The 57,671-nt window shown below is 68.1% G+C and carries 49 protein-coding genes; 16 read left to right on the top strand and 33 right to left on the bottom strand.

The window, feature by feature from the left end:
• Positions 1–183: 183 nt before the first annotated feature.
• Both MFF56_RS06895 and MFF56_RS06890 read right to left on the bottom strand, forming a co-directional pair.
• Positions 184–837, bottom strand: coding sequence for a hypothetical protein (locus MFF56_RS06895; RefSeq protein ID WP_238229873.1), 654 nt, complete (start codon positions 835–837; stop codon positions 184–186).
• Between the two features lie 346 nt (positions 838–1,183).
• Positions 1,184–1,720: a hypothetical protein gene (locus MFF56_RS06890; protein ID WP_238229872.1), complete on the bottom strand. Its 537-nt coding sequence runs from the start codon at positions 1,718–1,720 to the stop codon at positions 1,184–1,186.
• A 787-nt stretch (positions 1,721–2,507) separates the two neighbouring features.
• Here MFF56_RS06890 and MFF56_RS06885 point away from each other — a divergent pair.
• From MFF56_RS06885 to MFF56_RS06875, 3 genes are all read left to right on the top strand, one after another.
• Complete coding sequence (locus MFF56_RS06885; protein WP_238229871.1) at positions 2,508–3,482, top strand: hypothetical protein; 975 nt, start codon at positions 2,508–2,510, stop codon at positions 3,480–3,482.
• Positions 3,483–3,507: 25 nt separating this feature from the next.
• Positions 3,508–3,834 (top strand): hypothetical protein, encoded by a 327-nt coding sequence (locus MFF56_RS06880; RefSeq protein WP_238229870.1) that lies wholly within the window; start codon positions 3,508–3,510, stop codon positions 3,832–3,834.
• Positions 3,835–3,898: 64 nt separating this feature from the next.
• Positions 3,899–4,903 carry a hypothetical protein gene (locus MFF56_RS06875; RefSeq protein WP_238229869.1) on the top strand — a complete coding sequence of 335 codons (1,005 nt, stop codon included), beginning with the start codon at positions 3,899–3,901 and terminating at the stop codon, positions 4,901–4,903.
• A gap of 60 nt (positions 4,904–4,963) precedes the next feature.
• Here MFF56_RS06875 and MFF56_RS06870 read toward each other — a convergent pair whose 3' ends face one another.
• The 3 genes from MFF56_RS06870 to MFF56_RS06860 form a co-directional block, all read right to left on the bottom strand.
• The gene (locus MFF56_RS06870; protein WP_238229868.1) at positions 4,964–5,755 is read right to left on the bottom strand and encodes a hypothetical protein; all 792 of its coding nucleotides are present in this window, start codon (positions 5,753–5,755) and stop codon (positions 4,964–4,966) included.
• A gap of 434 nt (positions 5,756–6,189) precedes the next feature.
• Complete coding sequence (locus MFF56_RS06865; RefSeq protein WP_238229867.1) at positions 6,190–6,813, bottom strand: hypothetical protein; 624 nt, start codon at positions 6,811–6,813, stop codon at positions 6,190–6,192.
• A gap of 117 nt (positions 6,814–6,930) precedes the next feature.
• Positions 6,931–7,494, bottom strand: coding sequence for a hypothetical protein (locus MFF56_RS06860; protein ID WP_238229866.1), 564 nt, complete (start codon positions 7,492–7,494; stop codon positions 6,931–6,933).
• A 394-nt stretch (positions 7,495–7,888) separates the two neighbouring features.
• Between MFF56_RS06860 and MFF56_RS06855 the strand changes: the two genes are divergently transcribed.
• Together MFF56_RS06855 and MFF56_RS06850 are read left to right on the top strand one after the other, a co-directional pair.
• Positions 7,889–8,260, top strand: a complete 372-nt coding sequence (locus tag MFF56_RS06855) for a hypothetical protein (RefSeq protein WP_238229865.1) — start codon at positions 7,889–7,891, stop codon at positions 8,258–8,260.
• Positions 8,261–8,306: 46 nt separating this feature from the next.
• Positions 8,307–8,816: a GNAT family N-acetyltransferase gene (locus MFF56_RS06850; protein WP_238229864.1), complete on the top strand. Its 510-nt coding sequence runs from the start codon at positions 8,307–8,309 to the stop codon at positions 8,814–8,816.
• Positions 8,817–8,927: 111 nt separating this feature from the next.
• On the opposite strand, the gene MFF56_RS06845 is transcribed toward MFF56_RS06850, so the two are convergent.
• The 10 genes from MFF56_RS06845 to MFF56_RS06800 form a co-directional block, all read right to left on the bottom strand.
• Entirely contained in the window at positions 8,928–9,230 is a 303-nt protein-coding gene (locus MFF56_RS06845; protein WP_238229863.1) for a hypothetical protein, read from the bottom strand.
• A gap of 16 nt (positions 9,231–9,246) precedes the next feature.
• A complete protein-coding gene (locus tag MFF56_RS06840; protein ID WP_238229862.1) occupies positions 9,247–9,999 on the bottom strand; it encodes a DNA cytosine methyltransferase in 753 nt (250 codons plus the stop codon).
• Between the two features lie 10 nt (positions 10,000–10,009).
• The gene (locus MFF56_RS06835; protein ID WP_238229861.1) at positions 10,010–11,182 is read right to left on the bottom strand and encodes a hypothetical protein; all 1,173 of its coding nucleotides are present in this window, start codon (positions 11,180–11,182) and stop codon (positions 10,010–10,012) included.
• A complete protein-coding gene (locus tag MFF56_RS06830) occupies positions 11,157–12,410 on the bottom strand; it encodes a secretion/conjugation apparatus DotM-related subunit (protein WP_238229860.1) in 1,254 nt (417 codons plus the stop codon). Before MFF56_RS06830 ends, MFF56_RS06835 begins: the two co-directional genes overlap by 26 nt.
• 10 nt (positions 12,411–12,420) lie before the next feature.
• Positions 12,421–12,858 carry a hypothetical protein gene (locus MFF56_RS06825; protein WP_238229859.1) on the bottom strand — a complete coding sequence of 146 codons (438 nt, stop codon included), beginning with the start codon at positions 12,856–12,858 and terminating at the stop codon, positions 12,421–12,423.
• Between the two features lie 47 nt (positions 12,859–12,905).
• Positions 12,906–13,949, bottom strand: coding sequence for a ParM/StbA family protein (gene parM, locus MFF56_RS06820; protein WP_238229858.1), 1,044 nt, complete (start codon positions 13,947–13,949; stop codon positions 12,906–12,908).
• Positions 13,950–14,012: 63 nt separating this feature from the next.
• Complete coding sequence (gene icmT / locus MFF56_RS06815) at positions 14,013–14,291, bottom strand: IcmT/TraK family protein (RefSeq protein WP_238229857.1); 279 nt, start codon at positions 14,289–14,291, stop codon at positions 14,013–14,015.
• 12 nt (positions 14,292–14,303) lie between these two features.
• A complete protein-coding gene (locus MFF56_RS06810) occupies positions 14,304–15,509 on the bottom strand; it encodes a type IV pilus twitching motility protein PilT (RefSeq protein ID WP_238229856.1) in 1,206 nt (401 codons plus the stop codon).
• A gap of 7 nt (positions 15,510–15,516) precedes the next feature.
• Complete coding sequence (locus MFF56_RS06805; RefSeq protein WP_238229855.1) at positions 15,517–16,533, bottom strand: type IV secretory system conjugative DNA transfer family protein; 1,017 nt, start codon at positions 16,531–16,533, stop codon at positions 15,517–15,519.
• Positions 16,534–16,535: 2 nt separating this feature from the next.
• Positions 16,536–17,081: a DotD/TraH family lipoprotein gene (locus tag MFF56_RS06800; protein WP_238229854.1), complete on the bottom strand. Its 546-nt coding sequence runs from the start codon at positions 17,079–17,081 to the stop codon at positions 16,536–16,538.
• A gap of 2,124 nt (positions 17,082–19,205) precedes the next feature.
• Here MFF56_RS06800 and MFF56_RS06795 point away from each other — a divergent pair.
• Complete coding sequence (locus MFF56_RS06795) at positions 19,206–20,393, top strand: site-specific integrase (RefSeq protein WP_238229853.1); 1,188 nt, start codon at positions 19,206–19,208, stop codon at positions 20,391–20,393.
• 233 nt (positions 20,394–20,626) lie between these two features.
• Here the strand turns inward: MFF56_RS06795 and MFF56_RS06790 are convergent, their stop codons facing one another.
• The 8 genes from MFF56_RS06790 to MFF56_RS06755 form a co-directional block, all read right to left on the bottom strand.
• Positions 20,627–20,974, bottom strand: a complete 348-nt coding sequence (locus MFF56_RS06790) for a hypothetical protein (RefSeq protein ID WP_238229852.1) — start codon at positions 20,972–20,974, stop codon at positions 20,627–20,629.
• A 141-nt stretch (positions 20,975–21,115) separates the two neighbouring features.
• The gene (locus tag MFF56_RS06785) at positions 21,116–21,670 is read right to left on the bottom strand and encodes a hypothetical protein (RefSeq protein WP_238229851.1); all 555 of its coding nucleotides are present in this window, start codon (positions 21,668–21,670) and stop codon (positions 21,116–21,118) included.
• 403 nt (positions 21,671–22,073) lie between these two features.
• A complete protein-coding gene (locus MFF56_RS06780; RefSeq protein WP_238229850.1) occupies positions 22,074–23,588 on the bottom strand; it encodes a ribonuclease J in 1,515 nt (504 codons plus the stop codon).
• Positions 23,589–24,349: 761 nt separating this feature from the next.
• Positions 24,350–24,835, bottom strand: coding sequence for a hypothetical protein (locus MFF56_RS06775; protein ID WP_238229849.1), 486 nt, complete (start codon positions 24,833–24,835; stop codon positions 24,350–24,352).
• Between the two features lie 36 nt (positions 24,836–24,871).
• Positions 24,872–25,201 (bottom strand): hypothetical protein, encoded by a 330-nt coding sequence (locus tag MFF56_RS06770; RefSeq protein WP_238229848.1) that lies wholly within the window; start codon positions 25,199–25,201, stop codon positions 24,872–24,874.
• A 13-nt stretch (positions 25,202–25,214) separates the two neighbouring features.
• On the bottom strand, positions 25,215–26,651 hold the full coding sequence (locus MFF56_RS06765; RefSeq protein ID WP_238229847.1) for an MBOAT family O-acyltransferase: 1,437 nt from the start codon (positions 26,649–26,651) through the stop codon (positions 25,215–25,217).
• A complete protein-coding gene (locus MFF56_RS06760; protein ID WP_238229846.1) occupies positions 26,632–28,008 on the bottom strand; it encodes a GDSL-type esterase/lipase family protein in 1,377 nt (458 codons plus the stop codon). Before MFF56_RS06760 ends, MFF56_RS06765 begins: the two co-directional genes overlap by 20 nt.
• Positions 28,005–28,784 carry an SGNH/GDSL hydrolase family protein gene (locus MFF56_RS06755; RefSeq protein ID WP_238229845.1) on the bottom strand — a complete coding sequence of 260 codons (780 nt, stop codon included), beginning with the start codon at positions 28,782–28,784 and terminating at the stop codon, positions 28,005–28,007. Before MFF56_RS06755 ends, MFF56_RS06760 begins: the two co-directional genes overlap by 4 nt.
• A gap of 749 nt (positions 28,785–29,533) precedes the next feature.
• On the opposite strand from MFF56_RS06755, the gene MFF56_RS06750 reads away from it, so the two are divergent.
• From MFF56_RS06750 to MFF56_RS06735, 4 genes are all read left to right on the top strand, one after another.
• The gene (locus MFF56_RS06750; protein ID WP_238229844.1) at positions 29,534–30,343 is read left to right on the top strand and encodes a DUF6088 family protein; all 810 of its coding nucleotides are present in this window, start codon (positions 29,534–29,536) and stop codon (positions 30,341–30,343) included.
• A gap of 131 nt (positions 30,344–30,474) precedes the next feature.
• Positions 30,475–31,449 (top strand): nucleotidyl transferase AbiEii/AbiGii toxin family protein, encoded by a 975-nt coding sequence (locus MFF56_RS06745; protein ID WP_238229843.1) that lies wholly within the window; start codon positions 30,475–30,477, stop codon positions 31,447–31,449.
• A gap of 373 nt (positions 31,450–31,822) precedes the next feature.
• A complete protein-coding gene (locus MFF56_RS06740) occupies positions 31,823–32,590 on the top strand; it encodes a hypothetical protein (protein WP_238229842.1) in 768 nt (255 codons plus the stop codon).
• A gap of 438 nt (positions 32,591–33,028) precedes the next feature.
• The gene (locus MFF56_RS06735; protein WP_238229841.1) at positions 33,029–33,643 is read left to right on the top strand and encodes a hypothetical protein; all 615 of its coding nucleotides are present in this window, start codon (positions 33,029–33,031) and stop codon (positions 33,641–33,643) included.
• 188 nt (positions 33,644–33,831) lie between these two features.
• Here the strand turns inward: MFF56_RS06735 and MFF56_RS06730 are convergent, their stop codons facing one another.
• The 5 genes from MFF56_RS06730 to MFF56_RS06710 form a co-directional block, all read right to left on the bottom strand.
• A complete protein-coding gene (locus MFF56_RS06730) occupies positions 33,832–34,884 on the bottom strand; it encodes a hypothetical protein (RefSeq protein WP_238229840.1) in 1,053 nt (350 codons plus the stop codon).
• A 78-nt stretch (positions 34,885–34,962) separates the two neighbouring features.
• Positions 34,963–35,313, bottom strand: a complete 351-nt coding sequence (locus tag MFF56_RS06725) for an SPOR domain-containing protein (protein ID WP_238229839.1) — start codon at positions 35,311–35,313, stop codon at positions 34,963–34,965.
• A 478-nt stretch (positions 35,314–35,791) separates the two neighbouring features.
• The gene (locus MFF56_RS06720) at positions 35,792–36,127 is read right to left on the bottom strand and encodes a hypothetical protein (protein WP_238229838.1); all 336 of its coding nucleotides are present in this window, start codon (positions 36,125–36,127) and stop codon (positions 35,792–35,794) included.
• A gap of 451 nt (positions 36,128–36,578) precedes the next feature.
• Complete coding sequence (gene recQ, locus MFF56_RS06715) at positions 36,579–38,459, bottom strand: DNA helicase RecQ (protein WP_238229837.1); 1,881 nt, start codon at positions 38,457–38,459, stop codon at positions 36,579–36,581.
• 96 nt (positions 38,460–38,555) lie between these two features.
• Complete coding sequence (locus MFF56_RS06710; RefSeq protein WP_238229836.1) at positions 38,556–38,693, bottom strand: hypothetical protein; 138 nt, start codon at positions 38,691–38,693, stop codon at positions 38,556–38,558.
• 1,302 nt (positions 38,694–39,995) lie between these two features.
• Between MFF56_RS06710 and MFF56_RS06705 the strand changes: the two genes are divergently transcribed.
• Both MFF56_RS06705 and MFF56_RS06700 read left to right on the top strand, forming a co-directional pair.
• Positions 39,996–40,301 carry a hypothetical protein gene (locus MFF56_RS06705; RefSeq protein ID WP_238229835.1) on the top strand — a complete coding sequence of 102 codons (306 nt, stop codon included), beginning with the start codon at positions 39,996–39,998 and terminating at the stop codon, positions 40,299–40,301.
• A gap of 85 nt (positions 40,302–40,386) precedes the next feature.
• Positions 40,387–41,043, top strand: a complete 657-nt coding sequence (locus tag MFF56_RS06700; protein WP_238229834.1) for a hypothetical protein — start codon at positions 40,387–40,389, stop codon at positions 41,041–41,043.
• A 406-nt stretch (positions 41,044–41,449) separates the two neighbouring features.
• Here the strand turns inward: MFF56_RS06700 and MFF56_RS06695 are convergent, their stop codons facing one another.
• Positions 41,450–41,905: a hypothetical protein gene (locus MFF56_RS06695; protein ID WP_238229833.1), complete on the bottom strand. Its 456-nt coding sequence runs from the start codon at positions 41,903–41,905 to the stop codon at positions 41,450–41,452.
• Positions 41,906–42,168: 263 nt separating this feature from the next.
• On the opposite strand from MFF56_RS06695, the gene MFF56_RS06690 reads away from it, so the two are divergent.
• A complete protein-coding gene (locus MFF56_RS06690) occupies positions 42,169–42,915 on the top strand; it encodes a DCL family protein (RefSeq protein WP_238229832.1) in 747 nt (248 codons plus the stop codon).
• Positions 42,916–43,023: 108 nt separating this feature from the next.
• Here the strand turns inward: MFF56_RS06690 and MFF56_RS06685 are convergent, their stop codons facing one another.
• Positions 43,024–44,451, bottom strand: coding sequence for a hypothetical protein (locus tag MFF56_RS06685; protein WP_238229831.1), 1,428 nt, complete (start codon positions 44,449–44,451; stop codon positions 43,024–43,026).
• Entirely contained in the window at positions 44,451–51,518 is a 7,068-nt protein-coding gene (locus tag MFF56_RS06680) for an AAA family ATPase (RefSeq protein ID WP_238229830.1), read from the bottom strand. The genes MFF56_RS06685 and MFF56_RS06680 overlap by 1 nt, the downstream gene beginning before the upstream one ends.
• 91 nt (positions 51,519–51,609) lie before the next feature.
• On the opposite strand from MFF56_RS06680, the gene MFF56_RS06675 reads away from it, so the two are divergent.
• Positions 51,610–52,212, top strand: coding sequence for a BrxR family helix-turn-helix transcriptional regulator (locus tag MFF56_RS06675; RefSeq protein ID WP_238229829.1), 603 nt, complete (start codon positions 51,610–51,612; stop codon positions 52,210–52,212).
• A 357-nt stretch (positions 52,213–52,569) separates the two neighbouring features.
• Positions 52,570–53,772, top strand: coding sequence for a GGDEF domain-containing protein (locus MFF56_RS06670; protein ID WP_238229828.1), 1,203 nt, complete (start codon positions 52,570–52,572; stop codon positions 53,770–53,772).
• 220 nt (positions 53,773–53,992) lie between these two features.
• Here MFF56_RS06670 and MFF56_RS06665 read toward each other — a convergent pair whose 3' ends face one another.
• Together MFF56_RS06665 and MFF56_RS06660 are read right to left on the bottom strand one after the other, a co-directional pair.
• Complete coding sequence (locus MFF56_RS06665) at positions 53,993–54,451, bottom strand: helix-turn-helix domain-containing protein (RefSeq protein ID WP_238229827.1); 459 nt, start codon at positions 54,449–54,451, stop codon at positions 53,993–53,995.
• A gap of 328 nt (positions 54,452–54,779) precedes the next feature.
• Positions 54,780–55,151: a hypothetical protein gene (locus MFF56_RS06660; protein WP_238229826.1), complete on the bottom strand. Its 372-nt coding sequence runs from the start codon at positions 55,149–55,151 to the stop codon at positions 54,780–54,782.
• A gap of 326 nt (positions 55,152–55,477) precedes the next feature.
• Between MFF56_RS06660 and MFF56_RS06655 the strand changes: the two genes are divergently transcribed.
• Entirely contained in the window at positions 55,478–56,491 is a 1,014-nt protein-coding gene (locus MFF56_RS06655; RefSeq protein ID WP_238229825.1) for a single-stranded DNA-binding protein, read from the top strand.
• The last annotated feature ends 1,180 nt before the right edge of the window (positions 56,492–57,671 follow it).

The following is a 57,671-nucleotide window of genomic DNA, read 5'->3' as shown; positions in this document are numbered from 1 at the left end:
GCACGTTCCGCCCTGGTGCGCCGGGCATGGATGATCGACGGCGCTGCCGCACGAGGCCGTCCATTCCGTGGGCCGCGTACGAGGCCGACGTGGCGTGCTCCTCCGCGTTGCCACATGGGCGGGCGTTCGTGCAACAGGCCCGCGCCGACGGCGGGGCGCCCCCCCCTCCGCGGGCGGCTTCGATCAGAGCGCAGCCGCGACGGCGCGTCCCGCTTCGGTCGCGATGTATGAAACGACCCCGCGCCGGCGTTTGCGGACCGCGAAGCCTCCCTGCTTCAGCTCGAACATCGGCAGACGGAGCGCGGCCTTGGGAAGAGCGAGGTCGCGCGCCAGCGTAGCGACTTCGACGGCCCGCGAGGAGCCGGCGAGGATCCTGAGGACGCTGCCGGCGACGGCCGACACGGGCTGACGATCCACGTCCCCCGCGTCCGACAGCAGCATGGGCGCAGCGCGGTAGACGCCGCAGCCGGGCCGAAGTTCGATCCACTCCGCGTGGCTTTCGGCGACGAGCTCCTGCAGCAGCACGCGAATTGTCCCGGTGCCTGCCGCCCGCTCGAGCCCCATCTTCTCGGCGATCTCGGCCGGGCCGAGCAGCTCGGGGTGATTGTCGGCAAGGGTCCGGGATATCAGGTTCTTGAGAGCCTCCGTTCCCATGCCCAGGACGTCGGTGATGCGCGGACGCCTGTCGAGTCGACGGCCTTTCGCAGGAGCGCGTCTCGCGAGCGCCGCGAGATGGCTGGACCCCTTCGTGGTGAGGTAGTAGCGGCGGTCGGTCCCGCCCTGCCGCACGAGGCGGACCAGGGCGCCGTCGATGAGGCGCTGGGCGAGGGCCGCCACGACGGCTTCCCCGTGAGGGTGCCCTCGTGCGGAGGTCCGTTCGGCAAGATCCGTCGCCGTGAGGCCGGCCTTCAGGGCGGCCTTGAGCTCACGGAGGAGCTCGTAATGTCGCGAGGAGTAGGATCGCCCGAACGCCTTGGCTTCCGCGGGGGGAGCGGGAGCCAGGAAGTCCTCGACGAGGCGACGCGCGAGGTCCGCGCGCGCCGGGGCGACCGGTGCATCCGACATCGTGGATTGGGCTTCCAGCATCCGGCCCTCTCGGGCGCGTGAACCATTCCTTCAGAAAAGATTCACGAACGAGCCGGCGTCAAGGCTTCCACGCGATTTTGCCGAAGGAACGGTTGCCTCAGTGGCTGCTGGACGATTCCGCCACGTATCCGGGTGGTCGACGGACGAGCTCCACGATGCGGCTGGTCAGCCAGTGCAGCTTCAGCATGGTCGCACGCGTCAGCAGATAGGTGGCGAAGACGACGGCGACGTTCGGTGTCGTCGTGCTTAGTCTGCCGACGCTCAGGTGTATGCCGCTGGTCGCTTCCGAGCAGTTGAAGAAGTCGGCGAGGACGGGGACGTCGGAGCGCGGCCTGTCGAACCGCAGCGTGATCTGCTCGCCGGTGAAAGTCGTCTCGCCCCCGCCGATGTGGCGGCGGTAGTCTTCGCTCAGCCTGTGCAGGGCCTCTATCGCTCCCAGAGGGAGGTAGAGCGTCGCATGCGCGCTCGACGTCGGGTCGGCCTTTCCGGGATTCAGCTGCGGGAGGTTCGTCGCCAGGACGAGATAGATGCCGCTTTCGATCGTATGCGCCTGCAGGTGGTCGATGAAGATCGGCAGGTCGCCACCCTCCTCGAAGCGCACCTCGTAGCCCAGAGTCCCGCTCGTCCGCGTCATCGATCCGTCCGGTTGGAGGCGCCCTTGCGGCGCCATCGATACGCAAGGTCTCTTCCGTTCCTTTTCCTTCGTCAAGACCGGACTCTCGTTCCTTCGCCGTCGGTCGGTGCGCGTCGTGTCGTAGACACCACCACCGGCAGCGACCTGCACGAGGACCGGACGTGCCCGACCGAGGCTGCGCGGCTGCGGCCCGCCGGCGGCCATGCGGCATTCACGGATACGCTACGAAGGGCCCCCGTCGCCGATTGCGGCCGCCGTCCACGGCGACCGGCAGGCCGATCCCGCGCCCGGACGCCCCGGGAGCCCTCTCTCGCAGCCGGGCTCTCCCTCATTCGAGCGGGAGGGAGCCGCGAGGACCGTCATCGAGGGGAACGGGCGTGACGCGACCGCATCGTCGGGCATGGTCGCAGGAGCCGCCCCGGACCGATCCCCGCCGACGACCATCGACGCAGGCGGGAGCCGATCGGACCTCGGGACCGGAGATCGTCCGAAATTCGAAGCGCGGCCGTCGGCGACCTCGTCCACCCGTCGAGACGAGGTCGGAGGACCTTTCGAAACCCGAACCATGGGGCTTCGAAACCCGAAGCATCCAACTCGCCAGCGAGTTGCGGCAACGCGACGGCGAGTTGCCGAACTAACGGCCTCGGACGGAGACCTAACGCTAGTGTGCAGCCCGGATCCCGCCGTCCCCGGACGACTTGCCACCTTTCGGGTTTCGGTGAATGTTCACGAAGGAATGGATGCGGATCGAAGGAGCCGCGTCGTTTCCGCCGGAGATCACGACATCATGAAACGCTCTGCCCTGGCCTTGGCGGCCCTGGCCCTGTCGACGGTCGGCCCGTCCGCCCAGCCGAGCCCCTACTACGACGCGTGGCGCGACGCCGAACTCGAACTCGGCGCCCGCTACGTCTACGGCCGTCCGTCGTTCAAGGCGAAGGTGAAGGACTTCGACGGCAGCCCGATCTCGCGCCTCGGATTCACCGGCATCGATTCCCACTCGGGCGAGATCTTCGCGCGCATCAACCACAGGACGCTCGACGTCTTCCTGAGAGGCGGTTTCGGGTTCGGCTACAACATCGGCGGCAGGCTCCGCGACGACGACTACGCCGTGGGCCTGGGAACGATCTCCAGCACCACCTCGAAGTTGTCGAACGCCTTCATCTCGGACGTCACGGTCGACATCGGCTGGACCCCGGTGATCCTGCCCGGCGCCGGCCTGCGGTTCGGCCCCTTCGCAGGCTTCCTCTATCGCAACGACGTGTTCACGGCGCGCGGGGTGACCTGCAATCCGGACGACGTCGGCGGGGCACTTTGCGGCGCGCCCGGGGCCCAGCCCGTGGCATCGAGCACCAAGGTCATCAGAAACGACGTGCGCTGGACGCTGCCCCGCATCGGCCTGGAGGCCTCGATGCCGATCACGGACGACATAGGGGTGCGGATCGAGGGCTCCTATCTCGTTCCCGGCCTGGAGGGGTTCCGGAACGAGGACAGCCACTACCTGCGCCAGTCGGAACTCGGGCCGGTGCCGAACTTCGTGGACACCTCGACCAGGGCCAGCGGCTTCACCCTCCAGGGCTCGATCGACTACCGGATCGGCGAACGCACCTCGATCGGGGTCGGAGCGCGCCGCATCGTGCTCGACAGCGGCGTAGCGAAGGGCGTGGGCGGGGCGGGCCTACCGGCCGACCAGCAATCCGCCTCGCGGGCCGGCGGCGTGTTCCAGACGACGCAGGGCTTTCTTCAGCTGAAGGTCAGCTACTGATCCCCGGCATCGCGGAGAACCGAGCATGATCGACAACGCCCCCGAGATCGAGAGCGCCCTCAACGGGCGCGGCGAACCCGCCGTCTTCATCGGAACGCTCGCGGCACGGGCTGCGGGCTTCGAACTCGTGGGGGAGCGCGGCGTCCGGCTGCACACTCCGGCCGGCCCCGTGGACGTCAACCTTCCGGCGGGAGCCGATGCCGTCCGGCAGGCGATCGCGGACGGCGGCCAGCTCCATGTCTTCGAGGTCGATCTTCCGCAAGGAGACGAGCCGGAGGCCGCCGCTCTCCTTCGGTCCGAGTTCGACGAGCGCGTCGCGGCCTACGTGGTCGGTCCCGCGCCGCGCCGCTGAAGCGCGTTGCGATTTTCGCCGACCGCGCCGCACCCTGTCCGATTGCTTCGCGGAAGGACCGGCGATGACCATGACGGCGGCAAGGAAGGTGGCGGCGGCGTATTTCTCCGGCAGGGTCGCGTCCTTCGGCGCCGCCATGCCCGGCCTGAGGCGCGCCGCGCTGCTGGCGATGGCGGTGGGGGCTGCCGTCCCCATGGCGGCGCCCGAGCGGGCCGAGGCTGCCCAAACCCGGCGCGTGTCGAAGGCGGATCCGGGTTCGGCCGCCCCGCAGTCGGGTAAGTCCGAGGCGCCGCGGCGCTTCCTCGACGAGGTTCTGCGCGACGGTTCGGTGCGGCTCGCCTTTCCGAAGGCATCCTCCGAGGTCGAGCCGCTCGTGGCCGAGCACAATCCGGTCTTCCAGGCCGCCCGCAGCGACCTGTTCGCCATCGCCCGCCGGGCCGAGGTCGTCGGGCTCCCGGCCGAATACCTCGTGGCTCTCCGGGAGGTGGCACTCGAGATCCGGGGAACGGCTCCAGAGGGACGCCGCATGGTCCCCGACGATCCCTTCGGCTTCTCCGAGAAGGCCTGGGCGCGGAACCTCGCGCGCTTCGGCGGGGAGGCCGGCTTCGCGAGGTATGGGACGATCGTCGAAGACGGCCGGTTCGTCCCTTCGATCCCCTATCGCGAGGCCTTCCGCGTCGCGCGCACCGACCCCGCCATCGCGGGTGCGATCGCGGCCGCCGTGACGATCGACAACGCCATCGACTTCCAGGCGCGGACCGGTCGCTTGCCCGAGGCCGGCGAATCCCTGCTCGCGCATTTCCTGGGCGTCGACGCCACCGTGAAGCTCGTGAAGGCCGCCGCGGCGGGTTCGCGCCTGCCGGCCTTCAAGCTCGTGCCCGACGCCTTCAAGGCGAACCCGGCCTTCTTCGCCCGTGGGCTCGTCCCGTTCACGGCCGAGGAGATCCTCAACGTCGCCGAGTCCGTCATCGAGAGCGGCATGGATGCCGCGCGGAAGGAGCTGAGGCGTTTCGAGGCCGACGCCCGCGACACGATGGACTCCCACGTCCCCTTGCCCCGCTTCGGGTGATCCGCGCGCGGATCCCCGACGTCGCGGCGCCTCCAGTCGAGCCGTCTCTCCGCGGCGACGTCAAAACCTTCGGACGCTCAAGCCGTGCAGTCCGTCACTTCCGACGCCGGGCACCCCGGGCCCGCGAGGAGCCGTCAGACCTTCAGCCTCGTAGGTATCGCCGTCGTCGGGATCATCCTCGGGCGAAGCATCCACCTCTTCTTCGTCATTCGGATCGTCGTAGCCCGCGGGCTCGCCGTAGACGATCGGCGACACGAGAGGTCGCGCCTGCGGCTCCTCAGGCGGATGGTCGATGTCAGGAACCGAGCTGCTCCCGTCCCAGGGCGTGTCGGCATACGGCAGCAACTCGGGAGCGGGGACGGCCAGACGCTGCGGAAAGCGGTCCGCCGACGACGATGGAAGGGTCTCGAAGCGGAGAATGGGGTTGGGCTTTCCGGGCTGGTTCCCCGCGAAGCGGAGGGCGATCCGCAGGAACGCCTGAGCTTCCGGACTGGCTTTGTGGAGGTTGGCGCGGATGATCTGCGCGGCATCGAGATCGAACTTGACCAACTCGGTCCACCCGTTGCCGCCGCCCTCCCGTCGCCTGCCGACGTTCTCGAGCCCGACGCGGAGGCCGAGTTCCTCGCAGAAGGCGAGCACGCTCCGCTCCACGTAGCCTTCCGTCTTGTCGTCGGGGGAACGCTTAGGGATAGGAACGTCCGGGCGACTGAAGAGGAAGGTGTAGTGGCCGTCCGGAGACCGGTTGTCCAGGTTCTGGGAGAACCCGACCTTCAGCAGGTCTTCCTCGCCGACGAGCATGGAGCGGGCGGCGTAGACCTTGCCCTCCGCAGCGGGTTTCCAGGTAGGGTGCATGCCGCGATCCGCAATCGATGGAGCTGGAAGGCTATAGGCTCACCCGGCCGTCACCAAGGTGATGGCTCCGCAAGGTTGGCGGCATGGTTCACTTCGCCCTAAAGGACCGCCCGCTTCGGCAACGCGGTGCCGGAAAGCCTGCCGGATCGCGAAATCCGGTCGCTGGCGGCCGGCGGCGGGTTGTGCGGATCTGGGCGCGCGCTTGGCGCCGGCGGCCGTCCTGGCTCGATTCAGAAAGAGTTCGCTGCAGTTGCTCAGAACCGATGCGCCGCTTCTTCGTTATGCTGCGGCTGGCACGCCGGAAGCGTTGCCGGACCGGAGGCGATGATGAAACGGACGAAGCCGGCCGCGACGAAGGTCGTGGTCGATAAGGCGGTCGCCCGCTACGTGCCCGACCCGCACAGGCGGCATCGGAAGATCGAGAGCAAGAAGCTCTACGACCGGAAGGCCCGACCGAACGTCGGGCCTTCCGACGTTTCGGGGGCGCTCGCCTCTGGCTCAACCCGCTCGCGGGCCCGCTCCAGGTCCGCCTGCGCGGCCAGCATGTGCTCGCGTGCCGCCGCCACGCGCCGTTGGTACGCTCGGGGATTGTTGGCTCGGACGTCGGCGTTCTCATAGGCTTCGCAGGCTGCGGCATACCGAACCTCGGCCTCCTCGACGGAGTAGACCGGCGGCGGAGGGGCCGGAGCGGGCTGTGGCAGCTTCGGGAGGCGCCCTTCCAGGACCGCACGGACGTGGTCCATCGACTGGCCCTGGGTCGTATGGACCCGGCGCCGGTCCTCGCCCGCCCAGTCCAGGATCGCGATCGTCGGCACCACGAGGCGCTTGCGTCCGTTCGGACTGAAGCAGTTCTTGCCCGATCCCGCGTAGAAAGAGCCGGACGCGGCGAGATACACCCGCCCCCGCCGACCGCCGGTAATGCGCTCGAAGGTGTACTCCGTGTTCGGCTGGTAGCCGCCGTGATCGGTGCGCACGCAGGCGAGGTCGCCCTCCGTCGCGGTACGGTAGTAGGTTGCGAGCCGCTCGGGCGTCTGGTCGCTGCAGGGCTTGTCCGTCATCGGAATCCTTCCGTCGCAAGCCGTCGGACCGCGGATCCGGCATGCGTGGCGCCTACGTGTCGGGAGTGAGGGCGACTGCCTACGGATACTGTCCCGAAGCGGCAGTGGGCATGCCTGCTACAGGGTCTGCGGGCCGTCGGGCGTCATCGTCCAGATCGTTCGACCCGGGAAGGTCGCACGAACCTCGTCGAGGGAGATGCGGTCCTCGCCGATGATCGTCAGGGGGCCTTCCGGTCCAGGAATCGTGTGCCATCGGCGGATCAGGATCATGGCCGGGTTCGCGACGAATATGCCCCTCGGGGCGGCTCCGCGTACCCGCCATTCGTTGTAGTTCCCGGGTGCGACCAGATCGATGGACTCGTCGAACGACGCGGCGGACAACGGCTTGCCAAGCGAATGGCTCGCCATGTCGAACTCGTAGGAGCCCGCGTCGTCATGGTGGACGCGCAGCACGTCCCCGGCGGTTCTGGGTTCGAGCACGACGCCGACCGAGCCTACGGGATCCATGCAATGTCCAGGCGTCAGTACCGAGCAAGAGAGCGCCCACGGCTCCTTCTCGGCGAGGACCTGATGCATGTCCGTCGGGAAGACCAGATCGTCGCGCATGGCCGCATGATGCGAGAAATGCACGATCAGCGCCCGCCGCTCCTGCAGTCTCGAGAGCAGTTCTTCGAGTTCCATGGCGGCCAACGACCTCGTCTTCCACCTCGAGCGTCCAGATCATCGGATTTAGGCAACCGCCAGTCGTCGACGCGCCTCGGAGAGAGGGCGGCCGTAGACGGACGCGATCCGGAAGGTCCCGATCGGAAGCGCCGAGAGGACGCCGTCCTATCGCTTCGGCCGCCCGCGGTCGACCTTTCCCGAGAGGAGGCGCCCGGCATCGCGATCCCGGGCGGGCGGCCAACGGCCTAAGCAACTGGAGTCAAACATGTATTCGGCGCATCCCATGCGAGTCCAGCATGGCGTGGGAGGCGGCCGCGCACGATTTTTCGACGGCCAAGCTGCGTGATCGGGCTCGTTTTCACTATATGTGGAAGCCAGCAACGTCGCTGGCTCCGAAAACCGAGCGACGACCATGCGGACCCCCGCCTTCCTTCCACCCTTCGACTATACGCTGGCCGGCTTCTTCACGGCCTGGCCTGACCACCCGGCCGGCGCGTCGGCGATCGCGCTGCTGACCCGCCTCGACAACGTCACACTGGCCCAGCAAGCCTCCGACGAGGGGCGGCCGGCGCTCGACAAACTCCAGGAGCAGCTGCGCGACGCGCTCCCTCCCGCCATCCTCGCCGACCACCAGTTCCTGCGCTTCCTCGGCCATTTCATGCTCCGGGTCATGGCGCAGGTCGGCTACGAGCTCCTGCAGGACCAAGTACCCCTCCCTCCCGACCGCCAGATCATCCTCAAGTCGGCCGCGGTCTACCGCCTTGCGACTTCGCAGGCCGCCTGACCCCGGCACCGTTCGGATGCCTGCACCGGGAGAACCGCCGTCGTTCATGGCTGATCGCGTTTCTGTCCTCCCGGCGTGGCGCCCGCTGCTGTCCTCCGACCTCCCGCGTGTCCGAGCCATCGCCGAGACCGTGCACCCGGACCTGCCCGAGCGTCTGGATGTGCTCGCCGAGAAGCGGGCGCTCTTCCCCGAGGGCTGCCTCGGATTCGGCGGCTCCGAGATCCAGGGATACGGCCTCGCGCATCCGTGGGTGCTCGGCGGGATCCCAGCGCTGGACCGCTTCATCGGCAGCCTGCCTCAAGGCTCGGACTGCCTCTACGTTCACGACGTGGCGCTCCTGCCGGGCATGCGCGGCCTCGGCGGAGCCTCGCGCTACGTCGCGGCGATGGCCGTCCTGGCGCGGTCCAGGGGCCTCGGCCGCCTAGCCTGCGTGGCCGTGTATGGGGCCGAGAGCCTCTGGTCGTCGCTCGGTTTCGAGGAGGTCCCGGACGAAGCGCAGGCGCCCAAGCTCCGGTCCTACGGCGAGGGCGCGCGGTACTTGACCTGCAGGCTCTGACGCGGGACCGCTCACGAGCGCTGAAGCGGAGGCTCGTGGATTTCGCGGGGTGCCGACCGGTGGGGGCGTCCCGGATCGCCCTCGTCCACCGGCCGGATCCTTCGGCCGGCGTCAGCCGGAAGGCGTCAGCAGCTCGATCTCGACCGGGTTCCGGCCGTCGATGTCCGCGACCGCGAGGACGAGGCCTTTGGCGTCGAGCCGCAGCTTCACGAAGGCGCCGGTCCCGTCCTCGACGCCCTGGACGCCAGCGGTCTCGGCGATGGCCTGCATCGTAGGACCGGTCAGACGGTGATGCGTCCGGTCGACGGTCAGGATTTCACCGTCGTCGAGCTGGAACCGTGCATAGGTACCCGGGGATGGGCGGGCGTCCATGGCGACGAGCTCGGCGGGAACCCAGGGCTTCGGCTTGGACATCTCGGCGACGGACCTCTCAGGCCGCGGTCGCAACCGCCGCGAGGCTGATCGCCTTGCGGACCGCTGCGGCGACCGCGCGTCCCATGGAGATAGGGACGCCGTTGCCGATCGCCTGGATTTTCGCGGCCGCGGTGAACGGCGGGAGGTCGAAATCGGGCGGGAGCCCCTGCAGGCGGGCGTGGTCCGCGAGGCCGAGGCGCCGCGGCTCGGTGGCGTTGAGGCTGCGCTTCGGGCGGCGGCTGCCCCCGAGGGCGACCGGGGTCGTCCGACCGCCGCCGCGGGCCAGCGCGGCCCGCTCCGGATCCGTCCGGTGGAGCGCCAGCGTCTCGACCTCGAGGCGGACGCCGGCGGCCGTGCCGAAGCTGAAGCGGCGCCGGCGGCTGGTCGCGCCGCCGACCCAGTGGTCGCACAGCACGACGTCATGGACCTGAAAACCCTCGACCGAAGGGACCGGCGCCTCCTCGACGTTCTCCATCAGGAACCAGGATGGTGCGGCCTCGGCCACGACCCGCTCGAATTCCGGGATCAGGTTCGGGGCCGTCTCGAAGCCGTTCGCGGCCACGATGTGCCGCATCCGGCTGAACGCTTGGCAGGGCGGTCCGCCGACGATGCCGTCGAAGCGGCCGCGGGGCGGGTGGAAGCTGCAAACGTCACCGCCCCAGAGCAGATCGGGGCCGCGGACCACGCAGAAACCGGCTTCCTCGAACGCTTGGTCGAGCAGACCGATGCCCGGGAAGAGGCTCAGGACGAGCGGTACGGGGGACGTCATCGCCGCTTTCTCAGGGCTGCAGCCCGAATTCCTTCATGTTGTCGACCGTGCGGATGTCGCCGCCGCCCGGCAGCGGCAGGCGGACGTTGCCGTCGGTCAGAACCCAGGAGTTCGAATCCGGAATGCTGGCGATGCCGTCCCGGCCCCTGAACCTCTCGATGGACGTCTCGGGGAGGCGGACGACCGCGGAGACCTTTCGGCCCGCCTCGCGCCGCTCGCCCGGCGTCAGGTTCACCCCCGCCTCGCGCAGCGCCTTGGCGATCTCGTGCGGGATCTCCCGAAGCACCTCGAGTGGGATCTCGCCGGTGTCGGCGAGGCTGGTCTTGATCAGGTCCAGCGCCTTCACGGCCTGCGCCGCCTCAAGCGGATTCATCCGACCGATCGCCGCCATGATGGCCTCGGGACCGGAGACCTTCGGCGCGGTCCCGGCGAGCTTCCCCGCCTCGGCGGTCGGTACGGTCGCGACGGCCGCCTGGACCCCGGACGGAGAAGCCGAGGCGACGACCGCGGGTCGATCGGCGACTGCGGGAGAGCCTGCCGACGCGGGGTGGGAACCCGGTGCGGCGGTCGGCGGCTCGGCCTCGGGCCGACGATCGGACGGGATCCGGTCGGCTGCCGGGAACCTGCCCGGCGCGGACGAGGCCGGCGAGGTCCGGGCGGGGACGGGCGTCGCCCCGGGTTCGTCGAGCGAGGGCAGGTCGCCTGGGATCGCCACGGAGCCCGCGGCGCCCGGTGGTGTGCCCATGCGGCCGGCGACGTTCTGAGGACCGTGGCGCAGGGCGGCCGAGGCCTGGAGGGCGCTCTGCCACGCGGCGGCGTCGAAGGCGGGCGTGGGCGAGGTCCGCATCTGCGTGGAGAGGAAGCCGCCCAGGAGGATGGCGGCGACGGCGACGGCCGCGGCCGCAGCCGTCGCGGAGCGCATGCGGCGGCGTGGCCGGGCCTGCGCGCGCAGGGCCGCGAACATGTCCACGACGAGTGCGGTGGAGCCTTCCGCGACGACGACGTCGCCGCCGGCGCCGGATGAGACGAGGCGCCCGGTCGCGCCCTCCGTCTCGATGCGGATGCGCACCGCGCCTTCGGCACCGATGAGGGAAACCGAGGAGCCGTCGAAGAGAACGGCGAGACGCCGGCCGACGTCCGGCAGTGCGACGGAGGTCTCAGTCGTCCGTGTTCTGATCGTCATACCACTTGTCCAGATCGGTGATCGCGTGTTCGGTCAGGTACTTCTCGAGCGCGTCGATGGCTGGTGCGACGTACGGCTCGGCGATGGGAGCCCTGCAGGCGCGCTCGGCCATCCAGTGCGCGATGCTGCCGGAGGCTTCCGTGTGGTGCGCCTTCCGGCCGAGGCTGTTCACGGCGTACCAAGCGTGCCGGTCGACCTTGCGCAGCCACAGGATCTCGGCGGGAGCGAAGACGCCGCCCTTGCGGCGCGCGCGGTCGAGATTGGCGAGCAGCACCGTGTTCACGAAGGCGTTCTTGGCCGAGCGCTTGTTCACCTCGGCGGCCATCTTCGGATCGGCGATGAAGGGCTCCATCACCTTCCGCACGGCCTCGCCGTCGACGAAGCCGTCGTCGGTGTAGGCGCAGGCGACGGCCTCCTTGAGGGCGCGCACCTTCCGGTCGTTCGAGGACGAGCCGGCCTGCAGGATGCACATCGCCAGGATGGCCTGTGCGTAGAGCGGCGCCTTGGCGAAGCCCTGCCAGTTGTCGCCGCACTGCATGGCGAAGGCCTTCTCGGCGGCGGCGCGCGTAACCTCGTCGAAGCCGTCCTTCTCCCTGAGGGGCACGCCGTAGTGGCGCATCCACTCGAGCGGCGGCCGCGCGGCGGGCGGTGCGTCGGGCGCGTCGGGATCCCAGTCGACGCTCGGCGTCACGACGCGCCAGTGCTGGGCCTGATAGGCCATGAAGCTCGGGCCCGAGGTCGGGACCTTCACGCCGCCGAGGAAGCCCGGCAGCAGCAGCCGGAGCCCCCTTGCCTTCGGGCGCTTGGAGACCGGAACGCCGACCATGGAGAAGATGCGGACGAAGCCGCCGCCCTGCATGTTCCTGGCGACGTAGGCGGCGAGGCCGAGGATGGCGAGAAGGATGACCAGGCGGGTCTGGAAGCCGACCTCGTTGGACAGCTTCACGAGATCGCCGAAAGCGACCTCGTTCGCGTCCCAGACGCCGGAGAAGACGCCCGAGAGGTAGTCGTTCAGCTCCCTGCCCCGAGGCCCCAGGCCGCCGCCCACGAGCATGCGCGCCAGCGCCACCGCCTGGATCTGGATCCAGTCGAGTCCGTACTTGAAGTACACGATCGGCTTGCGGAACACGTGCCACGCCACGACGAGCGTGACCGCCGTCACGATGATGGCCGCGATCAGCCAGCCGTCGTCGCTGCCCTTGTTGCCCGCTGCTTTGTTGTCGGCCATCGCTCGGATCTCACATCAGATCGCCGAGTTCCCCCGGCGCGCCGTCGTATTCTGGGGCTTCGGCCTCGGGTGGCGGCGGCAGTGGCCGCGCCGGCGCCACGCGCGGCGGCGGCGGCGCGGGCTCCAGGATCGGGGCGCCGTACCCGCCGTATCCGCCGAACAGCCGGGGGTCGGCTCCCGGCGGCAGGACGAACACGGGGGCGGAGACGGACGGCGCCCGGCGCCGGCGCGAGCGGCCCATGATCCGCTCCTCGCCGACGGCGTCCACGACCGAATCGTCCAGTTCGCCGGCCTCGCACATCTGGCGCAGGCCGAGGAGGAGCGCTCGGCGGAACACCTCCTGGGCCTTGCCGCGGGAGGATCCCGCGGCCTGCCACACGTCGATCAGCAGCTTCTCGGCCGGGACGCCGGGCAGGGCGTAGATCTGGAGGCGGACGGCCGTCCGCATCGCGGCGCTCGTGCCCCTGCCCTCCTTCGGTGTCCCGCCGGTCATGCTCAGCCCCGGCGGCGCGAGGCGAAGTACTTGTAGAGCCCGCGGGCGTTCGCGAACTCGGGATCCTCCGCCATCACGCCGTTCGGGTAGGCCGAGGCGATGTCCTTGAACAGCGCCGAGCCGCCGCCGACGAACACGACCGCCTGCAGGGTCGCGGCGCGGCCGAGCCGGCGCTGGATCTCGCGCAGGGCGCGCTCCTGGACCTGACCGACCACGTCCGAGACGATCTCGGCGACGTCGTTGGGACGGCCGAACAGCTGCATGCTGCCCGTGCGCACGGCCTCGTTCATGAGGGACAGCGGGAGGGAGTCGTCGTCCAGTTCGAAGCGTGCCTTCACACGATCGAGGACGCCCTTGTAGACGTCGAGGACGCCCACGTCGGCCGTGCCCGACCGACCGTGGTCGATCGATCTGCCGCCGACCACGACCGCCACGTCCGTGGTCCGGCCGCCGATGTCGACGATGGCGATCGTCTTGCCGGTGTCGTTGCGGGTCTTCAGCTCGTCGTCGAGCGCCCAGTCCACGTAGGCGGCGATGGCTTGGCAGCCGACCTGGATGTCCGCGAGGACGGGAGCCTCGACGCCCGCCGACCGGGAGAACGCCCCGCGCTGGAGGTTCTCGCGCTTGCGCTGGATGCGCTCCTCGTCCTTGCGCTGGTCCTTGAAGAACTCCTTCACCGGCAGGCCGGTGACGATATCGACCTGGACGCCGCCGAAGCCCGCCGTGGAGAGGGCGTGGTTCACCAGGACCCGATTGATGGGCGAGAGATGGAAGTCCGTGAAGCGCGGATCCTCGGCCTCGATCTCGTCGGAGACCGTGTAGCGGTTGCCCTCCTCCGTCTGCCAGAGGCCGATCGCGCCGTCCCCCGCGAAGGAGCCGAGCCCATGGCTGCCGATCCGGACGGAGGAGCGCAGCACCCGCTTGACGATCTTGCCGTCCGGACCCTGGCCGTAGAGCTTCGTCTGGGCGTAGCCGTCGTCGATCGCCACGAGCGGGTGGCTGCCTTCCTTGGCGACACGCTCCTTCTTCGTCGCAGTCTCGGCCATGGGTATCGTTCCTTCTTCGTGAGGGTGCTCCCTTCCGGGAGCGGGTGCCGGTACCGGTGCCGCTCAGGGGACGGGACGGCGGTCGTAGTCGATGCGGCCGCGCGTCATGCGCGGCGGCCGGGCCGGCCTCAGGTCGCCGACGAACCACGTCCGGAGCGCGCGCAACGCCGAAATGAAGTTGAGGCCGAGGCGCTCGAGCCACCAGAACAGGAGCAGCACGGCGAAGGCCGTGCAGAACGTCCAAACCTTGATGTGCAGGAGGCAGAGCAGCAGCACGACGCCGGCGTTCGCGTCGACGAAGAAGAAGCGGGCCGGCTTGTAGGTGTCGCGCCAGTGGGCCATGGATCTCCCCCCTCAGACGTAGGCTTCGCGGGCCGATGCGAACTCGTAGGTCTCCTGCGTGATCTCACCGGCCTCCAGGCGCGCGAGGCCGTGCCGGCCCATGGTGCGGGAGACCGCGAGCCCGTCCCGCATGAAGGTGCGGGCGATCCCGGGCCATTCGTCCGGATCCCGGCGCAGGAAGGCCGCCCGGGTCTCGGCGTCGAAGATCATGTACTCGCGCAGCGACACCTTCCCGCCCCCCTCCCGGGGGACGAGGATCTGGGTCACGAGCATGCGCAGCACGTTCATGATGTCGATCGCCCGGGCCCTGCGCTCGTCCGCTCTGAACTCCGAGAGCATGCGGGCGATGGTCTCGGGGACCCCGATCGTGTGGATGGTCGAGTAGACGAGGTGGCCCGTCAGGGAGGCCGTGATCGTCGCCTCGATCGTCGCCTTGTCGCGCGACTCGCCGACCCCGATGATGGTCGGATGCCGGCGCAGGGCGCCTCGGACGGCGTGGGCGAAGATCGAGTGCTCGTCCGCATCGCCCACGCGCGGGCGCAGGTGGGTGCGCATCTCCGTCTGGAAGACGAAGGACGACGGCATGTGGACGTCGTCGTAGACGAACTCGATCGGTGCCGCGAACTCGTAGTAGCGCTCGTTGGCGTCGGGCTTCTCCAGGATGTCGCGCATGATCGACGAGTGCAGCGTCGTCTTTCCGGATCCGGTCGGCCCGGTGATCAGGATGAGGCCGTTGCCGGGCCGGTAGTTGTCGATGATGTCCTGCTCGATCTTCAGCTGCGCCAGCGGCAGCGGGCTGCCCGGCAGGGTGCGCATCGTGATGTGAACGCCGGAATCGCCCGGGATCCGGCCCGAGGTCATGTTCACGCGGAACCGCACGAGGCCGCGGCCCGGGACCCGGATCTCGTAGGAGGGGTCGAGGTCGTGGCCGCGCTTCAGCTCCGCCGTGCCGGAATCGTTGTAGACGATCCGCACGAGATCGAGCGCCTCGGGGTTCGTCAGGGTCCGATGCGTCAGCCTGACGTTGCGGCCCGCGATCTCGGCCCAGACCGGCTCGCCCGAGATGAACATGATGTCCGAGGCCTTCGCCTCGACCGCCATGATCAGGACCTCGTGGAACTGGCGCTCGTCGAAGCGGCCGTCGACCTTGAGGACCTCGCCCTGGAAGCCGGTGGCGAAGGCCGAGTTCTGCGACGGAACCGGAACGGGTGCGTTCATGGCCGCCTCAGAAGCGTGGCTCCGCGGTCGCCCGGCGCTCGCGGCGCGAGGGGGCGGCCGCGCGGCGGGGCGGACCTGCGGGCACCGCCTGCCGCTGGATCGGGGCGACGGCGTCGGGCGTGGCGCCCGGGAACGGGGACGCCTCGAAGCGGCGTTCGCCTCCGGGGCCGACCTGGAGGGTCGGGTCGCGGGTGATGCGGAGCGCGCGGTCGTTGACGCGCATGTCCTGGCCGGTGCCGGTGTTGCCCAGGCTGCCCTCCGCCACGACGGGCGCGGAGACCTTCCTCTCCTCCAGCAGGCCCTTGTACTTGAGCATGCCGGTGAAATCGCGCTCGAGGCGGCGCAGGTCGGCTTCGAAGATCTCCTGGGCCTGGGTGACGCCCATGTGCCACCCCTCGGTCACCCAGCGCTTCCAGGCGTCGCGCTCGGCGCCGTCGCGCGGCAGCAGCAGATCCGGCGGCGGCTCGGGCGTGACGTAGGACCGGATCAGGTAGGTGTGCCAGAGCGGGGCCGTCGGCGTGAACCGGGCCTGCTCGACGATCAGGTACGACACGTCGGCGACGCGCAGCGTCCGGCCGGCGTCGCTGGTCTCGTAGGTGTCCTTCGCCTCGGAGATGACCGGCGGCATGATCGTGGCGCCCGACGGCGTGCGGATCAGGATCCGGTTGAAGTCGTAGATCCGGGTGAGGTCGTCCGCCCTGCCCTTGAGGGAGGCGTTGATGCCCCGCGAGGTGTAGGCGAGGCCGGCGCGCGCGCCGTAGGCCAGGGCGCTGTCGCGCATCGCCGGCGCGCGCAGCCGGTCCTCGGGCCTCTCGTCGCCGGACCTGCGGGACGGGACCCGGTTCATCACGTCGTCGAGCGTCGGAACGGGATCGTCCTGGAGCGCGATGTCGCCGATGCGGTACCCGGCATTGATCGACGGGATCGGGCTCGCCAGCGGGACATGCGCGTTGCAGCCCGCCAGGAGAAGGCCGATCGCGGAGACGGAGCCGAGGAGTCCGAGGACCTTGCACACCGGCGCCATCCTCACTTCGTGATCCGGCGCAGCGGCGGCGCCGCGCCACGGATCGACGGGCCCAGCAGCGGGTTCTGGGCGATGTAGCGGTACTCGACCCGCCGGACGTTCGGATCGACCACGACCTGGGCGGACCCCTGCACCTGCAGGCCGATGTCCTCCAGGACCTTGGCGGCCGGCAGGGCCTCGGCGCCGACCTGCACCGGAGGGCTGACCGCGGGCGGGTTGCCGACGACGCGGAACTCGTAGCCCAGCAGGTTGGCCACGCGGCGGGCCCCCTCCTCGCCGGGGCCGGACCAGTTCAGCGTGATCGGACGGCGCAGGTCGCCGGGAAGAAGCCGCTCGTCGACGGACGGCGGCGAAGGCTCGGTCCGGGCGCGCTGGATGAGGGCCAGGGTCTCGGTCGCGCGCGCGACCCTGCCGGCGCTGTCCGCGATCTTCTCCGACACCAGCAGCTGGGCTCCGGCGTCGATCAAGGCGGCCTTGTCCGGCCGGGGCGCACAGGCGCCGAGCGACAGGGCGAGGGTCGTCGCGGCAAGAAGCGACCGGTTGGCCATGGAGAACTCCTTCGGTCGCCCAGGTCCCGGCGCTGCGAGGCGCCGCCCACGGAGACCGCTCACTCCTTCATTGCCCGGATTTTGAGCCTTGCCAAGGGCATCTCCGCTCCATTCCTTCGCGAGGACACCTGGAGCGTTGCCCGCGACGCTCCGGCAACTCCCCGTGCGTCGCAGGCGAGTTGCCGGCAACTCCTGGCAACTCGCCATCTACCGTTTGCCCCACGGATACGGATGTTACGGTTTTCGAACCTTTCATTAGGCGATCGCCCACGGGCGTTTCGCAACCGCCCACGAGCGTTTCGCCGTCGAACCCGCATGTTACGGCTTTCGAAACTTCCGTTAGGAAATTTCGAAATTCCCTTTTGAAACAGTGCTTTGGTCGACAACATCCGCAGCCCGGCTTCGACCCGTCGATCGTCATGCGTCGACGACCTCGACCCTGGCGGGACGACGTCATGGGACCCTGCGCCCGCGCCTCCTGGACAGCCATTCTCTTGAGAACGTTCGAAATCCGAAGAAACGCGCCATCGACGGGGTCCACGCTTCGGACATGTCGATCGACGCTTCGGGCTCTGAACCGGCTGGACCCCGGAGGGCCAAAGCCGGTGGATGATTGCCGCGCGAGACTGTGCGACCGGCCTGCGGTTCGGAGTCGATCCTTCCGTTACGACCGCGCCCACGAGCGTTTAGCGGTTGATTCCCGATGTTACGGTTTTCGAAACGCCCGTTAGGGAATTTCGAAAACCGTCGATTGGTCAGAGGGTTGTCGGCAACGGGCGAAAGCTGGCGGCGACATGCTGGTCGTCGCGCGTCGATGACCGGCGGCCATAGCGGGACGACGTACGTGGGCCGCTCGCGCGTCTTCGGGACAACCGTCCTCGTTGAAGCGGTAGCAATCCGAAGGAACTCGGCAGCCTCGGATCGGCGCTTAGAGCACGTCGATCGGGGCGCTCCGCCCGGAGACGGCCGGGCCCGGAGGGGCAAGGCCGGGGGATGGCTGGCGCGCGTGGTCGTGCGACCGGCCTGCGGCTCGAAATCCGAAGGAACGAGGCCCTGATGGAGGGGGATTTCTTCGAATTTCGACGAACCCGGCGGGAGGGGTGGACGGGCATCTAACGTCGGGCTGCACTCCTGGGCGCACTTGCGCTTCCCGAGGTCGAGCGGACCGATTTTCGAAGGAACGGGAGTCACTTCCGTTTGATCTTCGGACGAATGGGCGGGGCTTGCCGCCGCGGGGCCGGGATCTGAGATCCCGCAGGTGCGGACCCTGGACAAGGGTGTCCGCAGAGGGAAATATGGATGCCGACAAACGGAAGGAACGAACCGCCTAACGCTAGTGTGCAAACGGTACCCCGCCCCCGAAGCTGGAGCGGGGCGCCCGACAGGTTGCACACTAGCGTTAGTTTCGCTGCACACTAGCGTTAGGCCTCTGTAGTACTAACGGGGGGCCGACATTTTTTTCTTCGAACTCAGCGCCCCGCACAGCCTTCGGAATTCATCCCTTCGGGATCGTGCCCCGATCTTCGATCTCTGACCAGGTGGGTCATGACCCAGGACCTCAACTCCGTCCGGCCCGTGCGTCCGGAAATGCAGCGGCCGGCGGTCGTCCTGCCGACCTCGCCCGCGCAGATCAGACGTCCGCCCTCGGCCATCTCCGGTCCGGTCGCGGACCGCCCCGATCCCGGGCGCGGCCAGGACCAGTCCGCCCACCGTGCGGTCGCAGGCTCCGCCCTGCCCCGGTTCGCTCCGCCGGGCTGGCGCCCCGGCGACGCCCCCGCCTCGGGCTGGGCCGTGCGCACGCCCCCGACCTCCGGCCGCGGACCCGCCAATGTTGACACGCGTCCGGAGGGCGGGCGGGCCCACCATCCGCATTCCGAAACCGGCAGTGTTGACACGCGTCCGACGGTCTCGAGCGGCCACGCGGGACATGGCTCGAACGCCAGTGTTGACACGGGTCCGAAGCGTTCCGCCCCCCTGCCCGCATACGGCCTGAACGCCAATGTTGACACGCCTCGGCCCTCGGATCCGGCCTCCTCGGAGCAGGCGGCCCGCCCGTTCGGAAGCGAGTTCAGATCCGGGCCCGTCCTCGGGGTCCCCGTTCACGTTCCCGAACCCGACGACGAGATGGCCGACCTCGTCGAGGCCCGCCGGCGTCGGATCGCCCAACGGCGGGAGACGGAGGGCGTCGGTACCGCGCCGACCCGCACGCCATCGACCGTCCAGATGTACGCCACCTGCGGGCGGCAGCTGAAGGACCGTTACCGCCGCGAGCACATGCTCTCGCTCCGGGACGAACCGAACCCGGTCTCCTTCGCGAACTGGCTCCTCGGCATCCGCGCGACCGTGAAGCCGACGACGTGGCGCGTCTACCGGCAGGCCGCGATCAGCACCATCCAGGCGATGGACTCGCACGAGGTCGAGCAGGCGCTCGCCATGATTGAGGCCGCGATCGACCTCGACTTCGGGGAGGCGCGGATGACCCACGTGCGCCGCGACGCCGAGGGCGAGGGCGAGCGCACGGCGGCCCACAAGGCGAAGTCGATCACGTACGAGCAGTTCACGATCGTGGTCCGGGACCTCCCCCGGGCCAGCCATTCGTCGTACGTCCGGCCGCTGGCGGCCTGGATCGTCGCCGGCATGGCGACGGGGCTCCGTCCCTCGGAATGGGAAGCGGCGACCTTCAGCTACGTCGACGATTCGAGGGCCAGGCGCGGGAGACGGGTCTATCTCCACGTCGCCAACGCGAAGGCGACCAACGGACGCGCGAACGGCGAGCGCCGGACGCTCGATCTGACGAACCTCTCCGACGAGGGGCTCGAAGCGGTCGAGCGCTTCGTCGAGTATGCGGCCGACTGGGCGCATGACGGCGCCTTCATGAAGAACAAGAACGCCTGCAGCCGCATCCTGCGCGAGGTCTCGCCGATCCTGTTCCGGTCTCCGAACGGAAAGCTGCTCACGCTCTACACGCTCCGCCACCAGTTCGTGGCGAACATGAAGACGGTCTATCCGGCGGAGGAGCTCGCCGCGCTTCTCGGACACTCGGCCACCGATACCCAGGGCGTCTGGTACGGGAAGAAGCGGAGCGGCTGGGCCCCGGAGCACATCCGGGACGTCCCGGCGCCGGTCGAGTCCGAGGTCGCGCTGGTCCGCAAGAGGTTGGAGGTCGCCCAGGAGCGTCTTCGGATCAAAGGTCTCAAGGAGAAGGTCCACGCGAGGCGTGCGGCGCGCTCGGCCGGGAGCGCCGAGGCGGCGGCGTCATCGTCGCCGGCGTCGGACTCGGCGGTTCCGTCGCCGCCCGGCGGCCAGTCGTGATCCCTGGCCCGGGCGGTCCCGGGATCAGGGTCGGGCCCGGACCCGACGGTCTCCTGGGCCGTCCGACTCCCGACGAGGTCGACCTTCGGACGAAGCGGAGATCGATCGCACGTTGGCGGATCTCGATCCCGGGCCCCGGACGGAGGACCCGCGGTCGGCAACCGAAGCCTCGCCCGTCCGACCTGCATCCACGCGCGCTTGCCGAACCGGAATCCCATTCGACGTCGAACGAACTAGGCCAGACGAAGCGTCGTCCCGGCGAGGAGGGAGGCGGTCAGCTTCTGCGGCAGGTCGGTGATGAACGGGAGAGGGGCAGCCTTCGAGGGTGACGGGGTCCGGCCAAGCACCTCCCGCAGCACCGTGGGCACGCGGATCCCCATGCCGAAGGGGAATTCGGGGTTCGTGCTGTGCCATGCATGTGGGACCGTGTAGTCGGCCCGCAGGTCGGGTCGGGAATTCAGGGCGCCGAACCAGTCCCACTCGCCCATCACGTCCAGGACGTCGTGGAAGGCGTGCGGCATCCCGATCTTGGCGCTGATCGTCACGATGCGCAGCTGCTCGGCAAGCCGCTTCTCCGACATCGGATCCTCGGCATGGATCGCGTAGAGCGCTTCCGAGATTACGAGGTTGCCTTTGGAATGGCCGACGAGCAGTTCGGGTGGGAAGCGCGCGTCCTTCAGGAGCGCGACGACGGTCCGCGTGTCGCGGCTGCTGCGGGCGTATCAGGACCCGCTGAGTTCCTCCGCCTTCCGCTCGCTGCGCGTGAACAGCTTCGTCACCTCGTCCAGCGGCTCGAAGGCGTGCCGGACGCTGTTGAGCACCCCGAACAGGAAGAAGCCGCCCAAGGCCTCGGTCAGCAGGTCGGCTAGGCCGTAGCCGGACACCACCGCGACCACCGGCTTGCCCAGCGCGTCGGCGACGTTGCGGGCGAAGGCGGCGGCCCCGAGCGCCGAACTGCCGACGCCCGCCACGGTGAGCGCGGTCCCCTCCCCGCCCGACGCGAAGTACTCCTGCGGCGTAAGGAAGACCTCCAGCTCCGCCGAGCTGCCGGAGGGCGGCACCATGATGATCGCGCCCTCGCGCGCGAGCCAGAAGGCGAGCTTTGCCGTCTCGTGGGGCCGGATCGCCGCGACGTCGTAGAAGACGGCGTCGAGCACGGCGTTGCGGCGCTGGATCGCATCCAGTGCGACGGTGCGCACGGGATTGTCCGCGAGCTTCCGCGGGATGGCGAGGTTGCGGTTGACCTGGATCTCGCCGAGCGTCGTGAGCGTGGACATGGCGGTGTCTCCCGGCACGCGAGTAGGCGCGCGCTGCCAGAGTACACGTTCGACGGATCCGCGGGAGTCGGGCCCGAACCGTCCTTGGGGGTACCGGCGAGTCGATGTCGTCCGACCGCCGTCGAGCGGCGACCTGGATCTCGCGGGCGGGTGGTACGGCGATGAGCCCGATGTCTCCTCCCGATCCGGCAGCCGGCGGCACCGCTTGCCCAGGTGCCGTCGACGGTGGGCGGGGGCCGGTCGGGATCCACGCCCGCGTCTGACGGCGCGATCACCGTGCGGGCGATCCAGGATGCCGCAGCACGGAAGAGCCGGCGTGGCGTTCAGAGGCGCCGATCGCCCGACGAGGCCGGCACGAGGAGGTCGCCCACCTGCGCGCGGCCCAGCCGGGCCGGCCGCGGGTCTACCGGCCCGGCGCCGGATCCCGGATTTGACCGAAGGCCTCAGGCGATCGGGCGGCAGGGGTCTGTTCGCGAGCCGCGGCGCGCCGCGCGGAGGCGAGCGCCTCCTCGATGGCGATCTCCAGCGGCTTGAGGACGAGGCGGCCGTTGCGGCTGACGCCCGCCATGGGCCGCAACTCGACGGTACCTAGGACCTCGCAGCCCGTCCGGGTCACGCGAAGAGCGCGGCCGTTCGCCGGAACCGCGCATTCGGCGATGCCGGCCGCCTCGGCGAGCTCGACATGGGCGGCGAGGTGATGGCCGGCCCCGTGGACCGGGATGAGCAGGCGGGGCGAGGCGGCCGCGAGCATGGCCTCGATCTCGGGACGCGAGGCATGACCGGAGGCGTGGAGCGGCAGGCCGTCGACCTCGCCCATGACGACCTCGATCCCGTCCCGGCGGAAGGCGGACGCGATGACCGCCACCTCCTCCTCGTTCCCCGGGATCACGCGGGCCGACAGGACCACGCAGTCGCCGGCCTCCAGTGCCGGCAGGTTGTGATCGTCGTCGGCGAGCCGCTTGAGGATCGCGTTGCCCTCGCCCTGGGTGCCGGTGCAGATCAGCATGGCTCGGGATGGATCGAGACCCTCGAGGTTCCTGAGGTCCGTATCGTAGCCGTGGCGCTCGTCGAGGATGCCGGCGTCCCGTGCGGTCGCCAGGGTCCGGATGAGCGACTTTCCGGCGATGAAGACCGTGCGTCCCGCCGTCGTCGCGGCCTGGATCATGCCGGCGACGCGGTCGACGTGGCTCGAGAAACACGCCGCGACGACGAGGCCGCGGCGGCCTTCCAGGAAGCGGCCGAAGTTCTCCGTGATCGTCTGCTCGCTGGGTGCGGGCGACGGACGGTCGGCGCAGGTCGAATCCGCAACCATGGCGGCGAGGCCGCTTTTGGAGAAGCGGGCGACCGCGGCGAGGTCCGTCTTCCAGGTGACGTTCGGCGCCTCGTCGATCCTCCAGTCCCCGGTGTGGAGGATGCGCGCCGCCGGTGTGGAGATGCCGAAGGCGAGCGCCTCGGGGGTCGAGTGCGCGACGCGTATCGGCGTCAGGGTGAAAGGCTTCAGGGTCAGGTTCGAATTCGGGGAGAACGTCCGGATGTCGACGCGCTCGTCGAGGCGGTAGCGCTCGAGCTGGTTGCGGACGCACTCGGCTGCGAAAGGCGTGGCATAGATCCTGGTCCCCTCCCGAAGGAATGGAGCCAGAGCGGGCAAGCCGCCGATGTGGTCGTAGTGCGCGTGAGTCACGACGACTGCGACGAGCCGGGCGAACATCTGCTTGAGAGCGGCGGGATCGGGAACGACGAGCTGAAGTCCTGCGACGCCCTTGGGTGGCATGGCCGCCCCTGCGTCGACGAGAAGCCAGCGCCCCGCGCACCCGTAGGCCGTCCAGTTGGAGCCGATGGCGCCGATGCCTCCGATCGTCATCACGACGATGGATTCGGCATCCGTACCGGGAAAGAACGAGTGGGACGCGTCCGGCATCCCTGCGGACAGCTCGATCCGTCCAGGTCGGGATCGGGAACGTCCGCCGTGGCGGGACTTGGATTCGGTCATGTGATGGTCGGCTCCGTCTGGCGCCGATGGACGTTGGGGCGGCGGCATGTGCCGCGACGGGAGGCCGCCTTCGAGCGGTCCCTGCCCCAGACGCCGCGATGGCGCTTGGGCTTCGGGTGGAAAGGGTGGACGCGTTCGCGCAGCCGAAGAGGCCAGGGCTGCAGGCGGAGCGCGACGTCGGCATCGACGCGGGTGCGGCGGCACCACGAGGTGTCGATGAGATCGAGGAGAAGCCTCTGTCGGAACCTTCCGTACCAACCGGCACGCGCCAGGAGGGCTCGGAGATCGGAGGGCCGGAGAGTGCGGAGGCCGAGCCGGTCGTACGAGAGAGGCTCCCCGGCCTCAGGACGGGCGAAGGCCTGGGGCCGACGCAGGCTGGGCGAGCCCGACGTCAAAGCAGGTATCGCGCGGCGGCGAGCCCGATTGCGACCAGGATGAAGGTGGTGTCGACCACGATCTGGACGCCGTCCCGATCGAGGAGGTCGGCCCACGAGAAAGGATTGAAACTCATTCCTTCATTAAGGGAGCCGATTCGCTGAAGACGCAAGGCCCGCCCGACGCGAAGGAGGAAAAACTGTGGTTCGGATGCCGTGGCGGTTCCTTTCGGCTTGAACGGTGCGGTCCCATGCATCTCCTTTCGACGGAGTGCGGATGTGCCGTGCCCCGGCCCGCCCCGGCGGGATCCGGGGTCACTCCCCGATCCTGCCCCTGATTTCGCGCCCCAACACGGCATAGTTGCGGGGATGGATCCCATCAGGGCCAGGAGCGAAGGAGACCGTTCGCACGCCGTTCGAGGCCGCCCAGCTCTGCACGAGGCCTCGCGCACCATTCGCCGGCAGGACGAGAAGCAGTCGATCGCCCGCTCTTGCCGAAATCGAGGCGAGAGCCCCGCGGACGCGCATCTCCGACTGTGCCCGCTGTGCCGGATGGATGCCGCGGGGAAAGTCGTTGCTGCCGAGAGATGCGACCGTCCAGTGGCCTCCTGATCTTACCCGATCGGCGACGGCGCTCGAACTGATCCCGACTTTCGCCGAGGTCGAGCATACGCCCTTCAGCGCCATGCCGATCCCGACGCCGATGCTGTCGCCGACCACCATGCAGGCAGCCTGCGCACTCGAGCCTATCCAGATGCTACCGAGCACTCCCGCGACCAGCAAAGCAGCGTTCTTGGTCATCGTTCCCCCTGCCCATGCCCTGGCGCCACGAGGCGGTCATTGCGGCTTGCGCGTGATGCTCTTGCCGATTTCGCGTAGGTATTCCGAGGTCTGGGCGACGCCCAAGGTCTCCGATACGGCAACCAAGCGGGCCACCCCGGCCCGAGCCACGTCGACGACCGGGTTCGGTTCGAAGTCGTCGAGCCAGGAGGCGAGGGCCTGCGGGTAGGCGAGAGCCAGAAGGGCGCAAGTCGCGTACACTGCCGCAACGGTTCTGCCTGCCGCCCCCATCCTGATGATTCCCATCCCTTCGGTCGCAAGATCCGGCACGAGATCCCGAACTGGATGCGCGGCGGCGGACTCGATAGCGGTCGTCGTGAAGGACATGGCTTTCTCGAATCTAGAACTGGAAGTAGATGAAGGGCGCCATCCCGGAGGGCGCGAGCATGATCACGGCCCAGATGGCGGCCGTGCTGAACGCGACCCTCGCTCCGAGATTGACCTTGCGGAAGGCCTCTCCGTCGGCGGCGTAGCCCGCCGGCGGCATGAGGTGCGTCAGCAAGCCGGCCGCCATCAGGACGAGGACGAGCGGCGAGGCCGTCATCGGCGCTCCGTCGCCGATCCGGAAGACGATCGTGGCGAGGTAGTCGATTGCACCGGTCGCATCCGCCGATCGGAAGAAGACCCAGGCGATGCAGACGAAGTGGAACACGGCGAGCCAGCGCACCGTCTCGCCGAATTCACCCCGAAGGAAGCGGCGGAAGCGCCCGGCCTCGTCCGTCGTCTCGCGCAGAAGGCGTTCCGCGGCCAAGCCGAAGCCGTGCAGCGCTCCCCAGACGATGAACTGCAATCCCGCCCCGTGCCAAAGGCCGCCGAGCACCATGGTCAGGATCAGGTTCCGGTAGGTGAGCCAGCGACCCAGCCGGCTGCCGCCGAGCGGGATGTAGAGATAGTCCCGCAACCACGTCGAGAGCGTGATGTGCCACCGGTGCCAGAACTCCTGCAGCGACAGCGCGAGATAGGGCTGGTTGAAGTTGCGGGGAAACTTGTAGCCGAGGAGGTCCGCGACGCCGATCGCGATGTCCGTGTACGCGCTGAAGTCGCAGTAGATGACGAGGGCGTAGGCGTACATCGCCAGGATCAGGTCCACCGTCCCGTAGGCCTGCGGGTTCGTGAAGACGGGGTCGACGAACAGGATCGAGAGGTGGCTGGCGACGACGACCTTCTTGAACAAGCCGCCGAGGATCAGCAGCATGCTCCCTCCAAGGTCGATGTTTCTCGGGTTCGACGGCCTTGCGAGCTGATCGAGGAATTCGGATGCCCGCACGATCGGTCCCGCGACGAGGTGCGGGAAGAAGCTGATGTAGAGGAGCAGATCCACGAGCGAGCGGGTGGCTCGAACCTTCTCCCGGTAGACGTCGACGACGTACGAGATGCCGTGGAAGGTCAGGAAGGAGATCGCCACCGGCACGGCGAAGCCGGTCGAGCCGAGCTCCATCTGCACGCCGAAGAACCCTGCCAGCGTCTGGAGTTGGGCCGCGACGAAATCGTAGTACTTGAAGAAGCACAACGGCACGAGGTTGCAGAGGACGGCGAGGCCGGTCAGCACCTTGCGCAGCTTCGGATCGACGGATCCGCCAATGAGCAGGCCGAAGGCGTAGTTGAACAGCGACGACAGGAACAGTAGCAGCAGGAAGGGGACGCTCCAGAAGCTGTAGAAGACGTAGCTCGCAACGACGAGCATCGCTTTCTTGAGCTCGTTGCGCCGGTTCAACAGCCACGTACAGGGCAGCACGAGCATGAAGAACAAGGCGAACTCAATTGTTGGGAACAGCATCTTCGCCTCTGAGTGATGCTTTGACTTCCGACTCGACGAAGGCGGCAAACCCCGCCGCGCTTTTCCGGTATCCGGCCTTGGTGAAGTGGACGCGGTCCTTCGACATCAGCGCCGGATCCGTGGCCGCCCATCGGGACGCACCGCAGCCAGCCGGCATGATCGCCCACCAGTCCCAGAACGGAATACCCTCCGCCTTGGCCAGCCGCAGTTGCACCTCGCGCACCTGATCGAGTTGCGGGGGCCGTTGGGAACAGGTGTCCTGGCGTCCGGGGGAGGCAGAGGGCTCCGCGGAAGGATCCGTTGCCGGACACGGCCGGCCCTCGGCCGGCTTGCAGGCCGTGACCGGCCGCTCGCCTTGCGGCGGTCCGATCATCACCAGACGGGCGTGCGGGAGCGCCTGACGGATCATACGGATCGCGGACACGTACCGCTCCCGGTACGCCGCAGGATCGAGATTGGCGTCGAAGCCCTCGTTCGTTCCGAAGGCGAGGACGACGATATCGGGTGCCAACCGACGGAGGCCGTCGACGAACCTCTTTTCCGGAAACCTGGCGAGCAGGTCGACGGTGGCGCCCGGGTATCCGATGCTGCTGTAGGTGATGCCGGCGCCTTCACGGAAGATGCCGACGGCGGAGATGGCTACCGGCTTCGCCTCACCTGTCCGGACGACCAACCTCCTGAACGAGGCTATGCCGGCGGCAGGCCGGACTCCGAGGATCCTCGGGCCGGCCGTCCCCGCAGCGAGCGAGGCAGACAGGACGGGGACGTCGTCGATCTCTATGACGACCGAGCCGGCGTCCCGGTCCGTCTGCGCCTCGATCTCGATCGCCGAGTACGGAGCCGGGATGTCGCTGGCGAAGGTCAGCACCTCGCCTTCGCGGCTGGTGCTCGCGTTGTACCCCGAGAGTCCGAACGCGCCAGGACGTGCAGAGCGACGGATGTCTTCGTAGCTCCAGCCCGAGCTCGCCGTCAGCTTCAGAAGCGAGCTGCGCACGCCGGGATGAGGTGTGCCCACGTTCACATAGCCGATACCGCCCTGTCCGAACTTCTCCTGGAGGATCTGTCGGACCATCCCGGTGAACAGATCTGCGGCGGTGTGGCTGTCGCCGATCTGGAGAATGGACAGGCTTCTGCGGGCCTGTCCTCTCGAAGCCGGAAGAACGAGCTGTTCCCCGCCGGCCGCGGCGACGTTCGTCCTCGGCTGAGCGGGTGCCAGCTTGTCGGTTGGAGCAGCGGAAACCGGAGCAGCTGGCAGATCTCTGTCGGCTGCAAGGAAGAGCGTTCCGACCCCCAGGAGCGACACGATCGCGACGCCGGATGTGGCGAGGCCGCGGCGCCGCCATCCGAGAACGTTCACCGCTGTGCCTGCTGCTGGCAGGGATACGCCATCGCGAGGCCCTGCTCCTTCATGAAGGCCGTCGTTTCGCGCAGCAGGTGGGCGGAAACGACGTCGTAGCCAGCCGAGGTGAAGTGAATGCCGTCGGGGGCGCGGAGCTGGACCTGGACGCCGCGGACGTCCGCGCCGTAGGGCTGAAAGAGGCCGGGTCCCGACCGGGTCTGCCGCCATGGCTCCACGTAGCGGACCTTCGGATCGTTCAACCGCCTGAGCGCCTCCGCGAAGATCGCGTTCTTCTCCTCCGCATCGTCCTGACTCTGCTTGTCGCGAAGGACGGGTAGACCGATCCACAGCACCCCTGCATCGCCGGACCGAAGATTCCGGACGAGAGCTTGGCTCAGTTCGGCATAGCGGGCTCGCCAAGCCGGAGTACCGAGATCAAAACGCGCCCTGCTGGCATCGACGATGCTCTGTCTGTCGTTCAGCCCGAGCGACACGACCGAGACCGTTGGCTTGAACTTGCCCACGACGGTCCGAGCCTCGCCGACCCAATCGAACTTGGCGGGGCGGGTGAGACCCGTACCGTTCTCGGCAAAGCGCCCGAGCTTGATCCGGGAAGCAAGACAGGACTCCCGCGCGATGAGCCGGGTCGCTCCGCCCCACATGCCGTCGGACAGGGAGTCTCCCACGAATGCGATGCGGATCTCATCGTCCGCGGCCGCGGCGGAATGGCCCGCGAGCGTCAGTGAAGCCAAGGCTCCCATGAAGGTGCGGCGGGACAGGCTTCCGGCTTCCATCGTTCCATCCTCGATCACTCGGTGCCGCCGCCGAGCCTGCCGGACCAGCTATCCATGGCGGCAGATCCTTCGGAAGCCACACTCCTCTGGCGACGAGAGGAGCCGGCCGCTGCCCGATTGCGCAGACGACGCGCGGTGCGGGCCTCCAGATAGGTGCGCCGGTCCGGCCGCACGCAATCTTGTCTCGACTTACGAGGTCGTCGGATGCGCCGTGGAAGCAGGCTTCGATGCCGGAAGCTTGTTTCGGCCGATCCTGAACCGACCCGCACTGATGCTGCCGAAGGGCATGGTCTTCAACCTTGAGGCTCAACAATTCCGGCGAGCCATTCTTGATGCGACTATTCTGCCTGAACGAGCATAAGGTAAGGTTAACTCGCTTGGTTTACGAAATATTACGTTGGGCCGCGCGACGTGTCCGCTAGTCACCTCCCCACCGGCACTTGCCATTCTTGGGTGATGGCGCGCTGCTGAACCCAGCGCTATCGGACAGCACGGTTCCCACGTCATGACCCAGTCGGAGCCGCCCGGAAGGGCGTTCAGGGATTGCTTGGCGCCGTTTACGTTTTCTCGAACTGCCACCTTAGCGGCCTGCTCCGGATCGCGCTGGCGAATTTGCGCAGGGAGCGATATGACCATTTCATGATGCATGAAACGATCATAACGTAGCTACGCCGTTCCTTCCTGCTGGCTGCATGCGTCCACTTCGTGCATCATGAAATGACCGCATCCCATACAGATGGAGCGCAGACATGGCCCCCCCGCTTTCGCCCCTGCGTCTCGAGCTGATGCGGCGCATGCAAGCCGGCGCGGCCGCCGGCCAAGTGTTCACGTGGTCCGACTTCGCCGACCTCGGTCCGCACGAGATCGTCGAGCGGCACCTCCTCAGGCTGGCCGCCTCGAGCGAGGGCGTCTACGTGACGAGCCGGGCGTCCGGCGACTGGGATGCGTTCTTCGCGGAGTTCCGCGTCCTGCGGGTCGCACGCGGCGTCTACTACAGCCCGTCCAGAAACCGGATGACGAAGCGCCCGACGGTTCCCATGGCGGAGCACGTCGTCGCCGCCGTCGTCTCCCGCCTGGGCGGACGCTGGCTCGTGCCTCCCGAAGCCGCCGCCCACGAGCTCGGGATCACCAATCTCGTTCCGGCGAGGCTCGTCGTCGAGACGGACCTGCGGCTGCAGCCGATCTCGCTGGGCAACCGGACGATCGAGTTCCAGACGAGAAGTGCGCGGCGGCTGCACTGGGCCGGGCGCGCCGGCGGAGTCGTCGTCCAGGCGCTCGCGTGGGCCAAGGACCTGTTGACGATGTCCGGGGATGAACAGGAACGGGCCAGGATCCGACGCTGCGTCTCCCGGCATCTCGCGAGCGAGAAGGGCCCTGAGGCGCGGATCGAGTTGCAGGCATGCGTCGCGCTCGTCGAGGACTGGATGCGAGGCCAGATCGACCTCGCCATGGAGGAGGCTGGACTCGATCCGGTTTTCGCTCCTTCCTGGCATAGTGGGCCTGCGGGCGACGGCGAAGGACCGGACCCCGACGAGCCCCAATCTGGGATGAGACCGTGAGCATCAATCCCGCCTACGCCGAATTCCTTTCGTTCGACCAGGCCGATCGCCGTCAGCTCTTTGCCGAGGCGGAGAGCGCGCTCGGCATGCCGGCCCGGTATCTCGAGAAGGACTTCTACGTCGCCCTGACGTTGGACGCGCTCTTCAACCGCCGCCCCGCGGACGCTCCGCGGGCTCTGTTCAAGGGCGGAACGAGCTTGTCGAAGGCGTGGGGGCTGATCTCACGCTTCAGCGAGGACGTCGACATCTCGATGTTTCGCGAGGACCTCGGTTTCCCGGACAGCGTCGAGGATCTGGCGTCGATGGGCAGGCGGCCGAGGGAACGGGTCCTCGACGGGCTGCGCACGGCCTGCCAGCATTATCTGCACCGGACGCTGGCTCCGCATCTCGGGATGCTTGTCGCCGAGCTCGAAGCGTCGGCACGACTCGCCGAAGGAACGCTCTCGATCGAGTCGGCCTCGCTCGAAGAGGATCCTGACGGGCAGACGTTGTTCCTTACCTATCGCTCTCTCTTCCCGGGCGACGGCTACGTCGCGCCGCGCGTGAAGATCGAGAGCGGCGCACGTTCGGATCATGACCCATGCGAGGACATGCGGATCCTCCCCTACGTGGCGGATCTGGTGCCGGACTTCGACCTCGCGGTGCCGGGGGTGACGACGATCCGGCCGGAGCGCACCCTCTGGGACAAGCTGCGCATCCTCCACGAGCAGAGGCAATGGGCGCAGAGCCGCGGCGATGTCAGGGGCAATGGCCACCGGCTGTCCCGGCACTACTACGATTGCCACCAGCTGATCCGCTCGAGCTATGGAGCGGACGCGCTTGAGGATCTGTCGATGGGGCGGCGCTGCGTCGAGCACGGCAAGGTTTTCTTCGCCCGGAAGGATCATCGTCTCGACCTTGCGCAGCCCGGCACCCTGACGCTGATGCCGAACGACGCGATGTCGCGCTCGCTCGAGGCCGACTACGCCGCCATGCGCGGGATGATCCACGGCGAGATTCCGGATTGGCAGGACATTCTGGAGAGCGTCGCCTCGGCGGAGCGGCTCCTGAACTCGGCTCCGGGTTGGGACACGACGATGGCGGCGGCACCGGCGTTCGGAGCCTGACGCGCCGATCGGTCGCCGCGAGCGTCCGACCGTTCAGCTGCGAAGCGGCGCCCTGCCGACTCGTGGCGCGGACAGGCCCTCCGCCTCTGGGACCGAAAGGGGTGGACATGCACGAAGCACGCCCACCCAAGTCGACAGACGATCCGAACGGAGCTTGATCCGTCGGTCGATGAAGTAGGTCTACCCAGCCCGGAGTCGGCCATCAATCGAACGGTCGCGAGATGGTGCGATCCGAGATTCATTCCTTCTTGATTGGTTTACGAAATCTTTCGAAGAGAGGTTCTCCCAGGCTGCGATCGGCCGCCCGGTTCGAAACGAGGTTGCGGCTTGCGCCGCCCTGGCAGACTTTCGCGGCATCGAAGGAGTGTCCGGCATGGAACTGCTGAGCGAACGCGTCAAGGCCTTGGGCGGGGATCCCGCCGAGTTCGCGATCGTAGGTCGGGTCGAGATGGCTCTGGCCGGAACGAAGAACCACTACGGGGGGAGCAAGGTCGACTCCCACAAGCCACGGATCGTCCGGCTCGCCCTTGCCGTAAACGGCGACGTCGTGGCCGAACTCGCGGCCGGCTCGCGCGAGTTCGCGGAAACGGCGAAGGCGTTGAAGGCGGTCCGGCGCGTACCATTGTTCGAGATGCTGACCGAGGTCGGCGTCCCGCTCCGGCGGGAGGGGGAGGATTTCCGGCTCGCTTGGCAGGAACTCGTGGACCTCCTGCGCGCCAAGGAACTCTTGTTCGTAAGCCTGCTGGAGGACGGTGGCGAAAAAGTCGGCGAAGCCGCATGGATCCGGTTCCGCTACGACCGGGCGTTCAAGGAGACACCCTGCACTCAGGTCGAGTTCGAAGCGATCCGGCAGGAGTTCCAGGCATCCCGCTACGTGACGGGCATGGATCTCAGCGACTACTACTCGTGGTGGCGGCGCTCGCAGAAAATGATGGACGGTGACGCGATCGCGGCGACCGGCCTCGCTGAAGCCGGCCGCCTGCTCGATGCGTGGTCGAGCGACCAGGATCCTAGGAGCCTGAAATACTGGCTTTGTCGGAATCTCGAGGTGCACCCCCGTCACAAGGCTGCCTTCGAGCAGCTCGTCGATGCGCGTATCCGGGTGTCCGCAGGCGACGTACCCAACTCGCCGTCTCCCTGACCGGCGGCGAGCTCGTCCGGTCCATTGGCCGTGAGCCCGCCCCCTCGGTAAGCGCTATGGCGGCAAGTCGACGCCGCTACGCTCGGCGAAGTATCGCAAGGCGCTCTCGGTCCGAGGCGCATCCCCGGTGACGGAAATGGTCGGCCATCCCTTCCGCCGCCTGAGCTCGTTGATAGCCTTCAGACGCTCCTCGAAGCGAGGGTCCTCCTGCAGTTCCGGAGGTCGCCGCCGGCCCGCGCCCGATCGGTCTGCATTGCTCGGCAAAGGCCCCCCTCGATGTTGCGCCGACCCATCGCCAGCCTGTTGGGCGCGAAGGTGGGGCAACTCGCGGAATCGGCAACCCTGAGCTGATCCGGCCAAGGACCGGGAGGCGACGTCGCCCTTGTGGCGCGGACCACGGGATGTCATGGGCAGGCGCTCGGAGGGGATCCAGGACCCGTGCAGCACATCACGTTCCCCTTGTATCACGGCACCTCCAGTCACTTCCGCGATCTCTTCGAGGTCGGCGGGACCACGCGCCCCTGGCCGCATGCGGAGGACGCGATCGCCCTTCTGCGGGCGACGTGGGCGCATCTTCAGGGCGCCGGCGTCGAGCCCGAGTGGTACCAAGCCAACATTCTCGAGCAATCGACCGGACACGCGAACTGGCAGCACGGCGAACTCTACGTCGCTGCGTGCCGCACGCCTGCGATCCGATACGCTCGCAGCGGGGCGGCCTTCGGCGGCGAGATCCTGTCGCAGTGCGCGGAAGCCCTCGAACGACTCGACGTCGTGGACGCCGCTGCCGCGGCCACCCTGCGGAACCGGTTCACGGCCCTCGAGAGGTTCCTCGCCGGCGGAGGAACACCGCTGCTGGTCGTCGTCGACGGGGTGCCCGCATCAGCGTTGGCCTCGGAAGCCGGTATGAGGTCCGTAGACGAAGAGATCCAGGCGGTGGACGCGTGTCGCTCCGAGATGGACGGCGAACTGCTGGAGGCCTGCCTGCAGGGCTTCCAGTTCCGGCTCCGGGCCGGTTTCGGAACCGTCCGGGAAATCTCCGAACTCAAGGAATAGGGGGCAGCTCCGATGGCAGGGAGGGGTAGTTCCCTTGAGGTTGGACGATAGAGCGCCTGCACGCTTGGTTCAGGCGGGTCCGCCGACCGCCCGTGCGCCACGAGCGACGGCCGACATCGATGGTACCCTGACCGGCCTCTCTGTCCGCCTCGGCATCTTCGATCACTTCGAACCGTGCTGAGCCGCTCTCAAGGGCGGCCCGACAGGATCTGGTCGATCATCCGTAAATTGCTTTGTCGTCTGCGAATCTCCGAATCGATGTTGTAACTGGGCAACCGGCAATTGGGCTCCAATCGGACATCCGATGCCGCATAATGGTCCATCCGGTAAACGACGTAGGTCCTGACGCCGTCGGTCTGGTCGGACGCCATGAAATCCGCTGTATCTCCAGCCTTTTTGGGGACGCTGCAGCCAATCTTATTTGGCCCACATGAGTCGCGAATGAAAACGCCAGAGCAGCGTTCGACCTCGGATCTACGGGGCCTTTTCGGATGAGAGGCTGCCGTTCTTTCAGCGTTCGGCGCCGATGGCAGGGCGTGCGCGTTCTGTTTCGGTTTGCACCGCTTGTAAAGCGCGCCATCGATGCCAGCTGCTTCATAGGCGTTGACACGCATGGTGTCGGCATCGACAAAGTCGAGAGTGATATTCGATTCCGAGTATATTCCCTCAAACGTACATTTGGACTTGAGATTGAATCTGCCGCCCAATCGTCTTACAGACCGAACGTTGCAGCTGGTTTCATAGAACTTCAGATTGCTCGAAGTGAAACGCAGAGGCACCCTCTCTGAATCGTCGGTGCCATTGTAGCAATCTGCATGATACTTTGCATACCAGCGGCCCTCGTAAGGCATGCGGGCTGCACTGTCGGCTGCCACGTAGGATTCTGTCTCTGGCCGCTGGCCATGCCTGCCAGCACCTGAGTTCAAGGCCTCATCGGGCATGCGGAATATCGGCACATTCGCTTCGGTTGCGACTGGCTGTGGCGGTATCTGCGACGCTTCGGCGGGGATGGACCGAGACAGGGGGGCCAGTCCTCCGGAACTGGATGACTTCGCAACCGGCTCGAAACCGATCGCGGCGCTGCTGCCGAACGTGAGGGCCAATCCGGCTGCGGCAACTGCAAGCACGGCACTGGCCGCAGATCCGATCAGGATCTTGGAGGCGAACGGCAACCCAGGCCGAGCGACGTCCGGAGACGCCACCGACGTTCTGACCATATCCTTTGGGATCATCAACTGCATCGGAACACTACCAGCACAAATCACTACGAAGCGGCGGCACCGCCATGAGTGGACGGATCGCCGATCGTACCAAGGAAACTACTCGCCCAGGTATTGCCCATACTTGACATACGCATCTGGAAAGCATTGCCGGATGCGTTGCCGCTCGCCTTCGGCCTGAGCTTTGCTCGGAAAGGGCGCGCCGCGCGAAACGAAAGCCGTACGACCTTCACTGAATCCAAGCCACTTGCCGGAGCGATCATTGAAGTAGCGCAGCCCACAAGGCCGGGCCTTTGCTTCCATATAGCGATGCTCGGCGTTGGTGTCTTTCAACTCTGCGGGGAAAGAGCCTATCAAGACCCACCATCCGGTTCCGTCCAACGCTCTGGCTGCATCTACATGCATGGAGGCTGAGATGAAGCACGCAGCGAGAGTAAATATCTTTTTCATTTCTGCTTGGCCTGCCCCGCGCCCTGATCTCAGGCACTCAATGTAGCAGGCATGGCTACACCCTTTCCGAGGAAAGTGCGTAAAATTGATCCACCGATTGGAACTGGAAGTTGCAGACGTTCGGTCTCGACGCGCCGCTCGAAGGGTTCTGCGCCGGCCACCATGCGGCAGAGTCTGAGATCATTATTCCAAGCGGACTCGGGATCGTGCACCGGCAGGCCCGGAGCCTCACTCCGCGGCGGAGAGGCATCATCGCCGGGTCGGGCGAAAGACGCCTCGAGCACGCGGAGCGCGGCGGCCCGACATCCCTTGCGACCTCGCCGCCGGCCGAGGCGGGCTTGATCGGGCTCTTGTGCAGGGTGGTTGGGCCCAGAGGCAACGGTCACGAACGCCGGAGGAGGATCCCGCTCCCGACGACGCCGCATGAAACGCAGAAGGGCGCCCGAAGGCGCCCCCCGAAGTGATATGCCGGCTTTGCTCAATACCCGTAGGCGGGATAGCCGTAGCCGTAGGCCGGGGCATATCCGTAGCCGTAGCTTGGCGCATACCCGTAGCCGTAGGACGGCGCCTGCGAGGCCGCGATCGCGCCTCCCAGGATGCCCAGGAACGCGCCCGCCGCGAGGGCGCCGCCGATGTTGCCGCCGCGGCGGTGACCGTAGTGACGGTATCCGCCGTAGCCCCCCTGACGTGCGTAACCACCGTGTCCGCCGTAGTAGCCGCCGCCGCGGTAGCCCGGTCGGGCTTCCGCGGCCGAACTCAGGAGGAGCGACCCGGCAACGGCGGTGGCCAGGGTCGAAAGGGCAAGCTTCTTCATGGTCGTCCCCGCATGCAATTTCGTGGCAGCATCCAAGTACGCAAGCGATGAACGGCTTCTGAATGTCAGTTGCTGACTCGATTCATGTTTCCAATATGTTTGATGCCACGTTGGCAAGTGAGAAGAATGCCCGTCTTCACGGCAATCCCAGATTAACTGCCCCGGGAGCTGCCCATCGCGCCCAAGCGGAACAACGTCCCGCCGAGATCACCATGGTTCCGAGCACCGGTCTGAGGCGGCGCCGAGCCTCGTCGACTACGTCGGCCTCCATTCCAGAGGCGCGAAGCGCTTCGCCGAGGCTACCAGCCATCCCGGGGCATGGTACGACTGGGCGTCGGGGAACACACTCGGCTCGGGACCGGCTCCCGTTTTCCATCCGGCCTCGCTTCGGGTCCCCCGACCAAGGAGCGGGGCATCGGACCCGCCTCGGCGTGGGCGCTCCAGAACAGCCTCAAGGGCTCGGCGCACCGAGAATGTCCTCGGCCTCGGCAGGCTCCACGTCGTCGAGCCCGTTCTCGTGGAGGTGGCCGACGACGGCGGCCGCGAAGGCCGAGCCGTATTTTGCGATCTTCGCCTGCCCGAAGCCGGGCACGAGGCCCATGGCCTGGACGTCCGCGGGCTTGATCCGGGCGATCGCGAGCAGAGTGGTGTCCTGGGCGACGACGTAGGCCGGCACGCCGGACTGGCGCGCGAGCTCCGAGCGGAGCGCCTTGAGCGTCTGGAACAGATCCTCGTCCTCCGGGGCCAGCTGCTGCTTGGCGGCGACGGAAGCCTTGAGCGACGACATGACGTCGGTCGCCCGCATCCGGCGGTCCTCACGCATCACGACCTTGGTCTCGCCCTTCAGGATCGCCCGGGCGGCCGTACCGAACTTCAGGCCTCCGAAGGCGTCGTGGTCGACGACGATGGCCTCTTGGACGACGAGCTGGCGCAGCACGCCCTGCCAAGCGGAAGCGTCCATATCGGCGCCGATGCCGAAGGTCTGCAGCTTGTCGTGCCCGTTGCGGCGCAGCTTGTCGGACGACTTGCCCCGCAGCACGTCGATCACGTAGGCCGCACCGAAGCGCTGCCCGGTGCGGTAGACGGCGCTCAGGAACTTCTGCGCGGCCACGCTCGCGTCGACGGTCGCGGCCGGGGACCGGCACGTGTCGCAGGAGCCGCAGTTGCCGGCGTGGGTCTCTCCGAAGTAGTTGAGCACGGCTTGGCGACGGCAGCCGACCGTTTCCGCGAGACCGACCAGGGCATTCAGCTTGGCGATCTCCGTCCTCTTGATGTTCGGATCGGCATCGCCCTCCTCGATCATTCGCCTTCGCTGGACGATGTCCTGGGCCCCGTAGAGCATCATGGCTCTCGACGGCAGCCCGTCGCGGCCGGCGCGACCGATCTCCTGCTGATATGCCTCGACCGACGACGGCAGATCCGCATGGGCCACGAACCTCACGTTCGGTTTGTTGATCCCCATGCCGAACGCGATCGTGGCGACCAGGACGAGGCCGTCCTGCTCGATGAAGGCCTTCTGGGTTCTGCTGCGCGTCTGCGCGTCGAAGCCGGCGTGATAGGGGATGGCGTCGACGCCGCGCCGCTTCAGCCATGCCGCCGTCGCTTCGACCTTTTTCCGGGAGAGGCAGTAGACGATGCCCGTCTCGCCCTTGCCTCCGGCCCTGATGAACGCCAGGAGCTGGTCGTTGGCGCTCTCGCGGGGCGTGATCGTGAGATCGATGTTCGGCCGGTCGAAGCTCGTCGTCACCATGAGGGCGTCTTCGAGGCAGAGGCCGCGGGCGATGTCGGCCCGGGTCTGCTGGTCGGCCGTGGCCGTCAGGGCGATGAACGGCACGTGAGGAAACAAAGTCCTCAGCTTGCCCAGCTCCCTGTATTCCGGCCGGAAATCGTGACCCCATTGCGATATGCAGTGCGCCTCGTCGACGCTGATCAATGAGATCCTGGTCTTCGCGAGCAGGGACTGGAAGCCGGGCAGCGCGACGCGCTCCGGGGTCACGTACAGGAAATCCAGGCGTCCGGCTGAGAACTCGTCCCGGACGCGCCGCTGCTGGTCCTGGCTCTGGGTCGAGTTCAGGAAGGCGGCGCGCACGCCGGCGGCCTCAAGCTGCTGGACTTGGTCCTGCATCAACGCGATCAGCGGCGAGACGACCACGCCCGTACCCTCGCGGCAGAGCGAGGCGACCTGGAAGGTCGCGGACTTCCCGATGCCCGTCGGCGCCAGAACGATCGCATCGCCGCCTGCGACCACGTGGTGGATGACTTGCTCCTGCGGGCCGCGGAACTCCGCATGCCCGAACACCTCGCGCAGGACTGCAAGCGGTTCCCGTTTCATGCTTCGCGCACTCCTCGGAACCCTCATGGCCCGACCAGCCGCAAAGGCCAAATGGCTGGGGCCATGCGGGGAGGGACCGCTCTTCGGCCGTCGGCCTCATACGGGGCCGAACAACTCGTAGACCGATTGATAGCCCTCGCCGGCAAGGATGCGTCCCAAGGCCAACCCGGCGACGGCCATGAGCAGGAAGACGAGGATGATGCCCAGCACCCTTCGAACCTGGGCGGACTTCACCACGACCTCGGACGGGACTGGTCGGGCGGGAAGTCCTCGCCTTCGCGCGGCCATCCCGTAGGGAGATCCCGATGGGGGATGCTGGGGGACGTGGCCTCGCCGATGATCGCGGGGGAATGAAGCACGACCTCCGGGGCGGCAGGCGCCGACGAGCGGGCTATGGCCATCCCGGAAGCAACGCGAAGGTGCGTGCGGATACCGGGGGAGGCCGATACCCAATCCGGAACTGGCCGGGCGGACTCCATCCCGGCGGCCGCCACCTGGGCAGCGAGGTCCAGGCGGTTCGCGGCGGTCGGCAGTGACCGGGGGCTGTGATCGCCGCCGTGATTTTGCGCCGCAAGGAGTGGATGGATGCGGATGACTTTCTTCATGAGGTGGAACCGGCCAGGGCTGAACGGTCCAGCTCGCTGGATGGTTCATATCCGACGCCGCGGTGTATAATACTTAAGGGGGAGAGGGTGGATGCCCGTACGGCGCAGAGGAGGACCTCAACAAATCTTGTACGAGGCCGCGAAGCGGTCGAATGCGGCAAATCAGACCCGCACCTTGCTCCCGAACTCTTCTCGGAGGCCGACGAAGCCGGTCCGGCAGGCACCAGCGAAGTGCAGCGGCGACCCGCCGCAGCCTGCGCGAAAAGCACGGGCGCCGTCGGCAGGGCGGCCTCGGCACTTGCGGTTGGATACATCCGAACACCCCACTCCCGATAGGAACGCCAGGGTCGACACCCGTAAGGAAAATGGGAAGCCACCTCGTTCGTTCCTTCCATCGATATGATTGCCGGTCGGCTTGCCGGATTCACGTGCCCGTCGTTCTTTCCTTGCGCCCTCGCGGGGCTGTAGGCCGGCGCGACGGATCGCCGTCCGCCACTCCGGCGCTCGTGCTGTTGCCTGCTTTCGGCTTCCCCATACGGCGGCAGCCGTGAGTGCGTCGCCACGAAGGAACGATGACCGGCCAACCGTTGAATCCGGCCTGGCGCAGTTCCTAAAATGCATCCCACCCGTACCCTGGATCGGCGCTGGTCCCGCCGGCGTGGTCGGCGGGAAAAACTCCTCTCGGATCGACCCTCCAGGTCCGGGCGCCGGCACGGTGACGTAGAATCACCTGTATTATGGATTCGCGCTCGGTCTGTTACCGAGAGCGGTAAAGACCAACACAATCTGGGCCATTAATACCTATGCGCCAGCCAACACTAAGTACCATTGGTCTATGCAATGCATCTTGAGGAGGCCAGCTGCTCCGATGGCGATTTTGCACGCAAGCTTTTAGACAAAGAGCGCAACGATAGGGTTACTTACAATTCTCTTGCTTGCCTGGCCGCAGCGGTCGAATGCGAACGTTCTTGACTGCGCGGTCGGCAAGGGAAAGAAAAAATTTGAAATCACCGTCAATATGAATTTCGAGAGTTGGCATACCCCTGATGGTCAGACCGGGGAAATGAAGAAGATCGCACCAAACAAGTACGTCTGGGAGGTCTACGGCGGAGAGATAATGGTTGAAATGGTCCTTTCTAAGGATGGGCGCAGCGGCCGTATAAGCACGATGGGAGAAATCGTCAGCGGCTCAGGAAAGTGCAAGTTTCTGACGACTGGCAGAACGCCGGGCGATTGAAGCCGGATGCCGGCAGCGGCTGTGTCCGCCATGGACGAACGAGCCACGATTGGCACTTGTTCGGAGCGGCTCTACGCAGACGCCGGTGAGCGCTTCATCGGAAGCGACCGCACGCCTCTTTCGCGATCTGCGGGTAAACGCCTGCATGTCCACCGCGCCACACGCCCGTTACCTGTTCCACTGGCTCTCCGTCGAGCAACTGCGATCGTTCGACCGCAGCGGGCATCTCGCTCCAGCCTGGACGCACTTCGTGATCGGTGTGGGCCGCGAGGTCGTCGGTACCAGCACCTCATCGGATCCGCTGCTTTGGACGCCCGACGAGGAGCTCGATCGGGAACCCTGTCTAGTGATCGATGCCGCCTCTCTCGGCTGTCCCGTGCACGCGATCCGGTCCTGGGAGGCGTATCACACCACCCGGGAGCTCGCCGCGCTGCGTCGGGATGAAGGGGACGTCGGGGCTTTCCTGCAGCGCAAGCGCAGGATCTCCGAGGCCACCACGATCGAACCCGACGAGATCTTCGTTGAAGGCGTCATCGGGTGGGAGAGCGTCGTGGCGATCGGCTACGAGACCCGGGGCCAGGGCGCGGCAGCGGCCCGGATCGCGGCCGACGAAGTCGCGGAAGCCCGGGTCGTGCCTGCGCTTCGCCTGGGAGCGCCGGGTCTTGGCAGACCCTCGGACGACGAGATCGAAGCCGTGGTGGATGCCTTTCACCCACACGGTTGCGGATCCTTCCCCCCGTGATGGCGTACGCTGGCAGGAGGGCGCAAAGCTCGGTAGAGAGCGGCGGGCCCGCTGCAAAGTATGAAGCCGACGCGCAGTTCTTCCCCGCGATTCGGCCTGTCTTGGGGTAGCGGCTATCCAGAAGGCCTCGTCCTGACCAGACAGCGCGTTCTCCGTGCTTGCCTTGAGGAAGGCCGTCCCGCCGCGTCCGATCCGGCCGGTGATCTCGCGCTCCACTTCACGCAGGCGACCTGCCTGCTGCGTGCCGAGCGAATGCCGGATGGACATGGGCAGGGTCGGACGGCGTTCCGGCGGAACTCCCGGTAGCTCTTCGCCTCTTCGGTCCTCGCAGCGTACCGCCGAAGGCCTTCGGCATCCCGATGCCCGACGTCGTCGGGCGAGCCCGACGAGCCTTCCGTCAGGTCACCTATGCATCCGAAGTAGTGCGCGCATCGCCTTCGCGCTCCGGCGCGGGGGCGTCCGCGATGCGCACGACCCCGAAGCAGTATTCGCCAGCCGAGGTCGGGGTTCCGTTCACCGGGGGGATCACGGTCCTCCAGGGATCGTCGGCGGCCACGGTCTCGTCCTTGATCCGGTCGCCGCGGCCGGAGACGCGTCGCTCGACCTCGATCGTATAGCGCGGGCAATCCCTGCGGACGTCGCCGATCGCCCTCAGCACGCCTTCCAGGTAGCTGACGCGGTCGCCGGCCGTCTCCAATCCGGCGACGCGACCGTCCTCGTACGCGAAAGTAGAGGAAAAGCTCCGCACGCGGCAGCCTATCTCCAGCGCGTTGCCGTGGACGTCCAGGTTCGGGATCAGGTCCCTCGGCGCGATGGCGGGACGGAACGGTTGGTCACCTCGGTCGATGTTCTGGCTCGGCACGGCGCACTCCTCGATCTCGAAGGAACGACATAAGCTACGATGATGCGCGACGGCGTTAACGCATCCGTGCAAATGCGTGAGAACCGTTCCTTTGCCGTCATCGACACCTTGCGCCGGACTCGTGCGGGAGCCAGCGTCCGACCAAGCCTGCGGCGAAGGAGGTGCGGGCATCGATCGACCGGTCGCACCCTTTGCAACTCCCGAGCTTGGCCATATCTGAAAGCTCGTCGCCGGACGCCTCGTCCGGCAGGGGGGAGCGGGGAGTGGCGAAGAAGATCGAGTTTCCGAACGGCCGCACGTGGCTGACGCAGCAGGCCGCGCTCGACCACTTCAAGTCCATGCTGCACCGCTACGCGAACGGCGCAGTCGTCGACGACCGCGAAGACCACGACGATCTGCTCGGTCTGCTGCAGCGCTACGACGAAGCGATCACGGACGGCCCTTCCAAGATCGGTGCCGGCGTCGACTGCTTCATGCGGCGCCTGAACGTCCGGGAGGGTCACTACGCGTCGCCCGGCTTCTGGGTCCGTCGGACCGACGGCACGGAGACCGATTTCAGCTACATCGATGCGGTCAAGGGGCAGCCCAAGGGGCGCTCCAAGGAGTTCTACGACGCCTGCCGAGCCGCGGTGCAGGCGGACCTCCTGGCCGCCAAGGAGCGGCACTTCGAGCTTCACGGCGACGCGGGAGGCAAGGTGCCCTGCGAGCTCACGAACCGGCCCATCGCCTTCGCCGAGGCCCACCTCGACCATGCTTGGCCGACGTTCAACCAGCTGGTCGTCGCCTTCCGGGCGGCGAGAGGCTGGGGGCGGAACATACCCGACGGGGTGCTCACCCCCTCCGCGGACGGACAGATCCACACGCTCTTCGCCGACCCCGCCAGCGCCGAGGCGTTCCGGCAGTACCACCACCAAGCCGCCGTCCTGCGGGTCGTCGACCGCGCTGCGAACCTTTCGATGGCGTCGAAGCAGCGGGTCCCGAAGATCAAGCGCCCGGTGGCGTTGAACTGAAGCCACGGCCGAACACCAACCCGGGACCGGCCCGCGCATGGCCTCGACGCAGCCACGGTCGGCCGCGCCTTAGTCGCGGCCCAGCGCGTTCGCCCCTTCGGCCGGCCTTCAAGCCGCTCGGCCTTGTTCGGCCTGCCGGGGGACGGGCCGCACCACCTCGATGTCGGACGGCATCAGGGCCGCGAGCCGCTCCAGAACCGCAGGCGGGAGGTCGGCGGCGTCCACGACGGCATCCTCGCCGGCCGCGAGCCGCTGCTGGACCAGACGCGCGAGCACGGCGAACGCGGCTCCGGGCGCGGATTTCGGTTCCGGAGCGAGTGCATCCGACGGGGCCCGGCCGACGACGAACTCGAGGCGCTGCCCGCAGCGGGGCCATGCCCAGCCCGGAACCGCGTCCCGCTCGGCGCGGATCCTCTCCCAGGCTTCGGAAGCCGCCGCGAGCAAGTCCGGCTTCACGGTCTGGTGGTGGGCGACTTGGTTGCGCATGGCGAGCACGGACTTGAGGAAGGCCGCCTCTGCGGGCGGGATCTGATCGGCGAGCAGCCGCCAGAGCGATGCGATCTCGAGATCCTCGGGCACGACGACGTGCAGCGTGCCCCGCCGGATCGGCACCGGAAGGGGCAGCGCGGCTTCCAGCGCCGGTCGATACCGCTCGATGAAGCAGGCCAGGACCTCGTCGACGAACGGCAGGACGTGCTGAGCCTGCGCCGCCCATACCCGCCGGCGCAGCTCGGCGGCCCCCACCTTGCCCCGGCAGGCGGCGACGTGGAGCGTGGGCCGTCCGTCCCAGAGATCGGCGAGACCGTTCTCCCAGCAGGGCGCCTCGTCGGTGCCGCCCTGCCGCGCGGCCGCGACGATCTGGTCCGGATCGGCGAGGCGGCGGGCGTCCAGCGCGGCCAAGGCCTCGGCCATGGCGGGATCCCAGAGCGCCACCCGCACGACCGTCTCAGCCGCGACCCGCTCGAGGAGGGGTTCCGATCCCCGATGCGATCGGAGGAGGCCGACGTGCATCCGCATGTCGAGCGGCGAGACGCAGCCGCGCCATGCCGCCTCGCCCGCCTCGAAGAGGTGCGCGGCGTCGCGCCGGGCGATGCCGACGGGGCGGCAGACGGCGAGCACCGGCGCGAGCGTGCGGTCCGTTTCGGCGCTCGCCGAGGCGAAGCTGCGGAGGAATGCACTCCAGCGGGGCCAATCGCCGGCGCCGATGCCGTCGATCAGGAAGGTCGTGGCCGAGACCTCGGGCGCGGCCGCGAGCGCCGAGACGTTGCGGACCGACGCGTTGCGGGCTCCCGCCGCGTGGGCGAGGCCGTGGGCGATGGAGCGGGCGAACAGCCCCTCACCGGCCCTGACGCGCACCACGCGTCCGCTGCCGCGGTCCAGCAGGCTCTCGCGCACCGCGCCGAGAAGGCCGGCCGGAACGCGCTCGGGCAAGGCGATGCCGACGAGGCCGCGGCGCGCGGAAAGGACCTTGCCGACGACCTCGCCGACGAAACGGGCCGGGCCCGGCAGGCTCCAGAAGGCGGTTCCCTGATCCATCAAGCCGCTTCCTTCCGGTTGCCGGAGGCCACGACGCGTTGGACGAGCGGGGACAGGGCGTAGCTCGCCCCCGTGGCCTCGTCGTTGCGAGCGCTCGGCAGCGGCAGGAAGGCACCGGTCAGCATCCCGTAGGCGACCGTCGCCTCGGCATTCGACAGATGTCCGCCCTCGCGGGCGAGGTCCCGAAGCCTCGGGATCTCGTCGAAGAGCACGGCCACGTCGCCCACGTGGAACGGGCTCGAAGCGCCGTGGTATTCGGCGAGAGCGTCGAGGACTGCGCCGAAGCGGCCGTCCATCCCGAGGCGCAGGGGCGTGTCCGGCGAAGCGTCGATCTCGGCCGCGAGCTTCTCGACCCGGGTCGCCAAGGGGCCGCCGCGCCCCGTCTGGAGGACCTGGGCCAGCGGCCCGTTCCAGCCGCCCAGGGATCCGTACAGGGCGTCGCGCACCTCTCCGCCCGCGATCGAGTTCGTACGGATCAGCTGCGCGTCGAGGAACGCGGTCGACCACGGCTCCAGGGGGACGGCCCGGACGGTCGTCAGACGGACGAAGCGCGGATCGGATGCGTAGGCGGCCGCGTGGGCGGCCGAGCCGACGAAGACGACCTTGGCCGCCTTCTCCACGACCGGGCGCACCTTGAGGGCGTCGACGATCCAGTCCGGCTCCCACGGGCTGCGCACGTCGACCACGACGACGGTTTGACGGTCGCCGCCGCGGATCTGCCTCAGCCGGTCCAGCAACTCGCGGCGGTCGGCGAAGGCCTGCGCGAAGACCTCGAAGCGGTTGCCGTCCGAGAACGACCCCGGGGCGGTGCGCAGCGCCAGCGAGACGAGGTCGACGTCCGCCATTGCCGTGCCGAACACGACCTTCACGGGCGTCGGGTCGGCGATCAGGTCGCGCTCCTGGACCAGGGTCAGGGGCGAGGAACGGCGGTCCGCCTTCTCGTAGCCCACGGCCGGTTCGAGCTGGCGGCGGTGCGACTTGGGGTCGAACTCGCTCGGCCCCTCGCGGTCCATGAACTCCAGGAGCTTCGTGCCGACCTCGTCGCGGGTGCCGAGCAGGCGTGTGACCGCGGTCGAGCGCAGGGTCCACCGGTCGGCCGAGACCTGCCGCAGGATGCCGAGCCCCTCCATCTCGTCGACGAGATCCTCGAAGAGCGAGACGCGGTTGGGGTCGGAGAAGCCCTTCGGCCAGCACTCGAGGGCGTGGTCGCGGATCAGGCGGACGGACACGCCTTCCTCAATGATGCCGGAGGCCTCGTTGCCCAGGACCAGGTCGGCGACGACGTGCGCCAGGAGCTCGTACCTGAGGTCGATGCGGAGGGTCATCAGGAACTTCTCCTTGACCTCCTCGCGCACCTGCTTGGTCTCGAAGATCCGGGAGACGAGGCCGCGGGTGATGACCCGCACGACCCTGTCGGTGCGCACGGCCTCCTCCACGACCTGCTCCAGCAGGTGCTTGGCGAGCGTCTGGGCCAGGACGGGCACGTAGTTGGCGTAGGAGAGCAGCCGCCAGACGTCCTCGCGGCGTTCGAACCGGATGCCGAGGGCGGCGAAGGGCCGGACCACGAGATCCTCCGCGTCCTTGAGTTCCTCGCCCATCAGCGGGCCGATCCGCTGCGGGTTGGACGAGATCTGCAGGATCGGCGAGTTCCCGACCTGGGCGAGGCGGGTCACGTTGTGCAGCCCCGAGAGAACGAGCTTGAACCGCCGTCCGGTGTTGGACATCAGCGTCTGCAAGGCGTGGAACACGGCGAAGCTCTGGGCCGCGTCCGCGCGCACGAAGTCGTCGGCCTCGTCGATCAGCACCACGATCCGGCGGCGCGGGTCGGCCTTCAGCCAGCGCTCGATCTCCTCGGCGACGCGGCGCGGATCCGCGCCGACGTTCTTCTTCTCGAAGATGGCCGGCAGGGCCTTCTGGAGGTCGTCCCAGATCTTCTTCGGCAGGTGGCTGGAGCCGATCTCCTGGGCGTCGACGAACGCGACGAGCGTGCCGTTGGCCGGATCGTCGCGGGTGGCGACGAGGTGCTTGAGCAGCGCCGTCTTGCCGATGCGGCGGCCGCCGTAGACGACGCAGCTTCCCCCGGCCTCGAACAGCGTCTCCAGTTCCTGGCGGCGGCCGACGAAGAGCTCGGGCGGGACCGCCTCGCGGCCGAAGTCGCGGAAGGGCCACGCGTAGCTGTAGGGCTGGCCGAGCTCGATCGGCGTCAGCGCGCGCAGCTCCGGCTCGGCGAGAGCCTGGACGAGACTGGCGGAGTCGACGAGCACGATGCGGCGGCGCACCGCGAGGTTCTGCAGCAGGAAGCGTTCGCGGCGCTCCTGGGAGACCACCTCGGCCACCAGGAGCAGAATGCCCGACGATCCGGCCGACTTCGCGATCTCGGACAGGACGGCGTCGCCCGGCAGGGTCGTCGTGACGGCCGTCCGCCAGCCGCCGTGGGTCAGGCTGCCGAAATCCGGCAGGAGATGGCTCTCCACATCGGTCGGCAGGATGCCTTCCCAGTCGGCGACGAACAGCCTGCGTTGCGCGCTCGACAGCTTGGAGATCTCGCGGAGGCGGAACGCGATGCCCAACCCCTCCAGGAGGGCGCCGGCCTCCTCGGCCAGGGAGGAGCCGCCCAGGCCGCCCTCCAGGTGGCGGAACAGCTCGCGCCAGGCCGCGAAGAGCTCGCCGGACCGCTCGCGGCGGGACGGGGAGAGCAGCGAGAAGGGAGCGCCCGGCAGGTCGGATCCGGCCGCGATGGCCGCCGCGACGGCTTCGGCGTAGTTGCGCCCCTGGGCCACCGCGGCCGGCAGGGTCGTCCGCTCGAGGATCTCCAGCCGGTCCACGCGGGCGGCCGTGGCGGCGACGATCGAGCCGCGAACCTCCGCCAGCGCCACGATCTCCTCTGCGGTCAGGAGGTCGTCCTCGCCGCACAGGCTGCGCATGTGCCGGACATCCTCGGCGGGAAGCCGCGCGGCCATCGCGTCGATCCTGGCGAGCAGGCGCCCGCGCGGCTCCTCCAGAAGGGACCGCGCCTCGTCGGAGGCCTCCGCGAGCAGGGCTGAGGCGATGCGGACGTCGTAGATGCGTTCGACGTCGATGCGCTCCTCGCGATCCTCCAGCGAGACCGCGACCGGAACCCGTGCCTCCGCCACGCGGTCGACGACGGAGATCAGGCGTTGGGCCTCCTCGGGACGCGACAGGGAGCCGAAGCGCATCACCCGCTCGATCAGGGCCCTGGCGTCGGCCGACTCGCGGGCGAGCTCCTCCCGGGCCGCCTCCACGTCCGCGCGGATGCGCTCGGACATGCCGGAGGCGGAGGCGGCGGAGATGCCGTGCTCGGCCGCCAGATCGATGAGCATCCGGGCGCCGACGAGCGAACCGTCCTCGATGCGGCGGCGCACGACGTTCTCGTAGGCGGCGTCCCGCTCCGCGCCCTGCGGCGGCAGCAGGGGCTGGGGCGCGGCGAGCACGGCCTCGACGATCTCGGACGGATCGTAGGGCGACGGCTGCCAGGACCGGCCGAACTGCAGGGTCTCCAGGATAGGCAGCGACCCGTGCAGCGCGACGGCGTGGGCGGTGCGGCCGACCGCGCGGACGTCGCCCGCCAGGACCACGTCGAGTGCCTCGTAGCGGTCGGCCGCGAAGCCTGCGGCGGAGGCGAGCACCGGATCGTCCGTGCCCTCGAGGCGGCGGAAGGCCCCGACGGCGGCCGCGAGGCGCTTGCGCAGCTCGCTGACGGCCTCGCGGATCCGGGGCGTATCCTGGGCGGAGACGATCCGGGCGGCCATGCGCCGACCCAGGTACTCCGAGGCCGCGTCGCGGATGTCCTCGACGTGCGTGATCATGCGGTCGCGGGCCGGTCCGTCGATCCCACGGTACTGGCGGCAGAGCGCGATCTCGGCCCGGTCGAACGCGTCGACGATCAGGGAGCGGTCGGCGGTCGCCTTGACGAAGTCGGCCACGGCGGCCTCGGCCGCGGCGGAATCCCTGCCCTGCATCGCGTCGCGCAGGAGCCCGATCAGGCCGTCGGACTGGAAGAGTGCCGTCCGGATCCGGATGGCGAGCTGGAACGAGTACGCGGTCCGTGAGAAGGCCTCGATCAGTTCGAGGGTGCGGGCCCGCATGGCATCGGCGCCCGACTGCGCCTCGATGGTGTTCGAGACGTGCCCGAGCACCGCCGGCGACAGCGGCAGACGGGAGCGCGAGACGGCCGTCGCGGATTCTACCAAGCGGGCGTGCTCCTCCTGGACCTCCTCCACGAGGCCGTTGAGGCCCCGCACCATCTCGACCGCGCTCGTGTCGGGGTGGAACAGCACCATTTCCAGAGCGGTCGGATACAGGAGGATGCGCCGCGCGGCGGCGACCGGACCGTCGGACGAGGACGGGATGGCATCCAGAGCTGTGAGCCCGGTCTCCACGAGGTTGGCGGCGACTTCCGGCGCCGTCTGCAGGAACGCGTGGTCGAGGCAGCCGGAGGCGGCGGCGAAGCGCATCTCCTCGGCGCTCACGGCGAGGCCGGCGCCGGGCTCGACCACGCGTGCGGCCGCGGCGAGGTGATGGGCCAGCCCGAATTCGCGGGTACGCACGAGATCCAGGAGGCGCGCGTTCACCCGATCCTCCGGCGGATCGATGGACTCCGCATCGGACGGAAGGTCGGTTGCGGCATCCTCGCCGGAAAGCGATGCCATGAGGGCGAGGTCGCCCTCCTCGACGTCGGGGTCGTCCGCGATCTCCGTGTCTTCGGCCGGAGCCGGCACCGGAGCGGAGGCCACGTCGGCCGCTGCGGCGGCAGGAGCTTCCACGGCGGAAGGGGCTTCCACGGCGGCCTCATCCGTCCGCGTCTCGGCCCCCGGGCGGGCGTCCACCTCCGGCGGAGCGCTTCCGGAACCGCCTTCGTCGGTCGGCGCTTGCTCGACGGCGGAAGTCGGCCCGCTGGGCGGATCGACGGCCTCGGGGCCGCCGGCGGCGGACAGCAGCGTCGCCGCGGCACCGAGACTGCGCACGCCGGTGTCGATGCGCTCCAGGAGCACGCCGACCGCGGCTGCGATCTCGGCCCCGATGGCGGCCTTGCGCACGAGCCGCGCCTCGGCGCCCATCGCGGCGTTGAGGTCGCCGACGCGGCCCTCGGCCTCAAGCGCGACGCGCACGTCGTCCGCAGCGGCCTCCACCGCCCGTCCGACACCGGTGACGTCGGTAGGCGCGATGGTGGCGACGGACGGAACCTCGGGCGGGACATGCTCCGATCCGGCATCGTCGATCATGCGCGCGAGGTCGGTACGCACCCCGCGGAGCCGCTCGACGAAGGGAGCGGCATCGACGCGCTTCGGTCTCGCCTCGTCCCAGGCTTTCGCGGCGGTTTCCGCCGCCTCGATGCAGGCCCGGATGCCGACCAATCCCGTCGGGTCGGGCTCGCCCTGCGCGAGCGCGAGAGCGAGCGCCGAAGCCTCGCCCAGCGCCGCGGACCAACGCTCCGCGTTCGCCTCCGCCGCGCCGCGGACCGTTTCCTCGACCGGAGATACGTCTGCGGTAGGAAGATCCATGATCTCGACCCTGTGCTGCGGCCGGTGCTTGCGGCGTGGACTGGAAGCGGGCGCCTGCGGGTGGCGGCGGCGGGTGGACGGCGGAGCATCGGGCCCGAAGGCCTGGATCTCGCGGTTCGACAGTCTGCGGATGCCGTCCAGGGTCTCGATACGAACGCGGCGGTCGGTCCAGGCCTTGAGCTGGCGGCGCGCCTTGAGAAAGGCGACCTCCTCTTCGAATTCGTCGCGACCTTCCATGAGCGAGACGAAGTCTTCGTCGAACAATTCGGCGCCGCGCAGGACGGCGAACTCGCGTGCCAGATCGATGTGGCCGAACTCGATCAGGACCGCCAGAGCGGCACGGTCCGCAACGCCGTCGGCCGAGCCGTCGGGTGACACGCCGTCCGCGACGTAGGAGCGAAGGAGGGCTGCGATCTTCCTGTAGAAGGTGCGGAACGGGCTGGACTCCCAGGCTCCGCACTCCGCGGGCGAGCGCGCGAGGATCTCGTAATTGATGACCGCGAGGACGTGAGGCATCGAGAGCGCGGCCAGAAGCCGGCCCTCGATCTCGACGCCCGAAGGCTTCTCCGACGGCCACCACCCGGCAGGCGCGAAGACGGCCAGGAGTTCGCGGCTGCGATGCAGCTGGCTGCGTATGGCTCCCGAAAGGGCGAGGCGCTCGCGCAGCCACGCCCCGTCGACGTAGGTCGGCACCGGGACCGTTGGGCGTCCGTCGTCGGCCTCGCCCCCACCCTCGGATTGGTAGATCGGAGGATATCCCTCGTTGTCCATATCGAAGACGAGGAACGCGTAGGGCCCCGGCTGGTCGTGGCGGCAGATCGCGTAGACGAGTTCCTCGACCTTTCCCGCCGGCGGGCTCGCGTCGTGGACGAAGGCTTGCTCGTGGCACGTAGCTGCGAAGCGCAGCAGGAACTTCGCGTGGTGGTCCCAATGCTCCCGCAGTCCGAGCACGTCGCCGAACTCTTCGCAGAGGGGCGCCACCTCCACCTCAGGTGAGGAGCCGATGGTCGCGAGGATCGCGAAGTCCCGCGCGCGCCGGTTCTCACCCTTGTCGATGAGGGCCCGCAGGACCTGATCCTCATCGACCTCCAGCAAGCCGTCGTGGCCGAAGCCCGCCAGCGCGACCGTCTTGCGGATCCAGTCGCGGAATCCGGCATGCAAGGTAGTGGGATCCGAAAGCTTGCGTACGTAGGCGCGCGAGAGCTGAAAGAGCCCTAGCGGCATGCGCATCGCCTGAAGATGGACCAGCGCCACGTCGTCGAGGGAGACCTCGTGCGTGTCCGGCCAGTCCGTGAAGGCGACCACGTTTTGGCTGCGCGCGCGCTCGGCATGGGCCGCCGCGTGCGTCGGCATGGACGGTGTGAGCTTGGATCTCACCCACTCCAGATCGACCGTCGCAGGCAGGTGCCGGTACACGGACGCCTCGATGACGGGCAGTGAACCGGGGTGCCGCGCGAGGTAGTTGCGGAGCCGCTCCGAGAGAACCGCCCACAGGTCGGGATCGATCCCGTCCGGCCTCGGCGTTGTGGAGTACGGCGTCTGCATCGTCGTCCAGGTTGCTCCCGATCGAAGGAATGGATTAGAGAGGGCGCCGGTGCCGGTCAACCAGTGACTGCACGCAGCGCGGAACTCGAAGGTGAACCCTAAATTCCGGCTTAACGAGATCGTCGCAATGCGAGGAGGCGAAGGAATCGTCTCACGCCTTCGATGGCTTGAGGATAGGATCTACTGGACCGGCGGACTGGGAAGAAGCGAGCTGTCCTGCCGCTTCGGCATCTCCATCACCCAAGCTTCCCACGATATCTCCGAGTACGGCCGGATCACGCCCGGAAACATCGTCATGACCTCGGGCAAGCGCTACGTGCCGTCCGCCTCCTTCAAGCCCGTGTTTCCCAAATGCGCCCGTTCTTTCATGGAGGACGGCCGGCATGAGGGCTCCGCCCTGCCTCTCAAGGTCGAACGCAATCCGGATCCTTGGCTTGCCGTAGACCACCGACTGCTGGCCGCTCTCGTCTCGGCATCGGTGGCTGCAACGCCCCTCATGGTTGCGACGCCGGAAGGCAGGGTGGCGCTCTGTCCACATTGCATCGTCGACGACGGTACGTCGCTGCTCCTTCGCGGCTGGAGCCACGCAACGGGATCCGAAGAGCTCTGGCGCCTTTCCGATCTCTCCTCGCCGGTGCCCGCGCCAAGCGTGGCTTGGGTCGTTCACATGGGGCACGACGTGCTTGCCCCCTGAATGCGGCCCACCCCGGCGACACGACGGGTCGCCGCACGGCTCTATAAATGAGACGCCACTACCGAATGCCCAAATACCTATATCGCGGAAGCGGTTTGTAGTGGATATACGTCGAACCGTCCACCTTGGATGCGTTTCATATCCCACCTGAAACGCAGCTCGAGCAGCAGGTTCAATTGCCTGATCTCGGATTGGTTGGACGCGCGTCGAGGAGACCGGAAACACGACTGCCTGTCCGGGATCGCGACTTTGCACGGCCCGCATCAGATCGCCTCGCAATTTGTAAAGGCCCTTAAACATCGGTCAAGGTCGTATGTGCGAACATGTGCCGACCACAACCAGACCGTTCGACCGCACATGGCCTCAGAGATCGACCGCGGCCTCGCGCGTCCCTGGCACGCCCTTAGGCTGCCCGGGGAACTCGAGGGTTTGTACAGGACTGAGACCGAGCCCCGGAGCGGCCTCTTCGTCCAGTCCTGGCTCCTGGTCTTCACCGCCTTCAACCTCCTGTCGCTCAAGGCTGACCTGGATGCCTTCGGAGCCGAACGGTTCTGGATTCCGATGGTGGCGACGTTGGGCGTCGTGGTGCCCTCGACCCTTCTGGCGATCCTGGCCTGCCGGGGTCGGCCGTCCCGCCGCCGGCAGACGGCCGCCGTGACCCTTGCGGCGCTCGTCGACATGGCTGTCACACTCAACAGCGCCGGTCAGGCACCGGCGGAGCACGCGAACACCTATCTCGTCCTGGCTGCGATCATCCCGCTCGTCGTGGGGATGATCGCGCCGCTCTCGTTCCGCCACAGCCTATGGTTCTGTGTATCCGCCTGCACGGTCTACCTCGTAGGCGTCGCGCTGCTCGGCTACGTCGGCGTCGGGACGAACGGCATTCCGCTGCTCGTCGCCAGCCTCACGCTGGTGCCCATCAAATTGAACTACTCCAGGGAGTGGGAGGCGAAGCGCGGCTTTCTCCTGAGTCTGAGAGAGAGGGCACAGGCTGTCGAGCTATCGCGCGCCAACGAGAGACTGGCGCATCTCTCGGAGACCGACCCTCTCGCGGGAACCGCCAACAGGCGGCTGTTCGACTTGCGCCTTGCCGAGATCTGGAAGGCGGCAGGTCCCGGCCCCAGCGTGATCCTGTTCGACATCGATCACTTCAAGCTGCTGAACGACACCGCGGGCCATGCGGAGGGCGACCGCTGCATCCGGCAGGTCGCCGACGCACTGGCGGCGGCGGTGGGGAGCGTCGGCCTCCTCGCCCGCTACGGCGGCGAGGAGTTCGCCGCTCTGATACCGGGAACGGACACGCGATCGGCTGGTGCCGTCGCCGAGAAGGCTCGGGCCCTGGTGGAAGGGCTCGGCATCGCGCATCCCGGGCTTGCCGAGGGCGGCGTCCTGACCGTCAGCGCCGGGATCGCGGTTCGCGATCGCGTCGTCGACGCCGAGCCGGCCTTCCTCGTGAAGCGCGCGGACGACGCCCTGTATGCAGCCAAGAGGGCAGGTCGCAATCGCGTCAGAGGCCACGCGCCATCCCCAGGCGCTAGGTCCGTCGGCTTCGCAGCCTGACCTGCGTATCGGCCAATCGAAGGCCGACCTCATCGTCGCGGTGGCGGAGGCGGTCAGGGGCTTTTGGAAACGTGTCGGCGGAGAAGTCGAACTGCCCGGGCGCCCGTCGCGGCGATGTGGCGGCAGGATCCTCGGCTCTTACGCGTCCGAAGGACTGCCGACGCATCTGCAGTCTCTCGCCGCCTAAGCCCACCGGGCCCTACCTGCCGCCGCCGGACCGTCAGCCGAGGCCGGTTTCGGGCCCGCGCGGCTGGAGCTTGGCGCGCGGCTTGGTCGGGGGTGCAGCCCCCGCTTCTTCCATCGTCTCCGGTGAGCGTGCGGCTTGCGCGAGCGCGCTCTTCACCAGTCCGGTCGCCTGCTCCAACCGGCCGACGGTCTGGGCGAGCATGTTGGCGGCTTCGGCAACCGTCACGGTGCCTTTGTCGGCCGGCGACGTGTTGCCGTTTCCTACAGCCTCGATATCGAAGAAGTCTTCGATCCCGCGGCCGTACAGGCCGGCGAGGATCGGAAGCGTATTCACCTTGAGGCAGTTCGAGCCCTTCTCGTACTTCTGCAGCTGCGCGGCCGACACCCCCAGCGCGTCGGCGACCTCGCGCTGGGTCAAGCCCGCAGCCGTGCGGAATGCCAAGATACGCTCACCGAGCAGCTTGTCGAAGTCGGTCGCGGATTTGCCTGCCATCTGATCTCGCTCGTTGGATCTCCGTGCCGCCGGCCGCCGACAGGTCGTGGAACAACCGAGCGTGCGCACGATCTGCATCTGGACTCCGGAGACGGCCGTGCAAGGGACGTCGGCACTTTCCACGAAGGTGTGAGTTGCCGATCCCCAGGAACCTGCCGGCTTCGGACGGCTCAGGCTGGGGCGCGGCGGCTTCGAGCACGCGTGCGGCGACCCGTCCGGCAAATCTAAGAGGCTGCGAGCGCTCTTGTCGGGCACAAGCGTCCGAGGCCTTCGGCTCTCCAGGATGCCTCGTCACTGTGCGTTCGACGGCGACCCAAGGGCGGCGTCTTCAGTCGTCATGGCCTTGGAGCTGCGGCGCGGGCAGCGGAATGCCGGCTGCCGTCTCGAGCGCCTCCACGAAGCCGATGGCCTCGTCGAAATCGAAGCCGCCACCATGCAGCCGTCTCAGCGCGTCGCCGGCGGCGTCGTAGAATCCGGCCTCGAAGGGAGCCCCCTCCGTCGACGTGGCCGCCGACAGCAGGCGCTGCGCGACGAGCTTGCACGGCAGATCGGGAGCATCGCGCTCGATCTCGGCGATGACGGCGGCGGATGCGGAGAAGCGTTGGCGGGCGGCCTCCGCGGCACCGCGCAGGGTATCGCTGCGGCAGCGGACCACGACGCCTCCGACGCGGGATACCTTGGCGGCGAGGACGATGCTCAAGCGACCTGCCCCCGGACGATCCCGAGGCGCGCCTCCCCGGCGAGGAAGCCGATCCCGGCAGGCATGCAGCCGCGCGCGGCGTGCTTACCGCAGGGCCACACGCCGGAGCGGTCTCCGGCAGGCCTTGGGCCGGGGAACGACATCATCCGCGATCTCCGAAAGGACAGCAGCGGACCCAAAGGCCCATTCCTTCGATTCTCGGGCCGGTGGTGCAGGACCGCAAGCCCCCTCGTCGCGCATCCTTTACAGGCAACCGAATTCCGGGCTTACTCGTTCACGTCGTGTTCCTTCAGGAACCGTCGGGGCGCAACCGAAACATGTCGACAATGAACGTCTGCATCCTACTGGGACGGCTCAAGGACGACCCCGTCATCCGCAGGCACAGCAGCGGGAACGACGTCGCGACGCTCGTGATCGAGGAGGTCGTGGTCCATCGCGACCGTGGCAGCGGAGCGCCGGTCGAGCGCACGGTCAACCACCAAGTCCGCGTCTACAATCAGTCCTTCGTCAACGCCGCGAAGGCCGAAGGCGCCCGGGGCCGGCACGTCGAGGTGCACGGAGCCCTCTCCTATGCCGAAGATGGCCAAGCCTTCGTCTCGGTGCCGCCTCACGGTGGCCGGCTCGCCTTCAAGTCCTTCGAGGTTCGCGAGATCCCGCACGAGCCACCTCCGGTCGTGGCTGATCACGAAGCGGCCCGCGACCTCGCTGCGGCCGTGCCCGAACCGGTAGCCCCTGCCCTGCCCGATCTCGGCCGCCCGCCTGAAAGGGTCCGTCAGGACCAGGAGGTCGGGCAGCCGTCGGCTCCTGCCGTGGATCGCGCGACCACGGACGAAGGCGCTGATCGCGCTCCCTCCGACGAACTCGTCCCTCAGACGGGACGCACAACCGTTGCCGCCCGTCCTCCGCAGATCGGCGTAGGCCGCCCCTCACTCGTCGGCGGACGGTCGGCTCCGGCTCAGCCGCCTGCGACGACGGGACAAGTACGTCCTCCCGTGCAGGCGCGCATGCCGGGATCCGTGCCCAATCCACCTCCTACCCGTCCCAGCGTAGGCGGTGGGGCGGCACGAACCAGCGCCCCCTCCGCCGGAGGTGCCGTCGCGGGCGTGGCGCAGCCCCGCACTCCCGTGCCGCAGCGGAACGCCGGCCCCATCGTCAGGCCGACGTCGGCCACGCGTCCCCCGCTGGCGCAGCCTGCCGCAGCCGCGGTCGGTACGGGTGGCGGCAAGGTCGGGGGCGGCCTGGGTCGTGCGACGGTCGCCGCACCCGCCGTCCGAGAGAAATCCGGTCGAACCTGGGGCAGCACGACCATGGACGACAGCGATCTCGACGTGCCGTTCTGACCGGGTTTCGGACAAGCTCCCTGCCGATGCTCCGGTCTGCCGGAAGGACCAGGGGTTGGGTCCCGGTTCATTTTCGTGCGCATCGGCGCCGGATCGCCAGCGCTCAGTCTGCGTCACGTCGCTCGGCGTTCTCCCGGGGGCACGACCTCTGCCGCTTATCGACGATTTCCACCTCTATCTCACCGGCGCGACCGAACCGGTCCCGCGGCCGGGAACCGCTCGTCGGGACGGGGCCTCCGCCGAAATCAACAGGGTGACCGCTCGCACCGGCCACCCAAAGAGCGGCGTGCCGATGATGCGAAGGCACATGGGGCCGAGAACGCGAGTGAGCATCTGGTGAGCGTCCACGCAATCGTAAGGTTTAAGGCGCCAGCCGCTGGATTGGACGCCTATCAACGGGTGCTCTGAAGGATGCCTTGGATAGCGATACGGACCGATAGCAATTTCCGTCGTTTTTTAGACAACCTCGACTTGAACTCCCGGTCGCACGCCGCGCCCAGGCTTGGCTCCCCGCCGGCGAAGCGGAGCTTGCATCGACAGCGGTCGGCCGCTCTGAAGCGGGACATCTTGCGCTCGGATATCGAGCCAAGCTTCGAGTGCGATCCGTCCTCCACCTCAATTCATTGCTTCGAGGGCCCATGTCACCACGAGAGCGCTCGCCGCACGCCTAGACCTTCTCTACGACGGTGTGCGGGCATCGTGTCGCAGCGACCGAGCGCGTGATTGGTTCGTATTGGACCGGCCGGTACCGGATCGGAATGGACGCGCTAGCCTTCATCGTCATGACCTCAGCCTTTGCCTTCTCCAGCTTTATCGTGCTGCTCGGATGGCGCTGAAGCGCCAGTTCGCGTGCTGTTGTACGGCTGCGCATATTGTTGGCGCAATCGCTGAAGACTGCTCCGCACATCTCTCAGCGAAGGACGCTGCCGCCCGTCAATGCTCTTCTTGCCAAGCCAGGAAGTAACGCAAGGCGCAAGCCACTGATCGACAATTGATAAACCTGATAAACTTGATCATTGCCCGGCAATCGCCTCGCGATGTGCGCTCGGCATTACGCAATCGGGGGCACCTTTGCGCGTCGGCAGTCCAAAGGTCGTCGGCATGGTGATCTGCTCCAAGCGCCGCGGGCGCAACTGGACGCAAGCCAAGCTGGCCAGACAGGTCGGCACGACGCAACGCT

Origin of the sequence: Methylobacterium hispanicum (assembly GCF_022179285.1) — a bacterium.
Lineage (GTDB): Bacteria > Pseudomonadota > Alphaproteobacteria > Rhizobiales > Beijerinckiaceae > Methylobacterium > Methylobacterium hispanicum.
This window is presented reverse-complemented; position numbering and strand designations above follow the sequence as displayed.

Coding starts and splice junctions, on each gene's coding strand:
- MFF56_RS06890 (WP_238229872.1), bottom strand. CDS start 1,720: ATGACGCGGACGAGCGGGACTCTGGGCTACGAGGTGCGCTTCGAGGAG.
- MFF56_RS06885 (WP_238229871.1), top strand. CDS start 2,508: ATGAAACGCTCTGCCCTGGCCTTGGCGGCCCTGGCCCTGTCGACGGTC.
- MFF56_RS06880 (WP_238229870.1), top strand. CDS start 3,508: ATGATCGACAACGCCCCCGAGATCGAGAGCGCCCTCAACGGGCGCGGC.
- MFF56_RS06875 (WP_238229869.1), top strand. CDS start 3,899: ATGACCATGACGGCGGCAAGGAAGGTGGCGGCGGCGTATTTCTCCGGC.
- MFF56_RS06870 (WP_238229868.1), bottom strand. CDS start 5,755: ATGCACCCTACCTGGAAACCCGCTGCGGAGGGCAAGGTCTACGCCGCC.
- MFF56_RS06865 (WP_238229867.1), bottom strand. CDS start 6,813: ATGACGGACAAGCCCTGCAGCGACCAGACGCCCGAGCGGCTCGCAACC.
- MFF56_RS06860 (WP_238229866.1), bottom strand. CDS start 7,494: ATGGAACTCGAAGAACTGCTCTCGAGACTGCAGGAGCGGCGGGCGCTG.
- MFF56_RS06855 (WP_238229865.1), top strand. CDS start 7,889: ATGCGGACCCCCGCCTTCCTTCCACCCTTCGACTATACGCTGGCCGGC.
- MFF56_RS06850 (WP_238229864.1), top strand. CDS start 8,307: ATGGCTGATCGCGTTTCTGTCCTCCCGGCGTGGCGCCCGCTGCTGTCC.
- MFF56_RS06845 (WP_238229863.1), bottom strand. CDS start 9,230: ATGTCCAAGCCGAAGCCCTGGGTTCCCGCCGAGCTCGTCGCCATGGAC.
- MFF56_RS06840 (WP_238229862.1), bottom strand. CDS start 9,999: ATGACGTCCCCCGTACCGCTCGTCCTGAGCCTCTTCCCGGGCATCGGT.
- MFF56_RS06835 (WP_238229861.1), bottom strand. CDS start 11,182: ATGACGATCAGAACACGGACGACTGAGACCTCCGTCGCACTGCCGGAC.
- MFF56_RS06830 (WP_238229860.1), bottom strand. CDS start 12,410: ATGGCCGACAACAAAGCAGCGGGCAACAAGGGCAGCGACGACGGCTGG.
- MFF56_RS06825 (WP_238229859.1), bottom strand. CDS start 12,858: ATGCGGACGGCCGTCCGCCTCCAGATCTACGCCCTGCCCGGCGTCCCG.
- parM (WP_238229858.1), bottom strand. CDS start 13,949: ATGGCCGAGACTGCGACGAAGAAGGAGCGTGTCGCCAAGGAAGGCAGC.
- icmT (WP_238229857.1), bottom strand. CDS start 14,291: ATGGCCCACTGGCGCGACACCTACAAGCCGGCCCGCTTCTTCTTCGTC.
- MFF56_RS06810 (WP_238229856.1), bottom strand. CDS start 15,509: ATGAACGCACCCGTTCCGGTTCCGTCGCAGAACTCGGCCTTCGCCACC.
- MFF56_RS06805 (WP_238229855.1), bottom strand. CDS start 16,533: ATGGCGCCGGTGTGCAAGGTCCTCGGACTCCTCGGCTCCGTCTCCGCG.
- MFF56_RS06800 (WP_238229854.1), bottom strand. CDS start 17,081: ATGGCCAACCGGTCGCTTCTTGCCGCGACGACCCTCGCCCTGTCGCTC.
- MFF56_RS06795 (WP_238229853.1), top strand. CDS start 19,206: ATGGCCGACCTCGTCGAGGCCCGCCGGCGTCGGATCGCCCAACGGCGG.
- MFF56_RS06790 (WP_238229852.1), bottom strand. CDS start 20,974: ATGTCGGAGAAGCGGCTTGCCGAGCAGCTGCGCATCGTGACGATCAGC.
- MFF56_RS06785 (WP_238229851.1), bottom strand. CDS start 21,670: ATGTCCACGCTCACGACGCTCGGCGAGATCCAGGTCAACCGCAACCTC.
- MFF56_RS06780 (WP_238229850.1), bottom strand. CDS start 23,588: ATGCCGGACGCGTCCCACTCGTTCTTTCCCGGTACGGATGCCGAATCC.
- MFF56_RS06775 (WP_238229849.1), bottom strand. CDS start 24,835: ATGACCAAGAACGCTGCTTTGCTGGTCGCGGGAGTGCTCGGTAGCATC.
- MFF56_RS06770 (WP_238229848.1), bottom strand. CDS start 25,201: ATGTCCTTCACGACGACCGCTATCGAGTCCGCCGCCGCGCATCCAGTT.
- MFF56_RS06765 (WP_238229847.1), bottom strand. CDS start 26,651: ATGCTGTTCCCAACAATTGAGTTCGCCTTGTTCTTCATGCTCGTGCTG.
- MFF56_RS06755 (WP_238229845.1), bottom strand. CDS start 28,784: ATGGAAGCCGGAAGCCTGTCCCGCCGCACCTTCATGGGAGCCTTGGCT.
- MFF56_RS06750 (WP_238229844.1), top strand. CDS start 29,534: ATGGCCCCCCCGCTTTCGCCCCTGCGTCTCGAGCTGATGCGGCGCATG.
- MFF56_RS06740 (WP_238229842.1), top strand. CDS start 31,823: ATGGAACTGCTGAGCGAACGCGTCAAGGCCTTGGGCGGGGATCCCGCC.
- MFF56_RS06730 (WP_238229840.1), bottom strand. CDS start 34,884: ATGCAGTTGATGATCCCAAAGGATATGGTCAGAACGTCGGTGGCGTCT.
- MFF56_RS06725 (WP_238229839.1), bottom strand. CDS start 35,313: ATGAAAAAGATATTTACTCTCGCTGCGTGCTTCATCTCAGCCTCCATG.
- MFF56_RS06720 (WP_238229838.1), bottom strand. CDS start 36,127: ATGAAGAAGCTTGCCCTTTCGACCCTGGCCACCGCCGTTGCCGGGTCG.
- recQ (WP_238229837.1), bottom strand. CDS start 38,459: ATGAAACGGGAACCGCTTGCAGTCCTGCGCGAGGTGTTCGGGCATGCG.
- MFF56_RS06685 (WP_238229831.1), bottom strand. CDS start 44,451: ATGGATCAGGGAACCGCCTTCTGGAGCCTGCCGGGCCCGGCCCGTTTC.
- MFF56_RS06680 (WP_238229830.1), bottom strand. CDS start 51,518: ATGCAGACGCCGTACTCCACAACGCCGAGGCCGGACGGGATCGATCCC.
- MFF56_RS06670 (WP_238229828.1), top strand. CDS start 52,570: ATGGCCTCAGAGATCGACCGCGGCCTCGCGCGTCCCTGGCACGCCCTT.
- MFF56_RS06665 (WP_238229827.1), bottom strand. CDS start 54,451: ATGGCAGGCAAATCCGCGACCGACTTCGACAAGCTGCTCGGTGAGCGT.
- MFF56_RS06655 (WP_238229825.1), top strand. CDS start 55,478: ATGAACGTCTGCATCCTACTGGGACGGCTCAAGGACGACCCCGTCATC.